This window comes from Halomonas sp. RT37, from assembly GCF_040070525.1.
Taxonomy (GTDB): Bacteria; Pseudomonadota; Gammaproteobacteria; order Pseudomonadales; family Halomonadaceae; genus Halomonas; species Halomonas litopenaei.
Map to the genome: position 1 here is coordinate 1884489 of NZ_CP098827.1, position 57671 is coordinate 1942159.

Annotated in this window: 37 protein-coding genes (1 of these 37 only partly in view); 9 read left to right on the top strand and 28 right to left on the bottom strand. The window is 64.9% G+C overall.

All coding sequences use genetic code 11. The annotated features are described in order from the left end of the window. Positions 1-70: 70 nt before the first annotated feature. The gene (locus tag NFG58_RS08215) at positions 71-616 is read right to left on the bottom strand and encodes a cytochrome b (protein ID WP_045994270.1); all 546 of its coding nucleotides are present in this window, start codon (positions 614-616) and stop codon (positions 71-73) included. Between the two features lie 370 nt (positions 617-986). Between NFG58_RS08215 and NFG58_RS08220 the strand changes: the two genes are divergently transcribed. Beyond that, positions 987-1439: a cupin domain-containing protein gene (locus NFG58_RS08220; protein WP_348827931.1), complete on the top strand. Its 453-nt coding sequence runs from the start codon at positions 987-989 to the stop codon at positions 1437-1439. Positions 1440-1687: 248 nt separating this feature from the next. Here the strand turns inward: NFG58_RS08220 and NFG58_RS08225 are convergent, their stop codons facing one another. Next, the gene (locus NFG58_RS08225) at positions 1688-1966 is read right to left on the bottom strand and encodes a peptidylprolyl isomerase (protein ID WP_045994272.1); all 279 of its coding nucleotides are present in this window, start codon (positions 1964-1966) and stop codon (positions 1688-1690) included. A gap of 166 nt (positions 1967-2132) precedes the next feature. Between NFG58_RS08225 and NFG58_RS08230 the strand changes: the two genes are divergently transcribed. Continuing rightward, the gene (locus NFG58_RS08230) at positions 2133-2669 is read left to right on the top strand and encodes a DUF523 domain-containing protein (RefSeq protein ID WP_348827932.1); all 537 of its coding nucleotides are present in this window, start codon (positions 2133-2135) and stop codon (positions 2667-2669) included. 11 nt (positions 2670-2680) lie between these two features. Here the strand turns inward: NFG58_RS08230 and NFG58_RS08235 are convergent, their stop codons facing one another. Then, complete coding sequence (locus NFG58_RS08235; RefSeq protein WP_348827933.1) at positions 2681-3976, bottom strand: ChaN family lipoprotein; 1296 nt, start codon at positions 3974-3976, stop codon at positions 2681-2683. Between the two features lie 330 nt (positions 3977-4306). Between NFG58_RS08235 and NFG58_RS08240 the strand changes: the two genes are divergently transcribed. Further along, positions 4307-5515 (top strand): methyltransferase, encoded by a 1209-nt coding sequence (locus tag NFG58_RS08240; RefSeq protein WP_348827934.1) that lies wholly within the window; start codon positions 4307-4309, stop codon positions 5513-5515. Between the two features lie 163 nt (positions 5516-5678). On the opposite strand, the gene NFG58_RS08245 is transcribed toward NFG58_RS08240, so the two are convergent. Then, complete coding sequence (locus NFG58_RS08245) at positions 5679-6977, bottom strand: sodium:proton antiporter (protein WP_045994275.1); 1299 nt, start codon at positions 6975-6977, stop codon at positions 5679-5681. A gap of 558 nt (positions 6978-7535) precedes the next feature. Between NFG58_RS08245 and NFG58_RS08250 the strand changes: the two genes are divergently transcribed. Next, positions 7536-8195, top strand: a complete 660-nt coding sequence (locus NFG58_RS08250) for a DNA-3-methyladenine glycosylase (protein WP_108132734.1) — start codon at positions 7536-7538, stop codon at positions 8193-8195. A gap of 132 nt (positions 8196-8327) precedes the next feature. Here the strand turns inward: NFG58_RS08250 and NFG58_RS08255 are convergent, their stop codons facing one another. Next, positions 8328-8801 (bottom strand): secondary thiamine-phosphate synthase enzyme YjbQ, encoded by a 474-nt coding sequence (locus NFG58_RS08255; protein WP_124804400.1) that lies wholly within the window; start codon positions 8799-8801, stop codon positions 8328-8330. 181 nt (positions 8802-8982) lie between these two features. On the opposite strand from NFG58_RS08255, the gene NFG58_RS08260 reads away from it, so the two are divergent. Continuing rightward, a complete protein-coding gene (locus NFG58_RS08260; protein ID WP_108447732.1) occupies positions 8983-9432 on the top strand; it encodes a carboxymuconolactone decarboxylase family protein in 450 nt (149 codons plus the stop codon). 87 nt (positions 9433-9519) lie between these two features. Here the strand turns inward: NFG58_RS08260 and NFG58_RS08265 are convergent, their stop codons facing one another. The 5 genes from NFG58_RS08265 to NFG58_RS08285 form a co-directional block, all read right to left on the bottom strand. Further along, positions 9520-10344: a phytanoyl-CoA dioxygenase family protein gene (locus tag NFG58_RS08265; protein ID WP_348827935.1), complete on the bottom strand. Its 825-nt coding sequence runs from the start codon at positions 10342-10344 to the stop codon at positions 9520-9522. Next, positions 10341-11543 carry an acetylornithine deacetylase gene (gene argE, locus NFG58_RS08270; protein ID WP_185696423.1) on the bottom strand — a complete coding sequence of 401 codons (1203 nt, stop codon included), beginning with the start codon at positions 11541-11543 and terminating at the stop codon, positions 10341-10343. Before argE ends, NFG58_RS08265 begins: the two co-directional genes overlap by 4 nt. Positions 11544-11568: 25 nt before the next feature. Further along, positions 11569-12984, bottom strand: coding sequence for an AbgT family transporter (locus tag NFG58_RS08275; RefSeq protein WP_052704477.1), 1416 nt, complete (start codon positions 12982-12984; stop codon positions 11569-11571). 91 nt (positions 12985-13075) lie between these two features. After that, positions 13076-14614, bottom strand: coding sequence for a histidine ammonia-lyase (gene hutH / locus NFG58_RS08280; protein WP_348827936.1), 1539 nt, complete (start codon positions 14612-14614; stop codon positions 13076-13078). A gap of 287 nt (positions 14615-14901) precedes the next feature. Next, positions 14902-16299 carry a PLP-dependent aminotransferase family protein gene (locus NFG58_RS08285; protein WP_348827937.1) on the bottom strand — a complete coding sequence of 466 codons (1398 nt, stop codon included), beginning with the start codon at positions 16297-16299 and terminating at the stop codon, positions 14902-14904. A 107-nt stretch (positions 16300-16406) separates the two neighbouring features. Here NFG58_RS08285 and NFG58_RS08290 point away from each other — a divergent pair, with 107 nt between their 5' ends. Further along, positions 16407-17018: a LysE family translocator gene (locus tag NFG58_RS08290; protein ID WP_045994283.1), complete on the top strand. Its 612-nt coding sequence runs from the start codon at positions 16407-16409 to the stop codon at positions 17016-17018. 206 nt (positions 17019-17224) lie between these two features. Here the strand turns inward: NFG58_RS08290 and NFG58_RS08295 are convergent, their stop codons facing one another. The 14 genes from NFG58_RS08295 to NFG58_RS08360 all read right to left on the bottom strand — a co-directional run bounded on the left by NFG58_RS08295 (position 17225) and on the right by NFG58_RS08360 (position 31226). Next, on the bottom strand, positions 17225-17641 hold the full coding sequence (locus NFG58_RS08295; protein ID WP_045995003.1) for a RidA family protein: 417 nt from the start codon (positions 17639-17641) through the stop codon (positions 17225-17227). Positions 17642-17780: 139 nt separating this feature from the next. After that, positions 17781-18122 carry an MliC family protein gene (locus NFG58_RS08300; RefSeq protein ID WP_108447738.1) on the bottom strand — a complete coding sequence of 114 codons (342 nt, stop codon included), beginning with the start codon at positions 18120-18122 and terminating at the stop codon, positions 17781-17783. A 104-nt stretch (positions 18123-18226) separates the two neighbouring features. Beyond that, entirely contained in the window at positions 18227-20143 is a 1917-nt protein-coding gene (locus NFG58_RS08305; protein WP_348827938.1) for a cation:proton antiporter, read from the bottom strand. A 333-nt stretch (positions 20144-20476) separates the two neighbouring features. Then, complete coding sequence (locus NFG58_RS08310; RefSeq protein WP_157033145.1) at positions 20477-20647, bottom strand: hypothetical protein; 171 nt, start codon at positions 20645-20647, stop codon at positions 20477-20479. 17 nt (positions 20648-20664) lie between these two features. Further along, positions 20665-20874 (bottom strand): hypothetical protein, encoded by a 210-nt coding sequence (locus NFG58_RS08315; protein ID WP_124804405.1) that lies wholly within the window; start codon positions 20872-20874, stop codon positions 20665-20667. A 176-nt stretch (positions 20875-21050) separates the two neighbouring features. Continuing rightward, positions 21051-21965, bottom strand: coding sequence for a hydroxymethylglutaryl-CoA lyase (locus NFG58_RS08320; protein ID WP_348827939.1), 915 nt, complete (start codon positions 21963-21965; stop codon positions 21051-21053). After that, positions 21965-24115, bottom strand: a complete 2151-nt coding sequence (locus NFG58_RS08325; protein WP_348827940.1) for an acetyl/propionyl/methylcrotonyl-CoA carboxylase subunit alpha — start codon at positions 24113-24115, stop codon at positions 21965-21967. Before NFG58_RS08325 ends, NFG58_RS08320 begins: the two co-directional genes overlap by 1 nt. Continuing rightward, positions 24112-24960 (bottom strand): enoyl-CoA hydratase-related protein, encoded by an 849-nt coding sequence (locus NFG58_RS08330; RefSeq protein WP_348827941.1) that lies wholly within the window; start codon positions 24958-24960, stop codon positions 24112-24114. The genes NFG58_RS08325 and NFG58_RS08330 overlap by 4 nt, the downstream gene beginning before the upstream one ends. Before the next feature lie 20 nt (positions 24961-24980). Next, entirely contained in the window at positions 24981-26588 is a 1608-nt protein-coding gene (locus NFG58_RS08335; RefSeq protein ID WP_108132749.1) for a carboxyl transferase domain-containing protein, read from the bottom strand. Between the two features lie 12 nt (positions 26589-26600). Then, positions 26601-27770: an isovaleryl-CoA dehydrogenase gene (locus NFG58_RS08340; RefSeq protein ID WP_045994997.1), complete on the bottom strand. Its 1170-nt coding sequence runs from the start codon at positions 27768-27770 to the stop codon at positions 26601-26603. 445 nt (positions 27771-28215) lie between these two features. Beyond that, complete coding sequence (locus tag NFG58_RS08345; RefSeq protein ID WP_348827942.1) at positions 28216-28719, bottom strand: cupin domain-containing protein; 504 nt, start codon at positions 28717-28719, stop codon at positions 28216-28218. Positions 28720-28891: 172 nt separating this feature from the next. Continuing rightward, positions 28892-29668 (bottom strand): substrate-binding domain-containing protein, encoded by a 777-nt coding sequence (locus NFG58_RS08350; protein ID WP_348828122.1) that lies wholly within the window; start codon positions 29666-29668, stop codon positions 28892-28894. Positions 29669-29805: 137 nt separating this feature from the next. Next, positions 29806-30531 (bottom strand): ATP-binding cassette domain-containing protein, encoded by a 726-nt coding sequence (locus tag NFG58_RS08355; protein WP_348827943.1) that lies wholly within the window; start codon positions 30529-30531, stop codon positions 29806-29808. After that, positions 30528-31226, bottom strand: a complete 699-nt coding sequence (locus tag NFG58_RS08360; protein ID WP_108132752.1) for an ABC transporter permease — start codon at positions 31224-31226, stop codon at positions 30528-30530. The genes NFG58_RS08355 and NFG58_RS08360 overlap by 4 nt, the downstream gene beginning before the upstream one ends. A 158-nt stretch (positions 31227-31384) precedes the next feature. Here NFG58_RS08360 and NFG58_RS08365 point away from each other — a divergent pair, with 158 nt between their 5' ends. After that, positions 31385-32275 (top strand): helix-turn-helix transcriptional regulator, encoded by an 891-nt coding sequence (locus NFG58_RS08365; protein WP_108132753.1) that lies wholly within the window; start codon positions 31385-31387, stop codon positions 32273-32275. Between the two features lie 126 nt (positions 32276-32401). Here NFG58_RS08365 and NFG58_RS08370 read toward each other — a convergent pair whose 3' ends face one another. Both NFG58_RS08370 and NFG58_RS08375 read right to left on the bottom strand, forming a co-directional pair. Beyond that, positions 32402-33718: an HlyD family type I secretion periplasmic adaptor subunit gene (locus NFG58_RS08370; protein WP_108132754.1), complete on the bottom strand. Its 1317-nt coding sequence runs from the start codon at positions 33716-33718 to the stop codon at positions 32402-32404. After that, positions 33715-35487, bottom strand: a complete 1773-nt coding sequence (locus NFG58_RS08375; RefSeq protein ID WP_108447747.1) for a type I secretion system permease/ATPase — start codon at positions 35485-35487, stop codon at positions 33715-33717. Before NFG58_RS08375 ends, NFG58_RS08370 begins: the two co-directional genes overlap by 4 nt. A 760-nt stretch (positions 35488-36247) precedes the next feature. On the opposite strand from NFG58_RS08375, the gene NFG58_RS08380 reads away from it, so the two are divergent. Then, positions 36248-50986 carry a carbohydrate-binding protein gene (locus NFG58_RS08380; protein ID WP_348827944.1) on the top strand — a complete coding sequence of 4913 codons (14739 nt, stop codon included), beginning with the start codon at positions 36248-36250 and terminating at the stop codon, positions 50984-50986. Positions 50987-51594: 608 nt separating this feature from the next. Here the strand turns inward: NFG58_RS08380 and NFG58_RS08385 are convergent. After that, positions 51595-52965 (bottom strand): HlyD family type I secretion periplasmic adaptor subunit, encoded by a 1371-nt coding sequence (locus NFG58_RS08385; protein WP_348827945.1) that lies wholly within the window; start codon positions 52963-52965, stop codon positions 51595-51597. Further along, entirely contained in the window at positions 52962-54770 is a 1809-nt protein-coding gene (locus NFG58_RS08390) for a type I secretion system permease/ATPase (protein WP_348827946.1), read from the bottom strand. The genes NFG58_RS08385 and NFG58_RS08390 overlap by 4 nt, the downstream gene beginning before the upstream one ends. A 522-nt stretch (positions 54771-55292) precedes the next feature. On the opposite strand from NFG58_RS08390, the gene NFG58_RS08395 reads away from it, so the two are divergent. Continuing rightward, positions 55293-57671, top strand: the 5' end (the start) of a protein-coding gene (locus NFG58_RS08395; protein WP_348827947.1) for a carbohydrate-binding protein. The gene runs 3777 nt beyond the window's last position; 2379 of the gene's 6156 nt are visible here — the first part of the coding sequence; the start codon lies at positions 55293-55295; its stop codon lies off the right edge, out of view.

Here is a 57671-nt window from a genome sequence, read left to right on the forward strand (position 1 = left end):
TCGATTGACCCCGCCCATCCTAGCGCGACCGCTCTGATCTGCACACAGTCGGGCGCCGTCCCGGCGCGTCTCAGTCGCGTGGGGTGACGTTGGTCATCCGCGGCAGTACGTCGGGACTGTGGCGGCTGACGCGATGGAGCACCGCCATTACCACATGGCCGAGAGCGAGGGCGAACAGGGCCCAGCCCAGCCAGCCATGGAGCAGGTTGGCGGGGGCCTCCATCCAGGCGATCTCGTCTCCTTCGAAGCCGGCCATCAGTTCGATGCCGAAAGGCGAGAAGGCGCGGCCGGAGCCGTACTGGCGAAGGAGCGCGATGGAGGGGATGAGAATCAGCAGTCCATAGAGCGCGACATGGCCAAGGTGCGACGCCAGGTTGACCCGTGCCGGGCGACGCCGCTGGTTGATCAGCGCCCAGCTCACGCGTAGCAGCATCAGTACCAGAATCGTCAATCCCACGGGCTTGTGGCTGCCCCACAGCAGTTCATCCAGCCAGGAGTCCTCGAACAGGAACCTGGCGCTGGCGGTAACGAGCTGCCACACCACCAGCGCGGCGATGGCCCAATGGAAGAAACGGCTGATGCTGCCGTAACGGTCGGGAGTGTCGGTGATCGGCATAGGGGGGTCCTCATCATCGGGTAACAGATAGCGTCGCGGTCCATGGGTTCTTGTTTTTTTGCCTAGGCTAACCCAGCCCAGCGGACCAGGCGGGTGAATTCTCCCAAGAGACTGTGCAAGAACCGGCAGTCACGCGTGGAACACGGTGTTCGACGATGTGCGTTGGACAGACTGGTGTAAGGAAGGCCGCAGCCGCGCTACCTAAGAATTCCCAATTCGACGGCGTCTTCGGCAAGAGGATCGATCCATGGCTCGAGTATCCCCCCTGACGTATAAAAAAAATGTGGCTGAAGCAATGGCAAGCAGAGCAATCGCAAACGGTGCTATGGCAAGCAGTGCATTGGCCAGCAGTGCAATGGCAAGTCAGCCAATGGCGAGCAGGGCAGTGGCGCTGGCGCAGTCCCCCTGGCGATCGCTGGTGCTGCTGGGGCTCGGCCTGGCGCTGATGGTCGCGGTCTTGCCCCGGGCGTCGGCGCAGGCGGGCGAGCAGGTGACACCGAGCGTGTCCCAGAACATTATGCAGCAGAAGTGGGTGTCCGATGACTCGAATCTGATCTCGACCATGGTGCTGGTCACCCTGGACCCGGGGGCCAGCCTGCCGCCTCACCGTCACGCAGGGCCGGCCTACGTCAAGGTGGCCACCGGTGAGGTGATCTCGCAGCTTGAAGGCGGGGAAGAAGAACGCTTTGGCCCCGGAGACGAATGGCGAGAGCCCGAGGGCGTGCGCCACGTACAGCTGGTCAATGCCAGCGACGACACACCGGCGGAACTGATCGTGGTGATGATCCACACCCGTGGCGAACCCCTGACCCGGGTGGAATGACCCTGTCAGTGTCACTCTGATAGCCCCGCTCTGACGGTATCGCTCTGACAGCCCCGTTCTGATAGCCCCGTTCTGATAGCCCCGCTCTGATAGCCCCGCTCTGATAGCCCCGCTCGGATCGTGCCCTGCGGATTATTCGACACGCCGACACGACAACGCCGCGATCTCTCGCGGCGTTGTCGTTGCTACCCAGGCGGGTCTGAGGCTCGGTCGAAAGGTCGCCAAGCGTAGGCGCCTTTCTGGCAAGCCTAGCCGCGGCTGGTGACTTCCAGCAGATGATAACCAAACTGGGTCTTCACCGGGCCCTGCACCTTGTTGAGGTCGGCGGAGAAGACGACCTCGTCGAACTCACGCACCATCTGGCCGGGGCCGAAGCTGCCCAGGTCGCCGCCCTGGCGGCCGGACGGGCAGGAGGAGTGCTCGCGGGCAACCTCGGCAAAATCACGACCGTTCTCGATCTCGGTCTTGAGGGTTTGGCACTTTTCTTCGCTGTCGACGAGGATGTGGCGGGCGGTGGCCTGGACCATGGGATGACTCCTGAACTTCACTGAAGGTTGGCTGAGGTTGCGAGACGCGAGCTTACCACGGGTGCCGCCGAGGCGGCACCGGGCTTGGTTTGTGTCCAGGTCCGGTGCACCATGGGACTGTCTTCGCCGCCCTTGCGCCCTCTCTTGTGTAGAACGAGTAGATACGATGGACCCGAAATCATCATCCGCTGCCGCAGAACTGACCCCACTTCTGGTCAGCGCCTGCCTGCTCGGGGATCCGGTGCGATATGACGCCGGGCACAAGTGGCTCGGCGACGAGCGTTTGGCGCTGTGGCGTGATCAGGGACGGCTGGTGCCGGTGTGCCCCGAGGTGGCGGGAGGCCTGCCCACACCGCGCCCCGCGGCGGAGATCGCAGGAGGCAGCGGCGCTCAGGTGCTGGCAGGCGAACTCAGGATCGTCGATATCGACGGCGGTGATCCCACCGAGGCCTTTGTGGCGGGCGCCAGGCGAGCGCTCGCCACCGCCAGGCGCTACCACTGCCGGTTGGCGCTGTTGACCGACGCCAGTCCGTCCTGTGGCAGCACTCAGGTGTACGATGGCCGCTTCAGTGGCAGCAGGCTCGCCGGTGAAGGCGTGACCGCCGCGCTGTTGCGCGACGCCGGCATCGAGGTCTTCGCCCCGCATCAGCTGGAGGAATTGGCTCGCCGTCTGGTCGAGCTGGATACCGACCGGCGGCGTTGAACGCCGGAGCGCTATTCTTGAGGCAGCTGCTCCTGCTCTTGTTGCTGCTTTTGTTGCTGCTCTTGTTGCAGTGCGGGTCGCTGGTGCTGTCGAGTCCCATCACCTCGCTCGACGTGCGGTCCAGGTGCCACGATCGGGAAACTCACCGTCAGCGTCTGGCGCTGGTGGTCGCGCGTCACCGTGATGCTGGCCTGGGTGCCTGGCAGTACGCGAGGCACCAGTGCCTTGAGCTGGTAGGGATGCGCGATGCCACGCCCGGCAAAGCTCAGGATGCGGTCGCCGACGCGCAGCCCCGCAGCCTCGGCGGGGCTGTTCGGGACCACCTCGGTCACCACCAGGCCCGGTCGGTCCTCGCTTGATTCGACACCTACCCCGAGTCGCGGCCCCTCGCTCTGCTTGTCTTCGCGTACCACAAAGACGGCGTCGGCAAGTCCCGCTTCGGCCTCGCAGGCGTCGTCGGCAGACAGCGGCAAGAGGCTCGCGACATCGGCGATACCCAGGCTCTTAAGCTGTGCCTCGATTCCCTCGCCGTGGCTGGCGTGACCCATTCCCACCAGGCCCACCGCCAGGTGGCCATCTTCGACCAGGGCGGCGAGCCCCTGGGCCATGGCCATGTCCCACACCTGCTGGGCGTAGACGAAGCCGTCGATCATGTCGTCGTCGAAGCCCTCGCCAAAACCCTCGCCAAAGCCTTCGCCACCAAGTTCCTGAGCGTGTTCCTCGAGACTCGCCTCGAGCCGTTCACGGTAGGACGGCATGGCCGGTGCGGGTTCGGGTATGCCGTGGCGTTGTGCCGGCGGCAGTGTGGAGACGCCATCCTCGACCAGCCGTTGGCGCAGCTCAGGGGTGACGTTCAGTGCCTTCAGCGGCAGCGCCTGGTCCCGGGCAAAGCGCAGCACCGGCAGGTACAGCTCGGGGTCGAAGCCCCAGTAGCGGTACCACTGGCTCTGCTCGAGCAGGGCGGCCTCATCGATGTCACCGGCGATCCAGGCGTCCAGTGCCGGTTGGCTTTCCCTCGGCAGCATCTCAAGGCCAATGGCCACATTCGGCTGATGGGCGTGCAGGGCGGCCAGGCTCGCCAGCTGGAAACGATGGTGGTCGGGACGATCGTGCTGCTCACCCAGCAGGACCACCTGCTGGCGTGCGAGCATCGGCCAGCCCATCGCCGGTGCCGTATGGACGCGAGCGTCACCGGGCGTGATCCAGTCGCCGGGCGCCAGGCCAGCGCCTGTTGCAGTGCTGGTGCAGGATGCCTGGGCATCGAGGCCGAGCACGAACAGCATCGCCAGAGTAGCCAGCCTTGGCATCGCCCATCGGCGCGGGAGAGAGCAGTGGTGTGACGGTCGAAATCGCAGAAGGGGCATGAGCGGGGCCAGCGTGAATCCAGCGTGAATCAAGAGAGAGCCAAGAGAGAACCAAGAGCGGAACCAGCGCAGCTTCGGACCGGAACGAAGCCGAAACCAGACCGAAGCGAGAGTCGAAAAGGTTCAGGCTAGCCGCCCCGGCGCCGACGATCCAGTGTGGCCTGTCCATCGCTTGATCGATGTCCCGCCTGCGGCCTGCTGGTACCATGACGCACGCCGTCCACTGTCCATCGCCCAACACCTACCTTTAGCCACCATGATCTTCGCGACTGCATGAACACTCCCTTGCCCCACGCCGAGCGCCTCGAGGCCTTGACCCGGTTGCTCGCCGACTGGCACTGGCTCTGGTCGCCGGCGCCCTTTACCCATGCCGGGGCTCCCTGGCCCGAGCGGGCGCCCGCCGGCGAAATCGCCGCCTGCCTGCAGGCGCTGGATGACGCTCGGTGCCAGCGCTTGCAGCAACGCCCCTTCGATGCCTCGCCGCTGGCCGCCTGGCTACCGGTGGATGAACTGGCGCGCCTGGTCAGGGTTCCCGATGGAGCGCCGCCGATCCAGGCGCCCGAGGCGTGGGCGGCCCACGTGGGAGGTCGCAAGTGGCAGCAGATGCTGGCCTTTGCGCCCCAGGTGGCGATCGGCCAGGGGCAAGCGCTTGTCGAGTGGTGTGCCGGCAAGGGACACCTTTCGCGTCTGCTGGCGCGCCGCCACGACGGCTCCATTTGCGCGCTGGAGTGGCAGCCGGCGCTGTGCGAAAGCGGCCAGGCGCTGGCCGAGCGGCAGGGACTGGAGGTGACGCTGGTCGAGCAGGACGTGATGGCGCCCAGCGTGAGCCGACACCTCGGTGACGCCGATCGGGTGGTGGCGCTGCATGCCTGTGGCGATCTTCACGTGCGCCTGCTGGAGCTGGCACGTGAACAGAAGGTGGCGATCAGTCTGGCTCCCTGCTGCTACCAGCGTACCCGTGACAAGATCTATCGCCCCCTGTCGCGTCAGGCGCAGCAACAGGCAGAGCGCCATGGTCTGTCGCTGGATCGAGATGCGCTGGCGCTGTCGGTGCAGGAGACCGTGACCGCCAGCCAGGGAGAGCGACGCAAGCGTGAACAGGCGAACGCCTGGCGACTGGGTTTCGATGCTCTTCAGCGCCGGCTGCGCGGAGTCGACGACTATCTGGCGGTGCCGAGTCTGGCCTACGGCAGGATGCCGGAGCGCTTCGAGGACTTCTGTCGTTGGGCCGCCCGGGAGAAGGGACTGACAGTGCCCGACGGGATCGACTGGGACGCCTATCGACGTCGTGGCGAAGCGTGTCTGCAGCGGGTCAATCGACTCGAGCTGGTGCGCCATCTGTTTCGCCGGCCGCTGGAGGTGTGGCTGGTGCTGGACCGGGCCCTGTGGCTCGAGGAGGCCGGCTTCGAGGTCAGTCTGAGCCAGTTCTGCCCGCGCGCGCTGACCCCGCGCAATCTTGCCCTGGTGGCGCAACCGACGTAAGGCCGCGAGATCACCAGCCGGTCGCGACGTTCCCGCAGGCGCGGCAAGTCCAGTTACTGGCGCTGCCGTGGTGGTCGAGACGAGGCGGCCCCGGACACTTGAACTGTCCGGGGCCGTGTTTTCTTCAAGGGAGGGGATAGCTCGGCTGGCGCCGCACGCCGGATCAGCTGCGCTTGCTACGCCTGAATTGCTCGGTTTCCCAGACCTTGGCGCGCTTGATCAAGGGGGTGATGCTGGATCCCTGGATCAGGATCGAGAACACCACCACCGAGTAGGTCATTACCAGGATGATCTCGCGCACGTCGATGTTCTTTTCGGGAATCACGGTGATCCCCGACGGAATCGACATCGCCATGGCCAGCGCCAGACCACCACGCAGTCCGCCCCAGGTCAGGATGCGCACCGAGTAGGGGTTGTAGCGACGAAAGCGCCGGAAGCCCAGGTAGGCCAGGCGCACGCTCAGATAGCGCGACAGCAGCACCAGCGGCACGGCGGCGATCATCAGCACCCAGTCCTCCGGGTGGAAGCTGAACGACAGCATGGTCATGCCGATCAGCAGGAACAGCACGCCATTGAGGAACTCGTCGACCAGCTCCCAGAAGTGGTCGAGATGCTGCCGGGATTCCTCGGAGAAGCCCTTGCGACGGGTACGGTTGCCGATGATGATGCCGGCCACCACCATGGCCAGGGGGCCGGAGACCTCGAGAAACTCGGCGAACACGTAGCCGGTGGTGGGCACCAGAAGCGTCAGCATCAGCTCCATGGAGTGGTCGTCGGTGTGACGGATCAACTGATGAAACAGCTGACCGAGCACGAAGCCGTAGACGATGCCGCCGAGCGCCTCCTGCAGAAACAGGTGGCCGACGCTGGTCACCGTGGGGGTGGTGCCGCCGAAGGCGACGGCGAACAGGGTGACGAAGAGGACCAGACCGAAGCCGTCGTTGAACAGCGACTCGCCCTCGATCTGGGTCGAGATGCGCCGGGGCGCGTTCATCTTCTTGACGATGGCGAGCACCGCGATGGGATCGGTGGGAGAGATCAGGGCGCCGAACAGCAGGCAGTAGATCAGATCGAAGTCGATACCCAGCCAGCCCACCAGCAGCCACAGGCTGTAGCCGATGAAGAAGGTCGAAAACAGGGTGCTGCCCATGGCAAGGATGGCGATTTCCCACTTCTGGTCACGCAGGTGGGGGAGCTTGATCCCCAGCGCACCGGCAAACAGCAGAAATCCGAGGATGCCCTTCAGCAGGAAATCCTCGAAATTCAACTGATTGATGGCGGTTTTAGCGGTTTCGTCGAGGGCGAACCAGCCCGCGTGACCGGCGATGACGATGGCCAGCGACAGTATCAGAGCGCCAGCAGTGATCGCGATGGTGGTCTGAAATTTTCCGATCTTGCCGTTGATCAGGGAGATCACCATCGCCATCGCGGCGAGCAGGCAAAGGGTGTCGTACACCGACATGGAGGGAGGCCTCTAGGTAGGATGGGTGAGTCGTGTCGGCTCGAGCGCTGGCTCGAGGCCGTAAAAGGGGGGCAGCAGCAGGCACATCGGCTCGGCCCGTCGCATCACCCGAGGAGGTCAGGCGCTGGTGTGACGGGGGAGGCGATTGTGACGTGTCCATCGCGGGAGTTCGGTCCTGAGCGTGGTGTGCTACGCCCTGGCCGGTTGGGCCAGGGGGAGCGGATAGGGCTTGCGAACAGGTCTTGCAAATTGGGCTTGCGAATAGCGCCTGTACGCTGGATACGGATGTCCCGGCGGTCAGCATCTGCGGCGTCATGCTCGGAGGCGCTGAAGCCAGGCATCAAGGCCTTCGACGCGTGAGACGCGAGTCGGCTATATCGGCGTTTCGCAGTGCAACAAAGTATACGCGGGTCGCGGTGCGGGTACATCCCGGATGTCGCTTTTTTTGAAGCGCGTGGGCGAGGATTGACAGGCGCCTGGCTTGTCTACGACAAAGGTCTGAAACCAAAGGCGTGTGTCGCTCGGTTCAAGCGAGCGCCCTGACGACAAGGAACCTCTATGCAAGTACACGATATCGCCGTACACCTGGGTCCTGCCCAGGCCCATCTGCGCCAGTTGGACGACGGTTGGGCGGGGCTGATCGATCGGGTGGGCGACTGCGGACTGACCACCGCCCTCGATCGCAGCCCCTACGAGTCGTTGTCCAGGGCGGTGGCCTATCAGCAGCTCCATGGCAAGGCGGCGGCGGCGATTGTCGGCCGTCTGACAGCGCTGTTCCCGGGGCAGGATTTCCCCAGTCCCCGGCAACTGTCCGAGCTCTCCTCGGAGGAGCTTCGAGCCTGTGGCTTCTCGGCACGCAAGCAGGCGACCCTCCAGGGCCTCGCCGAGGCGGCACTGGACGGTCGAATCCCCAACCGCGAACAGGCCGCCGAGATGGAGGACGAAGAGCTGATCAAGCGTTTCACCGCCATCAAGGGTATCGGCCGCTGGACCGTCGAGATGATGCTGATCAACACCCTTGGACGTCCCGATATCCTGCCGGTGGATGACTTGGGCATCCGCGACGGCGCGCGCTACCTGTTCGGCTGGGAACGCATGCCGACGCCAAGGGAGACCCGCGAGCTGTGCGAACCCTGCAGGCCCTGGCGCTCGGTGGCGTCCTGGTACCTGTGGCGCTGCAACGAACAACCGGATTACCGACGCCTGGCGAAGTCCTGAACCGGGCCAGGCAAGCCGAGAAGGCTAGGAAGGCAAGGAAGGCGCGGAAGCGAGGATGACCGGTGACAGCCGTGCAGGGTGCGCGGCCGAAGCTCTGCACGCGGGGCCCGCTGATGGCGACAGCAGGGTGACTTAGTCGCGACGGCGGTAGGGGTCGGGCATCGCCTGTTCCGGGCGCCAGCGGGTGCGTTCGCCGTTCAAGGTCAGCACAAGCTGGCGAGGCCCGGCGTGGTCGCGGTGCTCGCACAGATAGATACCCTGCCAGGTGCCCATCGCCAGGCGCCCCTCAGTGATGGGAATGCTGAGTGATGGCCCCAGCAGGCTGGCCTTGAGGTGGGCCGGCATGTCGTCGCTGCCCTCCTGGGTGTGACGGTAGTAGGGTGCGTTCTCCGGCACCATCACATTGAAGTGACGCTCGAAGTCGCCACGTACCGTGGGATCGGCGTCTTCGTTGATGGTCAGCGATGCCGAGGTGTGCTGGATGAAGGCGTGGAGCAGGCCGATGCGCATGCTCGGCAGGTCCGGCAGTGCCTGAACGACCTCATCGGTGATCAGGTGAAAGCCCCGGGGGCGGGCAGCGAGGCGAAGGGTGCTCTGGAACCACATCTAGGACGGTCTCATTGTCGGCGTTGACGCTGGAGGCCATGGCACGGCAAGGCCCTTGCGCAGGAAAGCCCCTGTGCAGCAGGGCCATCGCTCGAGGCAGACAGGCGCGATCAGGCGGCCAGCGGTAAGGAATTCAAACGCGCAAAGACTACCTCCTTTACCGTCCTGTGAGGAGTCCCGAATGAAAGATCAACGTCTGACCCGGGCCGACGTCTTTCGCCACCAGCCGATGCTGGCCAAGTCCCTGGTGGAACTCGAGCGCGCCGTGGCCGAGGCGGGCATCGAGTCTGAGCTGGTGCACCTGATCAAGCTGCGCGCCTCCCAGCTGAACGGTTGCGCCTTCTGTCTGCGCATGCACAGCCAGGAAGCACGCGAGGACGGTGAGCAGCAGTCGCGTCTGGATGTTCTGTCGGCGTGGCGAGAGACCCAGCTCTTCAGTCGCCGTGAACAGGCAGCGCTGGCCTGGACCGAGGCGCTGACGCTGGTCAGCGGCCAGGAGATCGGCGGCGGCGACTACACCCGCCTGGCCGCGGAATTCACCCCCGAAGAGCAGGTCAACGTGACGGCGCTGGTGGTCTCCATCAACGCCTGGAACCGGATCGCGCTGGCGTTCGCCTTCCCGGTGGAGTGACGTCCTGCGGCGCGACCGAACGTCTCCCGCGCGGGTAGGCGACGTCGTCTTGCCCCTATGCCCCGCCAAGCAGGCCGGCGGGCAGGCTCATCCTGCCAGCAGCGGAAACAGCGGATGCTCCATGGGGCTGCCCGCGGGCAGTTCGTCGGCGAGGCCGGGAAAGGGCGGCGAGGTGGTCCAGGCCCGCGGTGCGTGGACCATGTCGTCACCCAGCAGACGCACCGAGAAAGCGCGACGGCGATGATGGCCACTGACGCCACCCGAGGCGTGCAGGGTCAGCATGTTGAAGAATACGGCGTCGCCGGGTTCCAGCGCCCAGCCAAGGATGGTGTAGCGTTCACGCTGGGCCTCGATGTCAGGCAGCTCGGCCAGACTGCCCTCGGGGAACCAGCTGGCCTGGTGGTCCATGAAGGTCCGTGGCATCAGCCAGGGCCCCTTGTGGGACCCGGCCACAAACTCCAGGGTGGCCGCCCGGGATACCGGATCCACCGGTAGCCACATGCTGACGTTCTGACTGCCTACCACGTTGTAGTAGGGCTGGTCCTGGTGCCAGGGGGTACGCTGGCGCGTGCCCGGTTCCTTGACCAGTAGATGGTCGTGGTAGAGGCGTACCTGGCGCGAGCCCATCAGGCGTTGCCCGATAAGCCCCAGCGGCGAGTCGAAGATGAAACCCCGATACGCTTCGTTGGTCTGCCAGTTGCAGAAGTCCTCGAAGAACCAGCCTGGGTCATCGGGTCGACTGGCGACCTTGGCCCGGGGGCTGGGATCGCGCAGGTTGTCCTCGATGCCCTCCGCCAGTCGCTTGAGCTCCTGGGGGCAGAAGATGCCGCGTAGACAGATGGCGCCGTCGCGCTGGAAGGCGGCGACGTCTTCGTCGCTGACCATGGTGTCGGGATGGATGCGCAGGTTCATGGGGCCTCCAGGCGGTGGAAGTCAGGAAGAGGAAAGGACAGCTGTGACAACAGCCGGTCGAAGAAACCCTCGCACTTCGTGATCTGATCGAAGGCGATGAACTCGTCTGGCTGATGGGCCTGATGGATGCTGCCGGGGCCGCAGATCACGGTAGGGACGCCCAGCTGGGCGAACAGCCCGGCCTCGCAGCCGAAGCCGAGCGCCAACGGCTCGACGCTGCATTCGGCCAGCTCGGCGATCCATGACAGGTAGCCTTGGCGGCGTTCGTCCAGCGGTGGGTACTGGCCGCGGCATTCCAGGGTCAGTCTGGCGCGACGGCCCAGGCCGATCAGGTCGCGATCCAGGCCGCTGGGAAAGTCCTTGCGCAGGCGCTCGAGGATTTCCATGGCGGGCTGCCCGGGCAGCGGGCGCATCTCGAAGTCGATGCGGCAGTGCTCGGGGATCTGATTCAGCGCGCTGCCACCCTCGATCAGCCCGACGTGGACCGTGGAGTAGGGGGGATCGAAGCGCTGATCGGTGAGCGACATCAGGCGCTTTTCCCGTGCCAGCTGGCGGATCTGCGCAACCACGCCCGCGCCGACGTCGATGGCGTTGACGCCTCGCCCCGGGTAGCCCGAGTGGCCTCCCACGCCCTCGATGGTGGCGCGCATGCCGACGTGGCCCTTGTGGGCGTTGGCGATGCGCATCGCGGTGGGTTCGCCGACGATGATGCCCCGCAGGCGTTCCTTGTGGACCTCGAGAAACGGCAGCATCAGCGGGGCACCCAGGCACCCGACCTCTTCGTCGAAGGACAGCGCCAGCAACACCGAGTGACGCGAGTGCTCTGCCTGCCAGGCGGCCAGTTTCGTCAGGGCCACGCCGATGAATCCCTTCATGTCTGCCGTGCCGCGACCGTAGAGGCGTTCAGCGTGGCGTTTCGGCGTGAACGGGGCGGTGACGCGCCAGTCCGCGTGGCTCGCCGGCACCACGTCGGTGTGGCCGGAAACCAGCAGGGCCGGGGCGTCGCGGGGGCCAAATTCGGCGATCAGGTTGGCCTTGTCGCCGCTGTCGTTGTAGAGCAGGGTGACCGCTGCCCCACGCGCCTCGAGCCAGCCGGCGACGTCGTTGATCAGTTCAAGGTTGGAGCGATGACTGGTGGTGTCGAAGGCCACCAGACGTTCGATCATCGCAAGGCTCAAGGGTAGCGTGTTGCTGGTCAAGACGAGGCTCCGTGAGTGCAGACCGTCAGGCGAGGGGCCAGACCACCAGGGTCGCCAGCAGGATGAGCACAGCGCCGAGGGCATAGAGCAGGGCGATCAGCGGCAGCATGAAACGCATCCAGCGGCTCCAGGGAATGCCGGCGATGGTGAGTCCCGCCATCAACCAGCCAGCGGTAGGAGTAAAGGCATTGGAGATGCCGTCGCCAAACTGGAAGGCCAGCACCGCGACCTGGCGGTGTACCTCGGCGAGGTCCGCGATGGGCGTCATGATGGGCATGGTCAGCGCCGCCTGGCCGCTGCCCGAGGTGACGATGAAGTTCATCGCGCTTTGCATGGCGAACATGCCCAGTGCTGCGGCCGACGCCGAGGTGTCGCCGATCAGCGTGGAAAGCGAATGGATGATGGTGTCGATGATCTCGCTGTGCTGCACGATGACCACGATGGTGAAGGCCAGGCCCACCGCCAGGGCGCCATCCATCATGTCCTTGCAGCCGGTGGAAAAGGCTCCGGCGATGGTGTTGGCTCGCATGCCGGCGAGCAGTCCGGTGACGATACCCAGCAGCAGGAAGACGCCGGCCATCTCCTTGAGGTACCAGCCGAAGGCACTGACCCCGGCGATGATCGCCACCAGGGCCAGGGCGAAGGCGCCGAGGATCAGCAGGTGGCGAGGGGTCAGGTCGACGTGATCGCCCGGTCCTTCTTCATCGGGCGGGGCCAGGCCGTAGACCACACTGCGCTCTGGCCTTGCCTGCACGCGACGGGCGTAGAACATAACGTAGCCGATGCTCAGGGCGACGAACGCAAGCCAGCAGACGAAGCGGTAGCCCATGCCGGAAAACAGCGGCAATTCGGCGATGCTCTGGGCGACGCCGACGTTGAAGGGATTGAGAAAGGAGCCGGTGTAGCCGATGGCGGTGCCGATCAGCGGGATGGCGGCGGCGACCACGGCGTCGTAGCCGATACGTCGCGCCAGCGGCAGCAGGATGAAGATGTAGACGATGCTGCCCTCGATCATGCCGTAGGTACCGGAACACAGGGCGAAGAAGGTCATCATCAGCGGGATGATCAGGATCTCGCGGCCCTTGAGCTTCACCAGCAGGAAGTGGACCAGCCCTTCGATGGCGCGGGAGCGTCTCAGGACCCCGAAGGTACCGCCGACGATGACCAGAAAGAAGATGATCGACGAGCCGCTCTTCATCCCTTCGAAGAAGGCGTTGAAGAACTCGAAGGGACCGATGCCCGGGGAGTCGATGGCCTGGTAGGTGCCGGCGACGATGACCGAGCGCCCGTCGGCGTTGGTGATGCGTTCGAAGCTTCCGCTGGGGACGAACCAGGTGACGATGGCCGCCAGCAGGGCGAGAAAGAAGAGGATGACGAAGGCGTGGGGCAGCGGCCTCTGTTGCTCGACGTGTGGTCTGGCGGCCATCTTGTCATGATTCATCGGCTGACTCTCGCTGGTGGCGGGTTTGTGGCACCTGGGGCTGAGTTCATTGATCCTTTCGGTTTAGTCCGAACCAGCGAAGCCTGTCGAGTCAGGGCGCGCGGCTGGGCAGAAGATCGTCGAGAACGAGGTCACACAATGCGCCTTCGTCCAGCAGACGTGTGGCGGCCTCGATGTCCGGTGCGAAGTAACGATCGTGGTCATAGTGGGTCACCCGGCGACGCAGTCGCTGACGGGCCTGCTCCAGCAAAGGTGTCGAGGCGAGCCCCTCGCGCATGTCGAGGCCCTGGCAGCTTGCCAGCCATTCGATGGCCAGCACGCCGCGAACATTGGCCGCCATCTCCTTGAGTCGCCGTCCCGCCGCCGGCGCCATGGACACATGGTCCTCCTGATTGGCCGAGGTAGGCAGGCTGTCCACGCTGTGAGGGTGGGCCAGAGCCTTGTTCTCGCTGGCCAGCGCGGCGGCTGACACCTGGGCAATCATGAAGCCGGAATTTACGCCGCCGTTTTCGACCAGGAAGGGGGGAAGCCGGGACATGTGGGTGTCCATCATCAGCGAGATGCGTCGCTCCGACAGGGCCCCGATCTCCGCCAGCGCCAGCGCCAGATTGTCGGCCACAAGGGCAACCGGCTCGGCGTGGAAGTTGCCGCCCGAGAGGATGTCGCCGTTGTCGGCGAACACCAGCGGGTTGTCGGTGACGGCGTTGGCCTCGATCTCGAGCACCCTGGCCGCGTGGCGGATCTGGTCGAGCACCGCGCCCATGACCTGAGGCTGGCAGCGCAGCGAGTAGGGGTCCTGGACGCGGTCACAGTCGGCGTGGGAGGCCCCCACCTCGCTGGTGTCCCCGAGCAGGTGACGATAGGCCCTGGCAACGTCGATCTGCCCGGGTTGGCCGCGCAGTTCGTGGATGCGGGCGTCGAAGGGAACCCGTGAGGCCAGGCTCGCCTCGACGCTCAGGGCGCCGCACACGGTGGCGCTGGCAAACAGATCTTCGGCCTCGAACAGACCGCGCAGCGCCAGCGCGGTGGAGACCTGGGTGCCATTGAGCAGCGCCAATCCCTCCTTGGGTGCCAGGGTCAGGTGCGACAGGCCAGCCACGTTCAGGGCGTCCCGTCCCGAGAGGGTCTCGCCACGGTGGCGTGCCTGGCCCTCGCCCAGCAGCACCAGACTCATATGGGCCAGTGGCGCCAGGTCGCCCGAGGCACCTACCGAGCCCTTGGCGGGGATGACCGGCCAGACCTCGGTGTTGATCAGGGTGATCAGGGCGTCCAGGACTTCACCGCGAATGCCGGAGTAGCCGCGTGCCAGGCTTGCCACCTTCAGCGTCATGATCAGCCTTACCAGCTCGTCGTCCAGGCGTTCACCGACGCCGGTGGCGTGGGATAGCACCAGCGAGCGCTGCAGGTCCTCCAGGCGTTCGCGCTCGATGCGGGTCTGAGCCAGCAGGCCGAAGCCGGTGTTGACCCCGTAGGCGGTGCGTCCCTCGTCGATGACGCCAGCCACCGTCGCCACCGAGGCGTCGATGGCGGCGTATGCCGAGGGCTCCAGAGACACCACTGTCGGTGACGTGAGGAGCCTGCGCATGTCCTGGAGGGTGAGTTGGCCTGGGGTGATGACGAGTCGATGCATGGTGGCGAGCTCCCGAGACGTGGCCGAACATGATGGGAAAACTTTAATGTATATACATTAACAGCAGGGCAATGGCGCGGCGTCAAGGCGGCTATCGTCGAACGGCAGGCGAGAATCGCCAGGGGGGAGTGACGATGTGTGTCACAGACTGTGCCCGATCTTCTATACAGATTTCGCCGCTGACATGATCGGGGGCAGCGACTGGGTCGGCTAGCGCAGGGATGGGTCGATGGACGTCTGGACCTGGTTCACAACGTCAGCGGATTCAGGCAGGTGTCGAACCGTCGCTACAGTGTTGCCCAGGGGCTGGTGTCCCCCTGCTCCAGCACACGTCGCACGGTGGCGAGGGCCTGTTGCAGGGACTCGCGGCTGTCGGGGGCGCCCACGCACAGGCGAATGGCCTGGGGCGCCGGCTCGCTGCCGGTACAGAAGGGTTCAGGCGTTGCCACCAGCACGCCTTCGCTCTTCAGCAGGGCCTGTACCTCGCTGGCCCGCCGGCCCTCGGGCAGCGGTAGCCATAAGTTGGCGCCGTGGGTGAGATGGCGGGGCGTCAGGGCCTCGAAGCTTGCCCGTGCCAGACGCTGCCGAGCGGCCAGCTCTGCGGTCTGCCAGGCCAGCAGTTCTGGGTAGCGGGGCGAGGCGATCCAGCGCCGCGCCACCTCGGTCATCAGCGGCGGACACATCCATGACTGCGCCCGCAACAGGCTGCCGATGCGCTCGCGCAGGGTGGCCGGCATCTGCAGGGTGCCGACTCTGAGGCCACCGGAAAGCACCTTGGAGGTGCTGAATACCTGCAGCGTGCGTTCCGGCGCCAGTTCCAGTAGAGACACACCGCGATCCTCCCGCGGCAGGTACTGGACGGCGTCCTCGATCAGCCAGAAGTCATGTCGACGCGCCAGGGCGGCGAGCTGTTCCCTGCGCTGTGGCGAAAGCACCGCGCTGGTGGGGTTGTTCTGGTCTGGGGTCAGGTAGACCAGGCGGGGCACCTGGCGCTGGCACAGGCGTGCCAGTGCATCGATGTCCATGCCGTCGTCGTCCAGGGGTACCGCCATCGGCTTGAGGTGAGCGTGGCGGGTGGCGGCGTTGAACCCCGGATAGGTGAGGGCGTCGGCGGCCACGCTGTCGCCGGGGCGGGTCAGGGCTCTCAGGCACAGGTCGATGCCGTGCTGGCCGCCCTGGGTGATCGCCAGCACCTCGTGCAGGGGAAAGCCGAGATCCTCAAGCCAACGTGACAGCGCCTCTCTGTGCTGCCGGGTGCCGATATCGGGCTGGTAGGCGGCGACCATGGCAAGGCAGGCCGGGTCCTCGGTCACCTCCGCCAGGGCCTGCTGCAGACACTGATGACGCCAGGGGTGCGGCGGAGCAAAGCTCAGGCTCATGTCGACCACGCCATCGGAGTCGGCTGCGACGTGTACATCGAAGGGGCTGTTGCCGGCGGCGGCGCCATTGACGTAGGTGCCACTGCCGACCCGGGACGATACCCAGCCCCGTTGCTGGGCTTCGCTGTAGGCGCGGGTGATGGTGCCCACGGTGACGCCCAGCGCGTCGGCCAGGGCCCGTTGCGGGGGCAGTCGATCGCCGGCGGCGAGCTGGCCCTGGTCGATGGCCTCGCCGATGGCCGAGGCAATCTGACGATAGCGGGCCGAGCGGGAGTCGAATTCGAGGGAGGGAGCCCAGATTGTCATGGTGACAATAAACTCTTTGACGGCAATTGTTGCCTGAGTATGCTTTAAAAACCGGGGTCAATTCACCTTGTTTCACACCATAATGCAAAAATTGTAGGGGTACAATCATGGAAGAGACCGCTAGTCAGCTCGCCTTTCTGCTTCCGGCAGCGCTGTTCATGGTGTCCATGACCATCACGCCGGGTCCCAACAACGTGATGCTGACCGCCTCCGGCGCCAACTACGGCTTCCTGCGTACCCTGCCACACCTGTTCGGTATCCTGGGCGGCTGTTTTGTGCTGTTCGCCTCGATCGCGCTCGGGCTCGGGGTGGTGTTCGAGCGCTATCCGGTGGTGCAGGGCGGACTCAAGCTGGTCGGCAGCCTGTACCTCTTGTACCTGGCGTGGAAGATCGCGACGGCCCCGCCGCCGGACCTGCGGGTAGGCGATGCCCGCCCGCTGTCCTTCGTGCAGGCGGCGGCGTTCCAGTTTGCCAACCCCAAGGCGTGGGTCATGGGTATCGCGTTGATGGCGGGGTTCCTGCCGGACGGCGGCAACCCCTGGGTCAACGCCCTGTTGCTGGCGGGCGTGGCGGAACTGGTGGGGCTGCCCTGCATCGCTCTGTGGGCAGGGTTTGGCACCGCCATCGGCCGCCTGTTGAAGAGCGACCGATCCTGGCGGGTGTTCAATGGGGTGATGGGGGCGCTCACCGCGGCCTGCGTGGTGATGATCCTGGCCTGAACCATTCAGCCTGGCGCGATCGGAGCTTAGGGCTTGTCTGAAAAGTGCCTGCGCTCGGTAATACGGCGTTAAAAATCGGCTGGTGCGCCAGCCCGGTCAAAATGCTCATTTACACCCCGTAAACTGCGCTTTCTCACCGATTTTTGCCTTGTCTAACCTTCGCTCGTCGACTTTTCGGACAGCGCCTAAGGCTTGGTCAAGAAGACTCAGCCCTCGCTGGGCTCATCAGGCGATGCCCCCTCGGGCCGCCGGGCGGTCAGGGTGATCTCCACGGCGGCGCCGCCATGCAGCTGTGGCGACACGGTGCAGGTACGCGCCGGATAGCGCGCAGCCTCGAACCACTCGGAATAGACATCATCCACCGCCTGTTGCAGCGACAGGTCGGTGAGGTGCACTTGAACACGCACGGTGTCGGCCAGGGTGCAATCCGCCTGCTCGAGCAGGTGAGACAGTCGCCTGAGGATCCAGCGAGTTTCTTCGGCGGCGTCACCGAGAATGGCGTCACTGCCCTGGATATCGGCGGCGGTCAGCCCCGACAGGTGGACGTAGTGTTCGTCCATGACCAGATGGGAGCCCGGAAACTCGGGGCTGGGTAGGGTGGGGTCGTTGAAGTAGCGTGCCATCTTGCCTCCTGCTGCGGCTTGGTCGTTGTGCCGCTGGAGAAATGTCTGGCGAATGCCGCCGACTTTCCTTGCGGAAAGCAGGCGGCGGAAAATGCGTTTGTCGGTTGACCGCGGAGAGCGTCCGGGAATAGCGCGGGCGTCAGCTGCTGACTTCGCACTGCACCGGCATGCGCCGGCCGATGGTCCAGGTGGCCTCGTTGCCCTTGCCACGGAAGACGTGCTGGCCGTTTTCCGAGGCGTAGTGCATGCCCGAGGCGGCGGGCTGGCGTTCGAGCGGGAAGCTGTCGCCGTGCATCTGTACCTCGGCGCTGTCCTGACTGTCGAAGACGATGGTGAACTGGCTGCCATCCTGGCAGATGTAGTCGGCGGAGGGCGAGGCTGCGGCGTCGGCACTGTCATCATGGCCACTGCCGCCGGCACAGCCGGCCAGGGCGGTGAACAGCGCAGTGAAGGCGGCAACAGGGATCCAGCTGGCGTTCATGAAACATCTCCTTGTCATATGAAGGGAGCCGTGGAAAAGGCTCGCCTGGCGTTAGGCCTTCCCAGGCTACACAAGTTCCGCACCCGCCACGATACCTCGCCGGATCAGCCCTGCTCAGGCGGTTCGCGTCCGGGAGTCGTGTTGTCGCGGGAGTCGCCGTCGTCATCGTCGTGGGCCCCGTCGTCAACGCTGACATCCGTCGGTTGTTGCTCCTGGCGTCTGGCGTGGCGCTCTGCCTTGTCGCGATGAGTGTCGTCGGGCACCAGGGCGAGCAGGGTCTCGCCGTCACCGGCATCGAAGCTTTCATCCTTGTGCATGACGCGTACTTCGCCATCCTCGTTGTAGGTCGAGATCACCCGGGCGTCGGGGTTGTCGCGTCGATAGTCCTCGAACGAATAGCTCTCGCTGAGGCGCGTCAGACGGACGCACCAGCCCTCGCGGATGTAGTTGGTGGCCTGTTCGAAGTCGAGTTCCTTGGCGAAGAAGCGCCCGCCCAGGGACTGCTCGAGATGATCGCCACCGGCACCGCCCCCCGGGGCGAAGCGGTACACCTGATGGTGGCCGAATTCGGGAGCATAGTGCATGCACAGCAGGGCGTTGTAGTCGTCGTTGTCGGTCAGCGCCACCATGCTGTCGAAGCGGCTGAACTCCAGCGTCAGCTCGGCCTCCTCGGTGAGTACCTCGCCGTAGTAGGTGGGAATGTCGCGGCCTCTGACCTGGCGCAGATGGTTGTAGTTGCGATCGGCGATCAGCACCGGGCGCCCGGTGGACTGGATGGCCTCGGCAAGGGCGACCGTGAAGGGGTTGGCGCCGATGATCAGCAGCCCCTTGGTATCGGTGGACTGAAGATTGAAGCGACGGGCCAGGGGTTGCAGCGAGAAGCCGTGCAGCAGCACCGTGACCGCGACGATGGCAAAGGCCAATGGCGACAGCAGGGCGGCGTCCTCGATGCCGATGTCGACCAGGCGCGCGCCGAACAGACCGGCGATGGCCACCGCGACCACCCCGCGTGGACCGATCCAGCCGACCATCAGCTTCTCGCCGAAGGGCAGGTCGACCTTGATCAATGATATGAAGACCGCCAGCGGGCGGACCAGCAGCAGTACCACCGCGACGAACAGGATTTCGCGGGTCGTCAGGGTGGCCAGGGTGCCCAGGTCCACCTGAGCGGCCAGCAGGATGAATACCCCGGAGACCAGCAGTACGGTGATGTTCTCCTTGAAGCGGCGGATCTCGTCGAGCGACGACAGCGACGAATTGCCAATCACTACCCCCATCACGGTGACCGCCAGCAGGCCGCTTTCGTGCAGCAGGGCATTGGGCAGGGCGTAGGTGGCCATGACGAAGAAGATGATCACCGGCACCTTGAGAAACTCGGGGATATGGCCGCCCTTGATCGCGCGGATCAGCCCCCAGGCGGTGGCCAGTCCCACCGCGCTCGCCACCGCTATGCCCAGCGCCATATGGATGAGTGTCATCGACAGCGAGTGAGAGGAGTTGAGGACGATGGCGAGTTCGAAGGCCAGCACCGCCGCCAGCGCGCCCACCGGGTCATTGAGGATCGCTTCCCAACGCAGGATTTCCCCCGGACGTCGCTTGAGGCTGGCCTGGCGCAGCAGGGGAATGATGACGGTGGGGCCGGTGACGATCAGGATGCCGCCAAGCACCGAGGCCGATGCCCAGGTCAGCCCACCGATGTAGTGACCCGACAGGGTCGCCAGCAGCCAGACCAGCGGGCCGCCGAAGAACACCAGGCGCTTCACCGCAAGCTCCGCGCCCTTCAGCCGTGTCAGGTTCAGCGTCAGGCCACCCTCGAACAGGATCATCGCCACGGCGACCGCGATCAGCGGTTCGAGCAACTCGCCGAATACCGAGCGTGGGTCGAGCACACCGGTTACCGGGCCGATGAGTACGCCGCTCAGCAGCAGCAGGACGATGGCCGGCACCTTCCAGCGCCAGGCCAGCCACTGGGCGCCGATACCGAGCGCCGCGATCAGGCAGAAGACAAGAACGGGGGTCATGAGGGGCTTCCCTGTGGTCCAATCGGTGCAGTCAGTGCTTTGCTTGCCAGGCTGGCGAGGTAACGTCGGCGAGCGCAGGCACTTTTCCTACAAGGCATAACGCTAGGCGGCGCCCGCTGCATTCACAACCAACCCTGTAAACGCTTGCGACCCGATCGGCACAGTTGCCCGGAGACTCAGGGGCCCGCGCCACGCAGGCATTGAAGGAGCCTTCGTACTACCGAGGGCGGGGAAGTGTTTGCCCTGCTTGTTCTGTTCGTGACGAATGAAGCAATCGGAAGCGATGCCATGGTGGCGGGAGGAGGAGGCGTTGCAGATAAAGTCCGGTTGCCATCAGCTGGCGAACAGCAAGGCGACCACCGCGACAATAAGAATGCCGAACTGCGCGGCACGAATGTAGAGCGACCAGCCATGGTAGAGGCTGATACGGATGCGCTCGGCAGGGCTTTCGGTGAGGTAGATATAGCCACACACCAGCACGGGAAAGATGAGCAGCCCGATCATGGTGGGCGGCTACGCTGCTACTGGCTGTCGTGGGAAGCCAGGGGGAAGCTCTGGTCGATGCGTTGGCGCTCGAGCTCGGCGGCGTCCTTGCTGGCGTACCTGCGCACCACCACGGTGCCCGAGGCAGTGATATCCACGTCATCCCAGCCTGCCGTCTCTGCCGCCTCGGTAGATTGCTGCAGCTGCTGCTGAATCTGCTCGAGAATGCGTTGGCCCTGTGCGCTCATGTCCTGTTCCTCTCATGGACTGACACTGAGAATAGCACGATGCGATGTATGTCGCGGGATGGAAAGGAAGGGGAAGGCATGGGGAGGGGGAGGAAAGAGAGGGAAGGGAGAGAAAAGAAAGGAGAGAACCGCGCTGGCCCCGTTCCTTCCTCTCTTGCCTTCCCCCTCGGCATTGGTCAGCCCTTGGCAACCACCGCCACACCGGCCTTGGAACGATTGGGACGCCCGATGGCGCGGGTGATCCAGTCGCCCACGGCGGCGATGCGCTCGAGGTCCACCGTGGTTTCGATGCCCAGGCCTTCAAGCAGGTAGACCACGTCCTCGGTGGCGACATTGCCGCTGGCGCCCTTGGCGTAGGGGCAGCCCCCGAGGCCCGCCACCGAGCTGTCGATCACCTGGACGCCGTCTTCGAGTACCGCGGCCAGATTGGCTAGCGCCTGGCCATAGGTGTCGTGGAAGTGGGCGGCCAGACGCTCGACCGGAACGTCACGGGCCACCGCCTCGAGCATGCGCCGGGCCTTGAGCGGGGTACCGGTGCCGATGGTGTCGCCCAGTGACACCTCGTAGCAGCCCATCTCGTCCAGCGCCCGGGCGACCGCCGCCACCTGCTCGGGGGCGATGTCGCCTTCGTAGGGGCAGCCGAGCACGCAGGACACATAGCCGCGCACCTGGATCCCCTGATCGCGGGCGCGTTCCACCACCGGGGCGAAGCGCTCGAGCGACTCGGCGATGGAGCAGTTGATGTTCTTTTGCGAGAACGACTCCGAGGCCGCGCCGAACACCGCCACCTCATCGACGCCGCACTCGATGGCCGCCTCCAGTCCCTTGAGGTTGGGAGTCAGTGCCGAATAGCGCACCCCTGGCTGGCCTTTGCCCTCTCGCATCAGGGCGGTCATCACCTCGCGGTGGTCGGCCATCTGCGGCACCCATTTGGGCGACACGAAGCTGGCCGCCTCGATATGGCGGTGGCCGGCCTTGGTCAGGCGTTCGACCAGTTCGAGCTTGGTCGCCGTGGTGATCGGGTCCGGCTCGTTCTGCAGGCCGTCGCGAGGCCCGACTTCGACGATGCGAACGCTGGCGGGAAGGGCCATCAGCGGGACTCCTTTTGCTCGGTTTCGGGCTGTGTCTCTGACTGCGCCTCTGTTGGCGACGCGCCGGCGTCGAACTCCAGCAGCACGTCGCCCTGGCCGACGGTGTCGCCGGCGGAGAAGTGGAAGCTGGCCACGGCGCCGTCGGCCGGGGCGGTGAGGGTGTGCTCCATCTTCATCGCTTCCATCACCATCAGGGCGTCACCCTTGGCAACGGCAGCACCGGGCGCAACCAGCAGCGCCACCACGGTACCGTGCATGGGCGCGGTCAGGGTCGACTCGACCTCGTGCTGGCCGTGGTCGATGGCGTCGATACGCCGCCAGTAAAGGCGGACCTCGCCCTCGGGGCTCGACAGCACGATCTCGTTGCGCTCCTTGCCTTCGCCCACCAGGCGCGCCTGCAGGCGGCGGCGGTGGCCGTCCAGAGTGATCGCCACGGCGTCGCCGGGCAGATCGGTGAGGCTCGCCGATACCTGCTGAACCTCGTCGCGATTGGCCCCGCTGATGCTGAGCTGCCAGGCGTCGTCGCTGGCCCCATGACGTCCCTCGACCAGCGCCAGGCTCGCAGGCTCGGCGTCCAGCGCCTCGCGCGGGTCGCACAGGGCGATACGAATCTGGCGCGGGCCGTTCAGGCGAAAGCCGTCGTGGCGGTCCCAGGGCGAGTCGCTCTCGCACTCCCGAGACAGCTGATGCAGCGCCACCAGAGCGGCGCTGGCCAGGCTGTCCTGGTCGAGGCCACGGGCGGCGAACAGGCTGTCCTCGTGGCGCTCGATAAAGCGGGTATCGAGGTTGGCCGCCTGGAAGTCCGGGTGGGTGGCCAGGCGCTGCAGGAAGCCGCGGTTGGTGACCACACCACGCACGTCCAGCGCCGCCAGGGCGCGGTTCAGGGTCGCCAGCGCCGAGGCGCGGTCGGGGCCGTGGGTGATCAGCTTGGCCAGCATGGGGTCGTAGTGCATCGACACCATGTCACCGCTTTCGACCCCGCTGTCCAGGCGCACCCTGGTCGGGTCCAGCGAGGCGCCCTCGAGGTCCAGCGAAAAGTGGCTGAGCAGGCCGGTGGCGGGCAGGAAGTCCTGGTCGGCGTCCTCGGCGTAGAGCCGCGCCTCGAAGCTGTGGCCATTGATGGTCAGCTCATCCTGGCTCAGCGGCAGGCGCTCGCCCATGGCCACGCGCAGCTGCCACTCGACCAGGTCCTGGCCGGTGATCATCTCGGTGACAGGGTGTTCCACCTGCAGGCGGGTGTTCATCTCCATGAAATAGAAGGAGCCGTCCTGCCCCGGTGAGGCGTCGAGCAGAAACTCCACCGTGCCGGCGCCGACGTAACCGATCTCCTGGGCCGCGCGCACCGCCGCCTCGCCCATGGCCTGGCGCAGTTCCAGGGTCATGCCCGGTGCAGGGGCTTCCTCTAGCACCTTCTGGTGACGACGCTGCACGCTACAGTCGCGCTCGAACAGGTAGACGCCGCCGCCGTGGCTGTCGCAGAACACCTGGACCTCGACGTGGCGAGGCTGGGTCAGGTACTTCTCGATCAACATGCGGTCGTCGTTGAAGGCCGCGCGGGACTCCCGTCGGCAGCCGTCCAGGGCCGCCTGGAACTCGTCGGCGTTCTCGACCACGCGCATGCCCTTGCCGCCGCCACCGGCGCTGGCCTTGAGCAGCACCGGATAGCCGATGGCGTCGGCCTCGCGCTTGAGCAGGTCGTCGTCCTGATCATCGCCGTGGTAGCCCGGCACCAGCGGCACCCCGGCGTCCATCATGCGGGCCTTGGCGGCGGACTTGTCGCCCATGGCCTTGATGCTGGAGGCGGGCGGGCCGACGAAGACGATACCGGCGTCTTCGCAGGCGCTGACGAAGGCCTCGTTTTCCGACAGGAAACCGTAGCCGGGATGGATGGCGCCGGCGCCGCTGCGGCGGGCCGCCGCGATGACCTTGTCGACATCGAGATAGCTTTCCCGGGCCGGCGCCGGACCGATGCGGATCGCCTCATCGGCTTCGCGCACGTGGCGCGCGCCTTCATCGGCGTCGGAGTACACCGCCACCGTCTTCAGGCCCATGGCCCGGGCGGTGGCCATGACACGACAGGCGATCTCGCCACGATTGGCCACCAGCAGAGTGTCGAAGCGCGGCTGGCGGTCTGACGGATTCGAGCTCATGAGGCGCTCCCTTTTTTGTTGGTGGATGAAGGGGGGCTGGTGGAAGAGGCGCTGTCGGCCCAGGCCGGACGGCGCTTCTCGAGGAAACTCGCCAGTCCCTCCTGGCCTTCGGCGCTGGTGCGCAGTTCACTGATGACCTGACAGGTGCGCTCGCGGGTGGCGTCACTGTCGGTGTCTCTGGCGACTTCCGCCAGCAGGCCCTTGGTGGCCCGGCTGGCCTGGGGCGAGGTGGCCAGCAGGGTGTGGAGCATCGCGTCGATGGCGGCGTCGAGTTCCTCTGCGGCGACTACCCGGTGGACCAGGTCCAGTCGCTGGGCGGTGTCGGCGTCCATGACTTCGGCGCTGAGCGCGTAGCGGCGCATCTGACGGCTGCCGATGGCGCGCTGCACGTAGGGGCTGATGACCGCCGGCGACAGGCCGATGCGTACCTCGGACAAGCATAACTTGGCCCTGTCGGAGGCGATCACGATGTCGCAGCAGGCGGCCAGGCCCACCGCGCCACCGAAGGCCGCGCCCTGGACCCGGCACACCGTCACGCAGGGCAGGCTGTCGAGGCCGTGCATCAGGCGAGACAACTCACGCGAGTCGGCCAGGTTGTCGTCGACGCTGTAGTCGACCATGCGCTTCATCCAGTTGAGGTCGGCGCCGGCGGAGAAGCTCTTGCCCTCTGAACCCAGCACCAGCACTCGTACCTTGCCGCTGTCGGCGGCCTGGCGTACCTGATCCAGGTGGGCGTTGAGCTCGCCGATCAGGGCGTCGTCGAAGGCGTTGTGCACCTCGGGGCGGGTCAGGGTCAACCAGGCAACCCCCCGGGCGTCGATCCGTAGTTGGGACATGTCTGACATGGGATCCATCCTTGAGGGCATTACATGCGGAAGACGCCGAAGCGCGTCTGTTCGATCTCGGCATTCATCGCGGCGGCCAGCGACAGGCCCAGTACATCGCGGGTCTGGGCCGGGTCGATCACGCCGTCGTCCCACAGTCGGGCGCTGGCGTAGTAGGGATGGCCCTGGTGTTCGTACTGTTCGCGGGTCGGCTTCTTGAAGGCCTCTTCGTCCTCGGCGGACCAGGACTCGCCGGCGCGTTCGATCTGCTCGCGCTTGACCTGGGACAGCACGCCGGCGGCCTGCTCGCCGCCCATCACCGAGATGCGGGCGTTGGGCCACATGAACAAAAGGTTGGGTTCGAAGGCGCGGCCACACATGCCGTAGTTGCCGGCGCCGAAGCTGCCGCCGATCAGCACCGTGAACTTGGGTACCTTGGCGCAGGACACCGCGGTCACCAGCTTGGCGCCGTGCTTGGCGATGCCCTCGTGCTCGTACTTCGAGCCGACCATGAAGCCGGTGATGTTCTGCAGGAACACCAGCGGAATCTTGCGCTGGGCACACAGTTCGATGAAGTGGGCGCCCTTGACCGCGCTCTCCGAGAACAGCACCCCGTTGTTGGCGACGATGCCCACCGGATGACCGTGGATATGGGCGAAGCCGGTGACCAGGGTATCGCCGTAGTAGCGCTTGAACTCGTCGAAGTCGGAGCCGTCGACGATCCGCGCGATGACCTCGCGCACCTCGAAGGGCTTCTTGAGGTCGGTACCGACGATACCGTAGAGCTCCTCGGGGTCGAGGCTGGGCGGGCGCGGAGCGGCCATCGCCAGCTCGCCGCGCTTCTGCCAGTTCAGGCGGGACACGCAGCGCCTGGCGATCTGCAGGGCGTGGGCGTCGTTGTCGGCGTAGTGGTCGGCGACCCCGCTGATCCGGGTATGGACGTCGGCGCCGCCCAGGTCCTCGGCGCTGATGGTCTCGCCGGTCGCGGCCTTGACCAGCGGCGGGCCGCCGAGAAAGATCGTGCCCTGCTCGCGCACGATGATCGATTCATCGGCCATGGCCGGCACATAGGCGCCACCGGCGGTGCAGGAGCCCATCACCACGGCGATCTGGGGTATCCCCTCCGCCGACAGGGTGGCCTGGTTGTAGAAGATCCGGCCGAAGTGGTCGCGGTCGGGGAATACCTCGTCCTGGCGCGGCAGAAAGGCCCCGCCGGAGTCGACCAGGTAGACGCAGGGCAGGCGATGCTTGCGCGCGACTTCCTGGGCGCGCAGGTGCTTTTTCACCGTCAGCGGAAAATAGGTGCCGCCCTTGACGGTGGCGTCGTTGGCGACGATCACGCACTCGACGCCCGAAACGCGGCCGATGCCGGTGACGATGCCGGCCGCCGGCACTTCGGTGTCGTACACCTCATGGGCGGCCAACGCCGACAGTTCGAGGAAGGGCGAGCCCTCGTCGAGCAGGTGGTCGATGCGGTCGCGCACGAACAGCTTGCCGCGGGATTCGTGACGGCTACGGGCCTTGTCGCCACCGCCACGGCGGATGGCAGCGGTCAGTTCGGCCAGTTTGCCGACTTCGGCGCGCATGGCCGCGTCCCGGGCCTGGAAGTCCTCGGAGCGCGGGTTGATCTTGGTGTCCAGAATCGCCATGACCGGCTCCCCTTACTTGGATTCGTTGAACAGCTCACGCCCGATCAGCATGCGCCGGATCTCGCTGGTGCCGGCACCGATCTCGTAGAGCTTGGCGTCACGCAGCAGGCGCCCGGTCGGATACTCGTTGATGTAGCCGTTGCCGCCGAGCAGCTGGATGGCGTCCAGCGCCACCTGAGTGGCCTTCTCGGCGCAGTAGAGGATCACCCCGGCGGCGTCCTTGCGCGAGGTCTGGCCGCGGTCGCAGGCGGCGGCGACGGTGTAGAGGTAGGCGCGGCAGGCGTTCAGGGTGGTGTACATGTCGGCAACCTTGCCCTGGACCAGCTGGAACTCGCCGATGGACTGGTTGAACTGCTTGCGCTCGTGGATGTAAGGCACCACCACGTCCATCGCCGCCTGCATGATGCCGATGGGGCCAGCAGCCAGCACGGTGCGCTCGTAGTCCAGCCCGCTCATCAGCACGCGCACGCCCTTGCCGACCTCGCCCAGCACGTTCTCGGCGGGGACTTCACAGTCCTCGAACACCAGTTCACAGGTGTTGGAGCCGCGCATGCCGAGCTTGTCGAGCTTCTGGGCGGTGGAGAAGCCGGCAAAGCCCTTCTCGATGATAAAGGCCGTCATGCCCTTGGAGCCGGCGTCAGGATCGGTCTTGGCGTAGACCACCAGCACGTCGGCGTCGGGGCCGTTGGTGATCCACATCTTGTTGCCGTTGAGGATGTAGCGGTCGCCGTCCTTGCGGGCGCGCAGCTTCATCGACACCACGTCGGAACCGGCGCCCGGCTCCGACATGGCCAGCGCGCCCACGTGCTCGCCAGAGATCAGCTTGGGCAGGTACTTGGCCTTCTGTTCGGCGGAGGCGTTGATCTTGAGCTGGTTGACGCACAGGTTGGAGTGGGCGCCGTAGGACAGGCCCACCGAGGCGCTGGCCCGGGAGATCTCTTCCATGGCGATGCAGTGGGCCAGATAGCCCATGCCTGTGCCGCCGTCCTCGTCGGACACGGTAATGCCGAGCAGGCCCATGTCGCCGAACTTCTGCCACAGGTCGGCGGGGAATTCATTTTTCTCGTCGATCTCGCCGGCGCGGGGGGCGATCTCGTCGCGGGCGAAGGCGTTGACCTGGTCGCGCAGCATGACCAGGGTTTCGTCGAGGCCGAAATCGAGGGGCGTATAGGGGCTGAACATGATGGGCTCCGGGGCATCCTTGATGGTCGATACGGCGCCAGGAGGGGGCCGGACCATCTTTATTGATGGTGTTGGTGACGAGGTGAAACGGCACCGCAGGCGGTGAGCGTTCACGGGATGACAAGAAGACTAGGCAAGGTTTACGTTAACGTAAAGTGCAGCTTGTGATGCTTGCGACCAAAGTTGGTAGATAGGTACGGGTAGTCGAGCGGCAGGCGCCCGGCAGTGGGTAGCCACCAGAAGCGCCAGACGACGCCTTCGGGTCAGGGCGATGGGGTGAACAGGGTGGCCGTGCGGTTCAGATCGAGATCAGGATAATGGCAGTGGTTCAATGCCAGGCCAGATTCAGGGACGAGATCGGCAACGCCTGAGAAAGCGCGCCTGGCACGAGGCATGGAGCGATACGGCAAGGGTGAGCCGTCTGCTTCCAGGCGCGCCCGTCCCATCAATCTTCGTCCTGCCAGTAGACCACCGCGTCCTGGCGCATGCCGTAGTGTTCGAAGCTGCGCTCGGCCTTGTCGCCGCCCGGAGCGCTGCCGGCCAGTACACCAAACTTGCCTGAGTCGGGATACTCCATCACGTCCGGTGCGTTCATGCTGCTGATACACAGGTAGGTCAGGGGTTCGTCGGAGTCGTTGATGATCTGGTGTGCGCAGTCGGCGTCGCCGGCGGGGGCCGCGATCAGCTCCCCCTCGACGATGGGGTAGCGTTTCTCTCCCAGACGCACGCTGCCCTTGCCCTTGAGCACGATGAACATCTCGTCATTGTTGTGATGGAAGTGGAAAGGCCAGGCGTGGCAGCCAGGTGCCAGGGTGACTCGGCGACAGCCGAGGTCGCGCATGCCCAGCACCGGCGTCAGGTTGATGATCTTGGCATCGACCTTGTCACCGTGCTGGTGGTCCTGGCGGGGGATCGGGCAGTGGCACAGAGAGAGGATGCGAGCGCGCATTGAGGGTCCTTGTCGGTCATGGGGACGAACGAAGCACGCCGATCGCGTGCCTTCGCCCGTCTCGCGTCAATCCATGTATCAGCCTAGACCGAGATATATGACCCTGCTACGACCCCGGTCAGTTGACGTTGCTGCCTCGGGCGCGGCCGCCGGCTTCAGCGCAAGCCAGCGATTACTCGCCGTCGGCGTTGGGAAAGAACAGCTGCTGTCCCTTGACCTCGAAGTCGCCGATGGCCTGCTGGCCCGCCTCGGACAACAGCCAGTCGTGCCACTGGTCGGCCAGGTCGTGCTTGAGCTCCGGATGACGCTCGGGTGACAGCTTGAGGCTGCCGTACTGGTTGAACAGCACCTCGTCCCCTTCGAACAGCAGCTCGAGATCCTGACGGTTGTCGAAGGCCACCCAGGTGGCACGATCCGACATCACGTAGGCACCCATGCCCGCCGCGGTGTTGAGGGTGGCCCCCATGCCGCTGCCCAGCTCGCGGTACCAGTCGCCGCCGGGTTCGACCCCCGCCGACTCCCACAGCCGCAGCTCCGCCCGGTTGGTGCCGCTGTCGTCGCCACGGGAGGCGAAGGGCGACGCGTTGTCGGCGATCAGGTTGAGCGCCTCGGCTGCGCTGTCGGCGTCACGGATGCCTGCGGGATCCTCGGCCGGGCCGATCAGCACGAAGTCGTTGTACATGACGTCGGCGCGCTCGGTGGCGTAGCCGTCCGCCACGAAGGCTTCCTCGCCGGCGGTGTCGTGCACCAGCAGGCTGTCGGCGTCCCCGCGCCTGGCGATCTCGAAGGCCTGTCCGGTGCCCACGGCGACCACATGGACGTCGATGCCGGAGTCCTCGGTAAAGCTCGGGATGATGGCATCGAACAGCCCCGAGTTCTGGGTCGAGGTGGTCGAGGCCAGGGTGATAAAAGGGGGCTCATCCTCGGCCTGGGCACTGATGGCGCACATCGCCAGACCGGCGATCAGCAGGGCGCCGGAGAGCAGAGCGCCGGAAAGCAGAGCACGGGCAGGAGTGGAGTCTGGATATCTTGTCATGGGGGCCTTCCTTGCGTGGGTTGATCGGACTTCTGGATGGGGCAGGCCACTCAATCGAGCAGCTCGCCGTGGACAAAGGCGTGGCCCTCGGCGGTGACCGGGGCGTCGAAGAAGGTCGCCGCCGGGCTCTGTTCGACCAGCCTGCCGTGGTGCAGCAAGATCACCTCGTCGGCCAGTCGGCGCGCCTGATGAAGGTCATGGCTGGTCATCACGATGCGCACCCCCTGGCGGTGAAAGTCGCCGATGGCGGCCTCCACGGCGCGAATGGCAGCGGGATCCAGGGCCGAGGTGGGCTCATCGAGAAACAGCACCTCGGGCGACAGCAGCCAGGCCCGGGCCAGCGCCAGGCGCTGCTGTTCGCCGCCGGACAGCACCCTGGCCGGTCGCCGGGCGAGCGCCTCCAGACCAAACCGCGCCAGCGCCTCCCTGGCCCGTTCGCGGCGCTGACGTCTGGGCACCCGCTGCACCGCCAGGGCATACTCGAGGTTGGCCAGGGCCGAGCGTCTGAGCAGCACCGGGCGCTGGAACACCATGGCCTGGCGCGGCGCCGCGCCTTCCCACACCAGGCGCCCCGACGTCGGCTGCAGCAGACCATGGGCCAGGCGCATCAGCAGGCTCTTGCCGGCGCCGTTGGGCCCCATGATCAGGGTGCGGCGATGGCCCTCCAGGTTCAGCGACAGCGGCCCCAGCAGCGTCTGCCCACGGGATGCGTAGCTGACGCGATCGAAGTTCAGGCGTGGCGCCGTGGCCGGCACCGAAAGCGTCAGATGGGTCATCCGAGCTGCCTCCGCGTCGCTTCGCCCAGCAGATGCGCCAATGCATTGATTACCCCCACCAGTGTCAGCAACACGATACCCAGGCCCAGCGCCAGGGGCAGGTTGCCCTTGCTGGTCTCCAGCACGATGGCCGTCGTCATGACCCGGGTGACACCGTCGATGTTGCCGCCGACGATCATCACCGCTCCGACCTCGGCGCTGGCGCGGCCAAAGCCGGCCAGCACCACAGTGATCAGCGACAGCCTGGCGTCCCACAGCAAGGTCGGAATACGGCGCCGCCGAGAAACGCCGATGGAGGCGAGCTGTTCGGCGTACTCGCCGTGGAGCTCCTCGACCTTCTGACGGGTCAGGGCCGCCAGGATCGGCAGCACCAGGATGACCTGGGCCACGACCATGGCGGTGGGGGTAAACAGCAGGCCCAGAGAACCCAGCGGCCCTGCCCGGGACAGCAATAGATAGACGGCGAGGCCCGCCACTACCGGCGGCAGGCCCATCAGGGCATTGAGGGTGACGATAAGAGGGGCTCGGCCTGGAAAGCGAAACAGCGCCAGCGCCGCCCCCAATGGAAAGGCCAGCAGGGCAGCGATGGCGACGGCGGTCAGCGAGATCTTCAGCGATAGCCCGACGATGTCGAGCAGGTCGGCGTCCAGACCGATGACGAGTTCAAGGGCAGTAAGGAAGGCAGAGTCGGTCATCGTGTCTCGGTCGATTTGGGGGCGTCGGGTGCTTGCCGTTTTCCGGTCTACCTGCATGATGTGATGATCTACTGCGGCGCGCACCCCATGGCCGTAAAATATGCAGCCATAGACCACTTCCTGCAAAGTGGCCCTCTACACCTTTTGGAGGTAACCCGATGGTCGAACCCGTCCTGCCTCGCTATCTCACCACCGCAGAGGTGGCCGACTATCTGCGGTTGAAGCCACGCAAGGTCTACGATCTGGTCCGCCAGGGGCAGATTCCCTGCACCCGTGCCACCGGCAAACTGCTGTTTCCACGCCACGCCATCGACCTGTGGCTGATGAACCACCTGGAGGGGGACCAGTCTTCCGCGACCGAGCCGCTGGAGGTGATGGCCGGTAGTCAGGACCCGCTGCTGGACTGGGCGATGCGCGAGAGCGGCTGTGGCCTGGCGAGCCTTTGCCTGGGCAGCGGCGACGGCATCCAGCGGCTGATGGCGGGCAAGGCCATGGTGGTGGGGGCTCATCTGCTGGACGGGGCGGGGCGCTACAATGTGCCCTCGGAGCTTGGCCTCGGTGGCATGCGTGACCTGGTGGTGGTGCACTGGGCCAGGCGTACCCAGGGGCTGATGCTGGCGCCGGGCAACCCGCTTGGCCTCGAAGGCCTGGGTGACCTGGCAAGGCCGGGGCTACGTATCGGTCGGCGACCCGAAGGTGCCGGCGCCCACCGCTTGCTGGGTTGGCTGCTGGAGCGGCAGGGCATCGAGATGGAACAGCTGGATATGCTGGAGCATCCGGCGACAAGCGAGGACGACCTGGCGCTTGCCGTTGCCCAGGGCAGGGCGGACGTTGGGCTTGGTGTGGAGGCCGCAGCAAGGCGCCAGGGGCTTCATTTCCTGCCCCTGCACCAGGAGTCCTTCGACCTGCTGTTGCGGCGACGCAGCTATTTCAGCGATGCCCTGCAGCGGCTGTTCGCCTTCGCCCGGGGTGAGCGTTTACGGGACCAGGCGGAAAGCCTTGGCGGCTACGAGGTGTCGCGGATCGGGACGATTCGCTTCAACGCCTGATGCGAGGTCGGTGATCCTTGGTGTTCCGCCTTTCACGCGCGCAAGGGTGTCGCGGAGGGCCGGTGATCCTCGGTGTTCCGCCTTTCACGCGCGCAAGGGTGTCGCGTGAAAAGGCGGTCTCACTAGTTACTCTTCCCGCATCGCTCGGGCCAGCATGTCCACGATCGGTTTCGCCACATAGCTGGCGAAGCTTCTTTCGCTGGTGCGGATCATCACCTCTGCCGGCATGCCGGCCATCAGCCGCATATTCTCGGTCATGTCCTTCTCGCCGAGTTCGGTGACCTGGATGCGTACCTTGTAGTAGCGCTGGCGCGTCGCCTCGTCCTCGAAACTGTTGGCGCTGACGTGGACGACCTCACCGTCGATGACGTTGGACAGCCGCTGGTTGAAGGCGCTGAAGCGGATTTCCGCCGGTTGGCCAAGGTACAGATGGTCGACGTCGTGGTTGGCCACCTTGGCCTCGACGATAAAGCCGTCGCCCATGGGCACCAGGTCCATCAGCGGGTCGCCGCCGCGCACCACCGCGCCCAGGGTATGCACCTTGAGCCCGACCACGGTGCCCGCTACCGGGGCGGTGATCTGGGTGCGCTTCAAGGTATCGTTCAGCGCCACCAGGCGTTCTTCAGCGTCTGCCACCTCGGCCTGCACCTGGCGCAGCGCCTCGCCGACCTGCTGCTGGAACTCCTGCAGGCGAATCTGCTTGTTCAGGGTGTTCTCGCTGATCTGGGCCCTGAGCCTGGCCACCTCGGAGACGTGACGAGCGTTGTCGCTCTGGTACTCCAGGCTCTCGCGCTCCATCTCGCGCATGCGCTGGCTGCTGATCAAGCCATCACGAAACAGCTTGCGGTGGTTGGCGACATCGCCGTTGAGGGAGTCGATTCGTCGCTGGGTGATGACCTGGGTCTCCTCGAGGCCGGTGATCTGCTCCTCGAGCTGGAGGATCTGCTGGTCGAGCGCCGCCAGGGTGCCCTCCAGCGAGTCGCGGCGTACCTCGAACAGCCGTCGTTGAACCTCCAGCACCGCCTGTACCCGGGCGTTGTCCGAATCGATCAGGGCCTGGGGGAAGACCAGCGTTTCGGCGCCGGACTGTTCGGCCAGCAGGCGTACTTCGCTGGCGCGGGCGATCAGGTACTCGGTCTCGACGATACGACTCTGGGCCATCGCCTGGGTGTCATCCAGGGTGATCAGCGGTGCGCCGGCCTCGACCTGGCTGCCATCCTCGACGTGGATCTGCTCGACGATGCCACCCTCGAGATGCTGCACCGTCTTGGTGAAGCTCTCTACCGACACCGAGCCTGGAGCCACCACCGAGACCGCCAGGCTGGCCATCACCGACCAGCTGCCGAAGCCGCCGAAGGCGACCAGCAGGATGATCAGGCCCATGCGCCGATAGCGAGTGTCCTGCAGCGGCAGGTCGTCCTGGGAAGGGGAGGGGCTGTTCATGATGAGGTCTCCTCACCGCCGCTGCGGCGGTTGACGGGGGAGCGCCCCCGGGCGCTGGGGTGCAGGGTGGTGACGCCGGGCGAGCGCCGTCCAGCGGTGGCCACGGCGGCCGCCGGCGTGTTGCGGCGGGGCGGCGTCAGCGAGGCGATCTGGCCGTCCTTGAGTACCAGGATACGATCGACGTTGCTCAGCAGGCGTTGGCGATGGGTGATCACCAGCGCGGTGGTGCCCTGCTGGCGCAGCTGGAGCAGGCACTCGGCCAGGGCGGCCTCACCGGCATCGTCCAGATTGGCGTCGGGTTCATCCAGCACGATCAGCGCGGGGTCGCCGTAGAGCGCTCGGGCCAGGCCGATACGCTGGCGCTGACCGGCAGACAGCGCGGTGCCGCCGTGATCCAGATAGGTGTCATAGCCTTCGGGCAGCTTCAGCACCAGTTCATGCACGCCGGCACGGCGGGCGGCACGTACGACCTGCTCGGGGTCGACCTCCTGGAAGCGGGCGATGTTCTCGGCCACGCTGCCGTCGAACAGCTCGATGTCCTGGGGCAGATAGCCGAGGTAGGGGCCCAGCGCAGTGCGATCCCACTTGTTGATATCGGCGCCATCCAGGCGCACACAGCCAAGCTGAGCCGGCCATAGCCCGAGCACCACCCGGGCAAGGCTCGACTTGCCCGAGGCGCTGGGGCCGACCACGGCCAGGTGTTCGCCCTTGGCAAGCTTGAGGTCGATGTTGGTCAGGGTCGGCAGGCGCACGCCGGGAGGCGCGGCGCTGACACCTTCCAGGCTGAGCTGACCCCGGGGCCGGGGCAGCGGCATGGTCGGCGGATCGGCGGGCACCTCGTCGAGCAACGCCTCGAGTCGTCCCTTGGCCGTGCGTGCCCCGGAAAAGCCCTTCCAGCCGTTGATCATCTGGTCGATGGGGGCGAGGGCGCGGCCCATCAGGATCGAACCGGCGATCATCATGCCAGGGGTCAGCTCGCCCCTGAGCACCAGAAAGGCACCGATGCCCAGGATCAGCGACTGGAACATCAGCCGCAGCACCTTGGAGGTATTGGTCAGCAGGCCCGAACGATCGCTGGCCTGGGATTGCAGCACCAGGTATTCACGATGGCGCGCCGCCCAGCGGCCCTGGATCCCGGGCAGCATGCCCATGGCGTGCAGCACCTCGGCGTTGCGCAGGTTGCTGTTGGCCAGGTCCTGGGACTGCACGTGGCGACCGTTGGCCTCGGTCAGCAGTTGCTTGGTCATACGCTCGTTGATGACCGCGATGGTGGCCAGGATCACGCCGGCGCCCAGGGCAAACAGCCCAAACCACGGATGAAAGAGTGCCAGCACCCCGATGTAGACCGGTACCCAGGGCGCATCGAAGAAGGCAAACAGGCCGTTGCCGGAGAGGAACTGACGCAGGCTGGTCAGGTCGTTGAGCGGTTGGGCGGAGGGCTTGCCGGGACTCGACAGGGTGCGCTTGAACATGGCGCTGTAGAGCCGGGGACTGATCAGCGCATCGAGGCGATTGCCGACCCGGACCAGGATGCGTGAGCGCATCAGCTCGAGCCCACCCATCACCAGAAACAGGAACACCACCACCAGAGTCAGCATCCACAGGGTTTCCTGGCTGCGGGTGGTCAGCACCCGGTCATACACCTGCAGCATATAGAGTGGCGGCACCAGCATCAGCAGGTTGATGAACAGGCTGAACAGGGCCACATAGCCAAAGCTGCGCCGGCAGAAGGCCAGCACCTTGCGCAGATCGTTGTGTTCCGCAGACATCTTCCCTCTCCCCCTGGACGTTACGTCATTTTTCTTGTTTGGCGAACATTACGCCGTTTTTTTAGAAAATCGGTTGGGCCATTTGCCTATAGATGGTCAATGTCGTGGGTCAATGAGGACGACGAATGACTAAAGATGTTATGCGGATTTTTCTACCTTGCAACTACTTTGCAGGGGCTTTTGCCTAGTTATTCTTTGGATTTTATTCCCCAGTTATCTGCGGGCTGTATCTCTGATTTTTTAATAGTGGAAATCTGAATATATATCCGATGTTGGCATAATAAAAGTCTCATGTTGGAGTGTTGTTACGCTGGACTTCAAGGTGCCTTGTTTTTGGTTTTGGAGTGGTTGGTATACTGCATGCAGATAGGTTAGAAATTTAATAAAACAATAAAAAACAACAAGATATAGCACCGTGGATGAGGGTTTTTCTACCGTTTATTTCGCATGGTTAGCGCTGTCAAAAAAATCTTGATGTACCTCCGTCGGGTTATAGAATCAGAGAGAGCCATCTCTTTCTGGCTGCCGGTTCGTTTGTTGTCTCAGCGGAAGTTGGGGATTCGTCTGGGCGGACTGTAAAGCGGCGAGAGAGATCTTCGAAGAAAGTCGATGGGTTCTTGTTGGTAGTTGGTGGCAATCACTATCCAAAATAATCGTCAGGGGGCAGGCCATGTTTTCCATGTCATTTGTGAGCCGTGGGCAAAAGTCATTTCAAAAGCGTCTGGCAGATAAGGCGGAATTTCGGACAAAAGATTTCGAGATGCATGATCTGGTGGTCGCACCGCATCCTGGCCAATGGCGGGACGCGGTCGAAGCCGTGCGGATGACCTGGAAGGATGCCGCCGGCGCACAAAGCGTCTTCGAGCGTTTCGAACGGCCCTTTGTGTTTGACCATCTGCCGACGCCGCAACCGGGCAAGCTGGCCATGGTGATCGATGCCCTCGATGGGCAAGGGCAGGCTCTGGGCGGACTTCGTGCCGCCTTCGATGTGCTTATCGAGGACGCCGAGGCTGCCAGTGACGAAGAAGTCGCAGGCCCGAGTGGCCAGGTGGAAGCGGGGCAGGACGGTGAAGGTCTGGAAGCATCGGAACAAGCGTCTGGTGATCAGGGTATCCCGGCAGATGCAGCGCCGGCGTCGGCACCAGGCGCACCTGCTGCGTCCGATAGCACAGCGCCTTTGGCAACCCCAGCATCAAGCTCGGCAGCAACCCCAGCAGCGCTTTCTACCACCCCAGCCGCAGCGCTTTCAGCCACCCCTTCAGCCACCCCCTCAATAGTGGCCGCGGCCGCACCGATCGGCTTTTCGCTGCGTATCCAGGCCGAGGACGATGACGCCAGCGACGGCGCCTCGGCCAGTATTGCCGGCGATACCGGAATCGCCGTGGTCAGTGATCCGGCTAACCCTGACGCCGCCGACGCCGAGGGCAACGCCTACGTGGACTACGGCAACGGCGTGGCCGGTGGCGAGAGCCTGACCTTCACCTTCGAGGCGCCGGAGGCCGGTGAATACGACCTGGTGCTGCGCTACGCCATGGGCGACGGCAACCGTCCACTGCGACTGGACGTCAATGGCGAGCTGTTCGACCGCATGTTCGACCTGCCCGCCACCGGCGATGATTTCACCAACTTCGAGCTGACCCAGCCGGTACGGGTGACCCTGGCCCAGGGCACCAACACCATTACGCTGACCTCCAACGGGGCCAGCGGGCCTAACATCGACTATCTGGAAATCACCGCCCCGGACCCCGATCGCTACGTGGTGCAAGGTGAGGACATGCTGCTGTCGCCCGCCGAGGACGTGAACGACAGCGGCACCAACCGGGTGGCGACGCTCGACAGCATCGCTGACTTCACCAACGGCAACGAGACCTTCCGGGTCGGCGCCGAAGGCGCAGGCTACCTGGACTGGGCGTTCGACAATGCCAATGCCACCGCTGACTTCACCCTGGACGTGGCCACCGCCGGCACCTACACGGTAAGCGTCACCTACGCTACCTCCAGCCCCCGTCCGCTGGACCTGATACTGGTGGACGGCGCGACCACCACCACCCTGGGCACCTTTGCCTTCGCGACAACCACGGCGCCGGACTACTACCCCGACGATGTCGAGTCCGATCTCGACGCTGCCAACCGGCCCAATCAGAGCAGCCAGTGGGAAGGCTGGACCGTCGAGACCCTGGAGGTCGACCTGGCTGCCGGTTCCAATACCCTGCGTCTGGGCGGCGGCTATACCAATGGCCCCAATGTCGACAAGATCGAGCTGGCCCTGGTCAGCGCTGCGGTCACCAATCCAGTGATCGACCCGCTGGTGGTGCAGGCCGAGGACGCCGAGCTCGGCGTCGACAACGGTGCCGCCACCCTGGTGCGCGACGCCGAGAACCCCGAGAGCGGCGGCTTTGTCGGGCTGCGCCCGGACTACTCCGGCACCGGCTATGTGGACTTCGGCAGTGCACCCGGCGACAGCCTGACGTTCACCGTCAACGTGGCCGAGGCGGGTGACTACGACCTGAACTTCCGCTACGCCAGCAACGGGGCGCGCCCGCTGGATCTGTCGATCAACGGGGGAGACGCCTCGACCCAGGCCTTTGCCAGCACCGACCCCAACGCCGGCAATGTCGATCCCGAGGGATTCGATGTCTGGGGTTATCAGACCCTGACGGCGAGCCTGCAGGCCGGCGACAACACCATCACCCTGGCGATCCCGGCTGGCCGCAACAATGGACCCAACGTCGATCGTCTCGAGGTCACCACGGCGGGTACCGGTCCGGTCGGCGATGTCGAGGGCGACGAAGGTGACGACCTGTCGTTCAGCTCCGCTTCCGCCCTGATCAATGCCGACGCCGCTGCCTCGGCGGGTTTCAACGTGACGGGGCTGGATGATGACATCGTCTTCGTCGGCGTCAGCTTCGATGGCGGCGTCAACGTCGAGGAGGTCACCCCGGACGCCAACGGTGACTTCAGCCTCGACCTGTCCGGCCAGGCCGATGGGCCGCTGGCGGCCAGCCTGATCGCGATGGATGCCTTCGGCAACCGTGCGACTCGCGAGCTGTCATTGACGCTGGATACCACCGCCGACGAGGGTGCTGACCTGGCGCTCAGCGGCCCTGTCGATCCGGTAACCGCGGATGACAGCGACGCTGTCACCTTCAACCTGGCGGGGCTGGACACCGACGCCGACGTCGTCGAGGTAAGCTTCGACGGCGGCACCACCCGCACCCCGGTCGGGGTCGATGGCGGCAGCTTCCAGCTGGACCTGTCCGGCCAGGACGCCGGCACCCTGGACGTCACCCTCTACGTCACCGACGCCGCCGGCAACGAAGCCAGCACCAGCACCCAGGTCACCCTGGAAGCCGACGATGCCCCGCTGACGGTGGACTTCTCGGTGGGGGCGATCTCGTCCTACGGCGGCAACCAGGACAACCCGTCCCAGGGCACCGGTGCGGCGGTGGAAGACGCCGGCGCGACGCTCGCCCTGACCGACAACGTGTGGAAGCGGGTGGCCCTGGGCGAAAGCTACCAGATCACCACCGACACTCGCCTGACGCTCGAACTCAGCGCCTCTGACACCCCGGTGTCGGAGATCATCGCGATCGGCTTTGACCTCGACGATAACCCCTTCAACGGTGGCAACAGCGCCTACCAGCTGGCCGGCACCCAGAGCCAGGGCGGTTTTGTCGACCTGCGTGGCCAGGGCGTCGATGACGACGGTGATGGCGTCGTCAGCTTTACCATCGATCTGTCGGCCCACGCTGGCACCACCATCGATTCGCTGGTGTTCGTCAACGACGACGACCTGGGCGCCAAGGGCAGCGCGCGCTTCTCCAACGTGACCCTGAGCGAGGCCACCACCGGCGACGTCAATCAGCCGCCGCAGGTGGTCGGTGGTGGCGTCGCCGACCTTGCCCTCGATGAAGGTTCCACCCTCGAGGTCGACCTGGCCTTCGAAGACCCCGACGGCGACGATCTGAGCTACCGTTTCGAGGTGGCCGACGCCGATGGTGCGCCTGTCGACGCCGCTGGCCTTGCCATCGACGGCAGCGTGCTGAGCGGCAGCCTGGATGGGCTGGAACCCGGTGATTATACCGTTACCTTGTTTGCCGATGACGGACAGATCGAGACCTCCGACAGCTTTGTGCTGACCATCGACAACGTCAACGACGCTCCGGTGGCGGAGCCGGCGGCGCTGGAGCCGTTCTTCGGTGAAGTCGGCGAGGCCTTCGGTCAGGTGGCGATCGCCGACTTCGCGCCGCTGTTCTCCGACCCCGACGGTGACGACCTGACCCTGACGGTCGAAGACTTGCCGGCAGGACTCGAGGTGGTCAATGGCGTGATCCAGGGCACGCCCTCCCAGGGCGGCAATTTCAGTGTGACCCTGCGCGCCACCGATCCCGGCGGTCTGTCCGCGACCCAGGTGCTGGAGTTCCAGATCGAGGGCACCGATATCGGTGACGTCGTGACCATCGAGGCCGAGGCCTTTACCGACCTGGACGCCGACAACGTCATCGCCACCGGCAACGCCAGCGCCTCGGGCAATGAGCTGATCCGCGTGACCAGCAACGCGCCCGCCACCGTGGGCACCGAGCTTGCGGCCGCAGGCGTCGAGCCGGGCTGGTATCGCGTTACCCTGTACGTCTTCGACGAGACCGACGGTGAGGGTGAACTGACCCTGTCCATCGACGGCAATGCCCTCGAGGCGCGCAATCTGTCGAGCGACAGCCTGACCTCCGACGTCGTATTGAGCGACGATTTCGGCACCCTGGTGGGTAGTGGTGGCCGGGGCAACGCCGGTCAGAGCGGCAACCGCAAGGAGATCGTGTTCGAGACCCCGGTGGAGATTACCGCCGATTCGCTGCTGTCGCTGGAGCTTAGAGGCGAGGGCGGCGAGCTGATGCGCATCGACTCGCTGGACTTCCTGCGCATCGAGGAGCCGGTCAACAACGCCCCGACGATTGACGGCCTCGACGACAGCGTCAGTGTCGATGAAAACACCAGTGCCGTGGCGACCCTGACACTGGACGACCTGGACGGTGACGCCCTGACGGTGACCCTCGAGGGCGCCGATGCCGCGCTGTTCAGCTTCGACGCCAATACCGGCGTACTGAGCTTCGTCAATGCCCCGGACGCCGAGCTTGCCGCCGACGCCAACGAAGACGGCGTCTATGAGCTGACGGTCATCGTCAGCGACGGCGAAGACAGCGTGTCCCAGGCCACTCTGGTCACGGTCAACGACGTCAACGAGAGTCTCTCGATCGGTGCAACCGCACTTGCCATCGACGAGAACCTGACCGAGATCGGGTCCATCTCGGTGCTCGATGAGGACGGTCAGCCGGCCACCCTGACGGCGCCGGTGTTCGCCATCACCGGTGGTGTCGACGCGCCGCTGTTCACCATCGACCCTGATACCGGAGCGCTGGCCTTCACCTCGGCGCGCGACTTCGAGCTGGCGGCGGACGCCAACGAAGACAACGTCTATGAGGTCGAGGTCAGCGTCAGCGACGGCGATCTTTCCACCACCGAGCTGGTGTCGGTCACCGTCAACGACGTCGACGAGGCGCCTTTCTCGCCCTTGAGCCTTCAGGCCGAGGACGGTGTGGTCGAGAGCTTCGATACCGACCCCAACAACACCGACACCCAGGTTCGCGACCCGGACAACCCCGAGGCGAACCAGCCCACCGGACTGCGTCCGGGCTTCAGTGGCACCGGCTATCTGGACTTCGGTGACACCCCGGGAGACAACGTCAGCTGGCAGATCGACGTGGCCCAGGCCGGCCAGTACGACATCAGCGTGCGCTACGCCACCAATACCGATCGTCCGCTGGATCTGGTGATCAACGGCGGTGATCCGCTCGCCCTGGCCATGGTCAGCACCGATCCGGACGGCACCGGCCCCGAGGAAGGCTTCGACCACTGGCAGTTCGAGACCGTCACCGTGACCCTGGAGGCGGGCAGCAACACCATCGCCCTGGCGATCCCGGCAGGTGCCAATACCGGTCCCAACATCGATCGCATCGAGGTGACCGAAGGCGGCAGCGGCCCGATTGCGGAGGACGTCAGCGCCGACGAGGACGGCGATCTCGCCATCGTCGCCGACGACGATACCCTCGACGCCAGCCAGCTGGCGGCGGCGGTGTTCAATGTCTCGGGCGTCGATGACGACGTCACCACCGTCGAGGTGTCCTTCGACGGTGGCGCGACCCGCACCGAGGTGACGCCGGATGCCTCGGGCAACATTACCCTGGACCTGAGCGGTCAGCTCGACGACCAGAGCGGTGATCTCACCGTCTCGCTGTTTGTCACCGACGCCGCCGGCAACGAGGCCAGCGCCACCGAAGTGGTCAGCTTCGAGGACGACGACGTGGTGGTGGCGCCGATCACCCTGCAGGGAGAGGACGCCGACATCGTCGATGTGGGCGGTACCGCCCAGGGCGAGGTCACCCGGCCGGTCGACGCGGACAATCCCGACGATTTCGGCAATCATCGTCCCGGCGCGGTGGGTGATGCCTACCTGGACTTCGGCTCCAACCCCGGCGACCAGATCACCTTCAACGTCAACGCGGTGGAGGCCGGCAGCTACACCGCCACCGTGCGTTATGCCAACGGGGGTAATGCCCCGCGGCCGCTGGATCTGACCGTCAACGGCGATGATCAGGGTCAGCTCGGCTTCCCCAACGCCACCGGCGCGGACGCCTGGAACGAGTGGCAGACCCTGGAAGTCGAGGTGGATCTCGTCGAGGGCGCCAACACCTTCACCCTGACCATGCCCGCGGGTGCCACCGGCGGTCCCAACATCGACCAGGTGGTGTTCGACTTCAACGAGGCCGACGTCGGTACCCCGGCGTTCAACTTCGCCATCGAGGGTGAGGCGCTGACCATCGTCGATGCCGACGGCGACACCCAGGTGCGCGACGCCGACAATCCGGAAACCAACACCGCAGCCGGCCCCGACGGTCTGTGGGACGGCTTCTCCGGCAGCGGTTATCTGGACATGGGCGCCGACGCCGGTGACGCCGCCGAGTTTCAGGTGAGCGTCGATGAGGCCGGTACCTACACCCTGGAGGTGCGTTATACCAATGCCGGCACCAACGGCGCCGACCGTCCCATGGATATCCTGGTCGACGGCCAGAGCCAGGGCAGTCTGGCCTTTGCCTCCACCGGTACCGACGCGGCCGGCTGGGAGAACTGGACCACCACCACCATCGAGGTGGAGCTCGAGGCTGGCGACAACACCATTCGCCTGGCCAATATCGGCAACGCTGGCCCCAACATCGACAGCCTGACGGTGAGTCGTGACGGGGTGGCACCGGATCGTCCGGTGGAGCCGGGCGACCGCTTCTCGGTCAAGATCAACTTCCAGCCCGAAGGCACTGCGGTACCGGATGGCTACATCGCCGACAACGGCAAGGCCTTTGGCACTCAGTCGGTCACCGTGGACGGCCAGACCTACCAGTACGGCTGGGTCACCGAGGAGTCGATCTACGATGGCGATCCCGGCACCGAGCCGCTGGACATCAGTTCGCTGACCAGCGTGGCGGTCAATGATCGCACCGATGACATCGCCGGCCTCGACCCGCGTCAGGGAACCTACGCCCACTTCGACCAGCCGGGACCCAGCTATGTGCGTGCCGGCTGGGAGATCGAGCTGGAAGACGGCTTCTACGAGGTCACCATCTCCATCGGTGATACTAGTGGGCCCTACGACAGCAACAACGTGCTCAATGCCGAGGGCGAGCTGTTCAACGACCCCTTCACCCCGTTCCGCCCGGATGACTTCCCGGCCGACACCAACCCGTCCAACGACACCGACGGCGTGCGCTCTGACCTGGTCACCCGCATCGTCCAGGTCACCGACGGTCGTCTGACTCTGGATTCGATGGGTCTCAACAACGAGAACACCGAGATCCAGTACATCGAGATTCAGGCCCTGCCGGACCTGACCCCTGGGGACGATCGCGACGCCGCCGAAGACTACGCCTTCTTCACCGACGCCCGGGCGATCGCCGGGGTCGGCCAGAACGAGGTGGAGGTAGATCTCGACCCGGATGACGGTGCCATTCCCACCGGGGTCGATCCGACCTCCGACATCTTTGTCGGCATCTCGGTGGTGGACGGACGTGGTGGAGCCCTGCTCGAAAGCCTCGGCGACGGCTCGATTCGGTTGTTCGAGACCGTCACCGGTCAGGAAGTCAGCTTCAACGCCAACACCACCGGCGGCTTCGATTCGCTGACCATCTCGCCGAGCCAGACCCTCAAGCCATTTACCAGCTACACCCTGGTGATCGACGGCTTCCAGGACCGTGGCCCCAACGACGATGCGAGCGCGCCGACCCGCGAGTTCCAGAAGTACACCAACACCTTCGTCACCGGCGCCGAGCCGGAGGTGGTCGCGCGCGACGTGGCCTTCAACGACGTGGTGGAACTCAACGGCGCCGCCGACGGTGCCTTCGGCTTCACCTCGCTGGAGATGAGCCCGGATGGCGCCTACATGTACATCGCCACCATCAGCGGTGAACTGTTGCGCTACGACGTCGACCCGATCGACGGTTCGCTGTCCAATCGCCAGGATCTGAGTCTGCCCAACGACTATTTCGACCAGCCGGGACAGAGTCAGCAGCGCGGCATCATCGGTCTGGTGGTGGACCCCACCGATCCCAATGTGCTGTGGATCACCGACAACTATCCGATCCCGCTGACCGGACGTGACAACGGTGTGCCGGACTTCAGCGGACGGATCACCAAGATCACCCTGGACGATGGACCCGGCTTCTCCGGTACCGCCGAGGCCTATATCACCGGCTTGCCGCGCTCCAACGGCGACCACGTGACCAACAGCCTCGAGTTCCGCGAGAACCCGGACTACGACCCGGACACCAACCCGGACGTGCCGAGCCATCTGCTGTATCTGATCCAGGGCTCGAATACCGCCATGGGCGAGCCGGACAGCGCCTGGGGCAACCGTCCCGAGCGTCTTCTGAACGCCGCGGTGCTGGAAATCGATCCAACCCGTGACGTGTCCAACGGGCCCTTCGACGTCAGTACCGAACCGCTGCCCGACGATGGCCTGAACCGGCGCTTCGATGACCCCGACGGTCATCCCAAGGATGATCCCATCCCCATGGGCAACGGCGAGTTCCTGGTGTTCGACGATCGCGGCGTAGCCACGGTCCAGGACGCCAGCGGCAACGTGCTGGAGACCTACTACGATCCCTACGCCCCCGACGCGGTGTTGACGATCTTCGCCACCGGGGCGCGTAACGCCTACGACCTGGTGTGGCACTCCAACGGCTTCCTCTACGTGCCGACCAACGGCTCGGCGGCCGGTGGCAACGTGCCGGACGATCCCTCCACGCCGGAGAACGAGCGCTACACCAATGTCGAGAAGCAGGATGACTACCTGTTCCGTATCGAAGAGGGCGGCTACTACGGCCACCCGAACCCGCTGCGTGACGAGTACATCCTCAACGGCGGCAATCCCACCGGTGCCAACGACCCCAACCAGGTCGACAAGTACCCGACGGGCACCATTCCCGAGGGCACCTACGACATCGCCGGGGTCTATTCGCTGGGCGAGAACCGCTCACCCAACGGCGCGGTGGAATACACCAGCGGTGTGTTCGGCGGCAACCTCCAGGGCAACGTGCTGTTCACCGAGTACTCCGGCGGTGACGACGTGCGCTCCATTACCCTGGACGCCAACGGCAACGTCATCGGTGACGATGTGCTGCGTGATCCCGACGGCAACGTCATCACCTACGTCGACCCGCTGGACATCATCGAGAACCCGGCTACCGGCCAGCTCTACCTGCTGACCCTCAACCGCGGCAACGGCCAGAGCCAGATCATTCGCCTCGACCCGGCCCCGGGTGGCACCACCGGTCCCGTCGATCCGGATCCCGATCCCGATCCCGTCGATGATCTGGTCATGGTGCTGGCCATCCAGGCCGAGGACATGACCCCGGATGACGGCACCTCGGTGGTCGTGGCCTCCGGTGCTGGCGCCGAGATCGAGATCCGCGACATCAACAATCCCGAGCCGAACCAGGCAGATCTGCCCAACGGCCTGCGCCCCGGCGCCTTCGGGGTCGATGGCAATGACGTCGACGATGACGGTGTGCCCGGCGGTTACGCCGACTTCGGTAGCACCAATGAGGACTTCATCACCTTCAGCTTCGAGCTGGACCCCGACCAGGCCGGCGACTCGGTGCTCAGGGTGCGCTACGCCAACGGCGGCAATGCCGATCGTCCTCTGGAGGTATTCGTCAACAACGTCTCGGTGGGCGTCGTATCCTTCCCGCCGCCCCAGGACCCGGCACTTGATGACGCAGACTCGCGCTGGGCCGAGTGGCTGACGGTGGATATCGATGCCGATCTGGCCGCCGGTCTCAACACGGTGCGCTTCCAGGCCACCGATAACACCGGACCCAACATCGACCAGCTGGCGATCCTTCAGGAAGAAGGGGATGCAACGCCCGGCTTCACCCTCTACGAGGCCGAGGACGCCGCGCTCGGCGGGGCGGTAGTAGTCCCCGAGAGCCAGGACGACCGTAACGCCTCCGGTGACGGCTTCGTCGACTTTGCCGGTGCCGGGGACCAGACCATCACCTGGACGGTGAACGTGGACGAGGCGGGCAGCTACGAGATCGGCTTCCGCTACGCGCTGGCCGCGAGCAAGGCCGACCGTCCGCTGGGTCTGACCATCAACGGCAATGACCTGGGCCAGCTCAATTTCGTCGGCCAGAGCAACGACGACGAGACCGACTGGTTCTTCCAGGACGTGCTGGTCAACCTGGAAGCCGGCAGCAACACCATCGTGCTGACCGCACCGAATGCAGTGGGCCCCAATATCGACCTGCTGCGGGTGCCGGACGACAGTGGTGACATCTTCATCCCGGTCTACGCCGATGTCTCCGATGGTGGCCGCATCGAGCTCGAGGATGGCAACAGTGCGCGTACCGTCAATGAGCTGACCGCCGACTTCTACTTCACGGTGGACAGCGACGGTCTCTATCGTCTGGACCTGGCGGCCAACGCCGGTGCCGATGACGGTGGCTCGCTGGCGCTGACCCTCAATGGGCAGACCATCGATAGCCTGGCCTATCCCGGGGTGGGTGACGCCGGCGAGCAGGGCATCTACGTCGAGCTTCAGGCCGGCGTCGAGTACAACCTGCGCGCGGTATCCAGCGCCGATGGTGCCGATGACCTCGACTACCTCGACGTGTCGCCGCTGACCGGTAACGACAACGCCGATATCGAGGTGCAGAGCGGCGATGCTGCCTACTTCGCCAACCGCCTGCACTTCAGCTACCTGGAGAACAACAGCGCCTCGAACGACGATCGCGAGTTCAAGGACAGCGCCACGGTGACGATCTCCAATAGCGGCAGCGAGCCGCTGGAGATCCTCGAATCCGATATCGACGGGCCCTTCGTGCTGGCCGATCCGGGCGCGTTCGACGGCCTGACCCTCGCTGCCGGTGAGTCGCTCACGGTCACGGTGCTGTTCGACCGGGACGCCTATACGGCGCCGACCACCGACGCCGGGGATGGCGTGTTCGAGGGTCGCATTCGACTGGTGACCAATGACCAGGACTCGCCGGTGGCCGAGATCCACATGGCCGGCTTCTGGCAGGCTCGTGACGAGGGTGGCTGGGAACCCAACGTCAACGAGGTCTGGGAGGTGTTCGGCTTCGGCAACCAGATCGATGGTCTGGCGACCACCGGTGGCGGCCAGAACTCGGTGCTCAACGACTTCGACCTGTATCGGCCGGTCAACGACGACGAGGTGCTGTCGCGCTACTGGTCGCTGGCCGACGGCGTAAGCGAGGCCAAGATCACCCAGATCGCCGCCTACCACGGTGGTGGCGGGGCGACGCTGGGTATCCATGCGCCGGGCAACAAGAACCAGGACATCATCTTTACCAACCACCAGGGAGACAACAACCAGACGCTGTTGCCGCTGGTCAACAACGGTGACTTTGCCACCGCGACGTTCAGCCGGGATACCATCCCCGATGGCTGGGCCGGCGAAGAGGTCTTCGGCATCGAGATGGCCGGCCTTTCCACCGATCCGTCGCTCAACCCCCAGGGTGGAGGCACGCCGCCGGCGGACGCCGACGGTATCGAGCGGGGCTACACGGTGCGCATGTTCCGGGCGCTGGACGCCGACGGCAACGTGATCCCCAATACCTACCTGGGGATCATGGACTACACCGGCATCAACTACGACTACAACGACAACATGTTCGTGATCGAAGGGGTCAAGCCGGTGTCCGGTGGCTCGCTGACCGTGACCAACAACGACGGCGTGCCTTCCGACGAGCGGCTGGTGATGTCGCGCATCGAGAACCCGGTCAATGATGCCCAGGAGGTCCACGACGAGGTCACCATCACCCTGTCGAACGACGGCTTCGATGCCCTGACCATCGACGACGTCGAGGTCAGCGATACCTCGCTGTTCGAGCTGACCGAGGCGTTCAGTGCGGTGACCCTGGCGCCGGGCGAGTCGGTGGAGGTGACGGTGCGCTTTATCGCCGATGACCCCAACGACGGTTCGCTCTACGAGGCCAGCCTGATCATCAGCTCAAGCGACGCCGACGAGGCCGAGAAGGTGATCGAACTGGCCGGCATCAGCCAGAACCAGTCCGAGAGCGGCCAGGAGCCGACGGTGCAGGAGATCGTCAACGCCTTCGGCTACTCCACCGACGTGGCCCAGGGACAGATGAACCAGGGCGGCCTGGTGGAGGCCAACGGCGACGAGGTTCTGGCGCCGTACTTCCAGCGCGCCGACGGGGCCTCGCCGATCACCATCACCCAGCTGGCGGCCTACCATGGCCAGGGTGACATCGCCCGGCTGTTCATCCACGACGTCGACAGCCGCGACATCGACGAGATCATCGCCCATGACGAGGCCGACGGTCAGACCCTGTTGCCGCGTACCCTGAATGACGGCGACAACCTGGCGGTGGCGACCCTGGATCGTGACGATCCCTTCGGCTTCTATGCCGAGATCTCCGATCGTCCGGGATACATCTCCTGGTCCGATCCCGATGCCAACCTCTACGAGGACACCATCGATGCCATCGGTATCCCGGGGGCCAACCTCAACTGGGACGAGAACGACGGTCACCTGATCCGGGTGTACGTGGCCAAGGACGCCGACGGCAACGTGATCCCGAACACCTATATCGTCATCCAGGACTACGCGGGGGTGAACTACGACTACAACGACAATATCTTCCTTGTCGAGAACGTCACCACCTATGATCCGACCGGCGCCGAGGACGCCGACGGCAATGGCCGCGTGGACCTCTACGACGACGATGATGGCGACGGTACCCCGAACTTCCTCGACGATCCGACGCCGGTGGAGCAGACCGCCTTCAATGACGACCAGAGCGCCTGGGCCGTCGGAGCAGACGGCCTGACCCTGGAGGCGAGGTTCTTCGACAACGGGGGGCAGGGAGTGGCCTACAACGACACCACCGACGCGCACCAGGGCGATGGCTTCCGCTCCGACGAGGCGGTGGACATCTCCAACGGTAGCCTGGCCATCGGCTATGTGGCCGACGGCGAGTGGCTGGAGTACACCCTGAACGTGGAGACGGCAGGCACCTATACGCTGAACTTCTCCACCTCGGCGGTCTCAGGTGGCAAGTCGATCACCGCGGCCTTCGAGCAGGATGGCAACTTCTACACCGATGCCCAGACGCAGGCCTTGCCCAACACCGGCAGCTTCACCAGCTTCACCGAGGTGGGTCCCCTGACCTTCGATCTGGAAGAGGGTGAGCAGGTGCTCAGGCTGACGTTCAACGGCGGTCAGCTCGATCTGGCATCGTTCAGCCTGGATCTGGTGGAGCCGGTGGACGACGGTCAGGACCCGTTCAACGACACCCAGACCCCGTGGCTGGTGGACGCCGACGGTCTGACCCTGGAGGCGCGGTTGTTCGATAGCGGCGGTCAGGGGGTGTCGTACAACGACTCCACCGCGGCGCATCAGGGCAACGGCTTCCGCTCGGACGAGGCGGTGGACATCTCCACGCCGTCACTGGCCATCGGCTACATCACCGAAGGCGAGTGGGTCGAGTACACCATCAACGTGGCCGAGGACGGGCTCTATGATCTTGGTTTCCTGACCTCGATGGACACCAATTTCCCCGGGCCGCGCACCATCACCGCAAGCTTTGCCAAGGGCGGCGACAGCCCCTACGTGAGTGCCTCGCCGGTGGCGGTGAACGACACCGGTAGCTGGAGCAACTTCGTGCCGACCGAGACCACCCAGGTGGCGCTGGAGGCGGGCGAACAGGTGGTACGCCTGACCTTCAACGGCGGCTCCATGGATCTGGCGAGCTTTACCCTGGCGCCGGTGGGAGCGGTGGACGATGGCCAGCAGGCATTCACCGACGATGGCCAGCCCTGGCAGGTGGGCAGCGAGTTCAGCCTCGATGCGGTGAACTATGACGAGGGCGGACAGGACGTCGCCTACAACGACACCAGCGAGGCGCAGCTCGGCAGCAACGTGCGCGGCGAGGGGGTGGATCTGTCCAACGGCGGCAGCGCCATCGGCTGGATCGAGGATGGCGAATGGGTGGAGTACACCCTGAACATCGAGCAGGCGGGGACCTACGACATGGCCTTCCTGGCCTCGCTGGGTACCACCGGCGGTGGGCAGCGCTCGATTACCGCCAGCTTCACCAAGGACGACGGCACGCCCTACGCCACCGCCACGCCGGTGGGGGTCGAGCCCACCGGTGGCTGGACCAACTATGTCGAGACCGAAAGCACCCAGGTGACGCTGGAGGCCGGCGAGCAGGTGCTGCGCCTGACCTTCAACGGCGGGTCCATGGACCTTGAGGGCTTCTCGCTGTCACGGGATGGCCAGCAGGCGTTCAACGCCGGTGGTACCCCCTGGCTGGTGGACGCCGACGATGGCCTTGCGCTGGATGCGGTGCAGTTCGACGAGGGCGAGCAGGGCGAGGCCTTCAACGAGCTGAGTGCGGCGCAGTTCGGCAGCGACTTCCGCGATACCCCGGTGGATATCGTCGGCCAGGGTGAGGCCGTGGGCTGGATCGAGGATGGTGAGTGGCTCGAGTACACCATCAACGTCGAGCAGGCCGGTAGCCACACCCTGTCCTTCGTCACTTCTGGCCCCAATGGCGGACGCAGTATCACCGCCTCGGTGGAGCAGAACGGCAGTGTCTACGAGCAGGGCAGCGTCGACACGCCGGTGACCAGCGACTGGGGCGTGTTCGTCGATACGGCGTCGATGACCCTGGATCTGGAGGCAGGCGTGCAGGTGCTGCGACTGACCTTCAACGGCGGTTCCCAGGACATCGCGTCCTTCGAACTGACCCGTGATCCGGACGCGGCGGCGGCCAACGCGGCCAGCGCCAGTCTGCTGCTGGCGGACGATCCGCTCGCCAGCCAGGCCGACGATGGTATCGACAGTCAGCCGATGAGCGACGATGTCGGGGTCCAGGGCGTTCAGCAGGACGACGCCGGCTTCTGAGGCTGAGGCTTGGAGAACAAGCCAAGGCTGAACAGAAAAACGAGGGAGGAAGCCATGTCAGGCCCCGGCAACGGGGTCTGACGACAAGAAAAATGGAGGAGGGAGGATGGCCGGGGGGCCACCCTCTGCTCCAGAAAGATGCAGCAGAGTCGCTGTCATGGAGTCCCGTGCCGGCAGGGAGCTGGCCCTGCGCGGACCGTCCCCCCCCTGAACCTTGGTCCGCGCAGTTCTTTTTCTTGCCATCATCGAGCCGAGTGGTCCAACTCGGTCCTCGTCATTTTGTTCTGCTTGATCCCAGTACTTGATCCTACTGCTTGATCCCTCTGGGGGGGGCCTTCCTGGAACTGGCAGTCTGCGCGTGCGCATGGCGCCATCGAACCAGCGGTTTGGTGATTGCTCTTTCGTCATTCCTCACGCATGGCCCTAGTGAGCATATCGCCATTGAATCAGTGGTTTGGTGATTGCTCTTTCGTCATTCCTCACGCATGGCCCTAGTGAGCATATCGCCATTGAATCAGTGGTTTGGTGATTGCTCTTTCGTCATTCCTCGCGCATTGCTCTAGCGAGCATGTCGCCATTGAATCAGTGGTTTGGTGATTGGTCTTTCGTCATTCCTCGCGCATTGCCCTAGCGAGCATATCGTTGATCGGTTTGGTGATATAGCTGGCGAAGCTTCTCTCCCCGGTGAGGATCATCACCTCTGCCGGCATACCTGCGACAAGACGCATGTTGTCGGTCAGCTGGGATTTGCCCAGGTCGGTCACTCCGACACGGACCTTGTAGTAGCGCTGGCGGGTGGCTTCGTCCTCGAAGCTGTCGGCGCTGACGCGGACCACCTCGCCGTCGATGACATTGGACAGGCGCTGGTTGAAGGCGCTGAAGCGGATTTCCGCCGACTGGCCGGGGTAGAGGTGATCCACATCGTGGTTGGGGACGCGGGCCTCGATCACGAAACCGTCGCCGGCCGGGACCAGGTCAAGCAGCGGGTCGCCACCACGTACCACGGCGCCCAGGGTGTGCACCTGCAGGTCCACCACGGTACCCGCCACAGGGGCCGTGATTCGCGTGCGCGCGAGGGTGTCATTGAGGGCGACCAGGCGCTCTTCGGCGTCGGCGACCTCGGCCTGGACCTGGCGTAGCGCTTCGCCCACCTGCTGTTGAAATTCCTGCAGGCGAATCTGCTTGTTCAGGGTGTTTTCACTGATATGGGCGCGCAGTCGGGCGATCTCCGAGGCGTGTCCCGCGTTGTCACTCTGGTACTCCAGGCTCTCGCGTTCCAGCTCACGCAGACGCTGGCTGCTGATCATGCCGTCACGAAACAGCTTGCGGTGGTTGGCGACCTCACCCTCCAGCGAGTCGATGCGTTGCTGGGTGATCGAACGGGTTTGCCCCAGGCCGGTGATCTGCTCTTCCAGTTGAAGAATCTGCTGGTCCAGGGCGGCCAGCGTATCGTCCAGCGATTGCCGGCGTACCTCGAACAGCCGCCGCTGCACGCCCAGCACCTCCTGAACCCGCGAATTGCTGGACGCGATCAGTTCCGGTGGAAAGACCAGGCTGTCGCTGTCGGCCTGTTCCGCCAGCAACCTCACCTCGCTGGCCCGAGTGATCAGGTACTCGGTTTCGGCGATGCGCTGCTGCGCCAGCGCCTGGGTGTCGTCCAGCACGATCAGTGGGTCGCCGGCTTCCACGTGATCGCCGTCCTCGACCAGCACGTCGGCGACGATGCCGCCTTCCAGGTGCTGGATCGTCTTGGTGAAGCTTTCCACCGAGACCGAACCGGGGGCGACCACCGACACCGCCAGGTGAGCGGTGACCGACCAGACCCCGAAGCCGCCGAAGGCCACCAGCAGGATGGCAAGGCCCCAGCGTCGATAGGGCCGAAGGTCCACCGGTACTTGATTCTCAGGACCGGCGGTGGCCGAGCTCGAGTCGATGGCGGCGGTCTCGACGGGCACCGAAGTAGAGTCTTGAGCGCTCATCGTGGTGTCCTCGAGCTGTTGGATGAAGGGGGATCCGTTGGCAGCGGGTTCGATGGCGCAACGCCGGACGGGGCTCGTTGAGAAGAGGGCGTGCCGGCACCGGCGACTTGCTTCACCACCCGTGCCGAGGACACCGTTCCCTTGAGTCTTGCCCCGCCGGCCGGGGAGGGAGGAGCCAGGGACGTCACTCGGCCGTTGTCGAGGAACATTACCCGGTCGACCTGGGCCAGCAGGCGCTGTCGGTGGGTGATCACCAGGGTAGTGGTGGCGAGCCGGCGCAGGCGGACCAGGGTTTCCACCAGGGCTCGCTCACCGCTTTCGTCCAGATTGGAATCGGGTTCGTCCAGCACCACCAGCGATGGTTCGCCGTACAGGGCTCTGGCAAGGCCGATGCGTTGACGCTGGCCGGCGGATAGACCCGTGCCGCCGTGTCCGATGGTGGTGTCGTAGCCTTCGTCGAGCTTGAGGATCAACTCGTGGACGCCGGCCAGGTGGGCCGCCTTGAGTACTGCGTCGGCGTCGCCCGGGCCGAAGCGAGCGATGTTGTCTGCAATGCTTCCGGCCAACAGCTCCACGTCCTGGGGTAGATAGCCCAGGTGGGGCCCCAGGGTGCTGCGTTCCCAGCGCAGGATGTCGGCGCCATCGAGGCGTACGCATCCGTCGAGACTCGGCCAGATGCCCAGGGCTACCCGTGCCAGGGTCGATTTTCCCGAGGCACTCGGGCCGACGATAGCGAGTTGTTCGCCAGCCTTGAGGTCGACGCTGATCGCGTTGAGTGAGGCGACGGTCGCTCCAGGCGGGCCGGCACATACCTGCTGGAGGGAAAGCTGGCCCTTCGGGGCGGGCAGCGGCATCGGTGGTGATGGCGCCTCGCTGTCGATGAGTTGGCCCAAGCGTTCGCGGGCGTTACGGGCGGCGATAAAGCTCTTCCAGCCATTGATCAGTTGATCGATGGGGGCCAGAGCTCGCCCCAGCAGGATCGAGCCAGCGATCATCATTCCTGGGGTCAATTCCGCCTTCAGTACCAGCCATGCCCCCAGGCCGAGGATCAGCGACTGGGACAGCAGCCTTAGTATCTTCGAAAGGTGGGTGAGTACACCTGAACGATCACTGGCCCGGGATTGCAGTGCGAGGGAGTCACGGTGCTGCGACTGCCAGCGTCGCTTTACGCTCTCCAGCATGCCCATGGCATGGAGCACCTCGGCGTTGCGCAAGTTGGCGGCGGTTTCGTCGCGGCTGGCGACCTGGTGGGCGCCAGCCTGTTTCAGCAGACCCCGGGTGCAGGCCTCGTTGATCGCGGCCAGGGCCAGCAACAGGATGCCGGCGGCCAGGGCAAAGAGCCCGTAGAGCGGATGAAACAGCGTCAGTACCCCCAGGTAGAGGGGGATCCATGGCGTGTCGAAGAAGGCGAGCAGGGCGGGGCCGGAGACGAACTGGCGCAGCGTGGCCAAATCATCCAGCGCCTGGGTCGAGGTGGCACCCGGACGGCGCAGGGCCTGATCGTAGATGGCCTGATGGATAGCCGGCTGGAGCCGTTCATCCAGGGCATTGCCGATGCGCACCAGCAGTCGCGAGCGAACCCACTCGAGTCCGCCCATGACGGCGAACAGGAACACCACGACCAACGTCAGCATGACCAGGGTCTCGACGCTGCGACTGGCCAGCACCCGGTCATACACCTGCAGCATGTATAGCGAAGGCACCAGCATCAACAGGTTGATGAACAGGCTGAACAGTCCGACGTCGAAGAGGCCGCGTCGGCAGCGAAGTATCGCCTCCCGAATATTGTAACGGGTGGGGGTCATGTAAAGGCGTCTCGTTTTCTGGATTTGCGGCGAAGTTCTGGTGGTGTTGGCAGCCGGAGCGAAGAGCGATGCCTGATGTCGTTTAGCACCTTGTCGTGCAGGGTGTCCGAAATCTGATGGAATGAAGTATGGAGTTGGCAGGGAGTGAGAGGCTAGGGAGAAGTTCGCCGAAACGACTTTTTTAGAGCTTACAAATCTATGTAAAACGGCATAAAAATGAAGAGTCTCAATAGATGTTTCCGTATTCTTTTGTTGAATTCTTGAAGAATTCTGTGCTGTTTTTGTCGACGATTATTGTGAGGAATATTGAAGTCATTGTTTTTAGAGGGAGTAAATAGGTTTTCGGCCGCTTTTGGATGCGTCAAAAAAGTTCTGTTGTGGAAGGGCGAGTTGATCAAGACGAAGTAGTTGGATCAAAAAAAACCCTCAACTTCTGATGTTGGTGTAAGATATTTGCTATTTGTTTCCGAATGTAAAACGGTTTTCATGGGATATGACATGTAGAAAATATATGGAGTCACCATGAGCAGTAACGATGAGATGGTCAGCCCGATCACGGGAAGAACCGCCCAGATGTTGGTGGTGCCACAGGATGCCGATCTTCTGGTTTGGCAGGCGGAAGAGGGCACCATCATCGACGTTGGCGGTAGACCCTCCGGCGCTGTCACCGAAGTGGTGTCGGGTAGCAACGCCAGGCCCGGTGCTGTCGACAATGCCTATGTGGATCTTGGCAGGGATCCCGGTGATGGTGTCCAGTATGACATCAGTGTCGATACGGCAGGCAGCTACCAATTGACCCTGCGCTATGCCAACGGCAGCAACAGTGATCGTCCGTTGGCGCTTCAGGTGGATGGCGGCGTCACGACGTCGGTGAGCTTTCCTGGAACCGGTGGCTGGAGCAGCTGGCAGGAGGTGACGGTCGAACTTGAGCTTGAGCCGGGGTCGCATCAGCTGTTTTTGTCGATCCCCACGGCGGAACAGGGTGGCGTGGGCCAGGGACCCAACCTGGATCAGCTGACACTGGTAAAGGTGGAAGACGAACCAGATCCCGATCCTGACCCCGATCCTGATCCCGATCCCGATCCTGTTCCTGATCCTGATCCTGATCCCGGTCCCGATCCCGATCCTGATCCCGATCCCGATCCGGAGCCGGAAACAGGCATCATGTCGTTCGAGGCGGAAACCTTTACCATCGACGATCAGGAGTCGGATCCAGGCAGCCCGGCCGATACGACGGCGCGCCTGGAAGCCGATGGCGTGGATTCGCTCAGGCCTGGCTACAGTGGCGAGGGTTACCTTGACCTGGGCAACGATGTCGGCGATGCCGGGGTATTCGAAGTCACCGTGGAGGAAGGCGGCAATTTCCGACTGGACGCCCGCTACGCCAATGGAGGCAACGCTGATCGTCCCATGGCGCTCTACATTGATGGTGTAAGGGTAGGCGAGTTCGAGTTTGCTTCCACCGGGGCTGGTGATGATGGTTGGCAACGCTGGCGGGAAGAGTCGCTTGAACTCAAGCTCGAAGCCGGAACCCATTCTGTTCGCCTTGAGAATCTCACGTCAGGGGGGGCCAACCTTGACCTGGTCAAGCTGTCTCCGCTCGTCGTCGAGCCCGGCGAGCGTCCGACACTGAAGATCAACTTCCAGCCACAGGGGGCCGACGTTCCCGAGGGCTATGTCGCGGACACCGGCCAGGCCTTTGGAACACAGATGCTGGAAGTGGACGGCAAGACCTACCGCTACGGCTGGGTCACCGAGCAAAGCATTGCCGACGGAACTGAGAACGGCACCGATCCATTGTCGCTGGCGAGTCAGGGTGCTTTTACCCTGGTGGATCGCTCCGAGCGCTTCGTCGGCCTGGACCCGCGCCAGGCGACCTTTGCCCAGATGACCAGCGAGCGCGACGGCTTCGTCGATGCAGGCTGGGAAATTGAGCTGGAGCCCGGCTTCTACGAGGTGACCCTGTCGGTGGGCGACGCTTCCGGCAACTTCGACGCCTTCTACGGGGTCAATGCGGAGGGTGTTGCCTTCACCGATGCCTTTGCCCCAGGGCGTCCAGACGACTTTTCCATCGATGCGACGCCGACCAATGACACCGAGGGCCTGCGTTCGGATCTGGTCACTCGGGTGGTTGAGGTGACCGATGGTCGTCTGACGCTGGATGCGCTCGACGTCGACAGCAAGAACGTCAAGCTGCAGTATCTGGAGATCCGACCGCTGCCGGACCTGACTCCGGAAGATGACCAGCCAGCGAGCCTCGACTATGCGCACTTTACCGATGCCCGGGCCATCGCCGGTGTTGCTACCAATACCGTTGTCGTGGATCTGGACAGGGAAGACGGTAGCCTGCCCACCGGAGTCGATCCCACCTCCGATATCTTCGTCGGCGTTCAGGTGGTCGAGGGCCGAGGAGGCGCACTCCTGAAGAGCCTGAGCGATGGTTCGGTACGGTTGTTCGAGACCGTCACCGGCATCGAGGTGGCGTTTGATATCAACACCACCGGCGGTTTCGATTCACTTACCCTTTCCCCCAAGGAAACGCTGAAGCCTTTCACCAGCTATAGCCTGGTGATCGATGGCTTTCAGGATCGTGGCGACAACAGCGACAGCAGTTTGCCGACCCGGGAATTCCTGAAGTACACCAATACCTTCGTTACCGGGCCAGAACCGGATATCCTGCCCAGTGATGTGGCCTTCGAGGGAACGGTGGAGTTGAACGGTTCCGTCGACGGAGCCTTCGGTTTTACCTCCCTCGAGGTCAGCGCCGGGGGTGATGCGCTGTACGTGGTCAGCATGGGCGGCCAGATCGTGCGCTACGCGCTGGACCCTGAGGACGGCTCGCTGGGCCCCGGGGAGGCCCTGTCGCTGGCCCTGGATCCCTTCATGGAGCCCGACGCCGAC

Bases quoted from the DNA above. Each gene is read 5' to 3' on its own strand.
- NFG58_RS08355 (WP_348827943.1), bottom strand. From the start codon at position 30,531: ATGACCCATCTGACGCTTTCGGTGCCGGCCACGGCGCCACGCCTGAAC.
- NFG58_RS08255 (WP_124804400.1), bottom strand. From the start codon at position 8,801: ATGTGGTTCCAGAGCACCCTTCGCCTCGCTGCCCGCCCCCGGGGCTTT.
- NFG58_RS08235 (WP_348827933.1), bottom strand. From the start codon at position 3,976: ATGCCAAGGCTGGCTACTCTGGCGATGCTGTTCGTGCTCGGCCTCGAT.
- NFG58_RS08385 (WP_348827945.1), bottom strand. From the start codon at position 52,965: ATGAGCGCTCAAGACTCTACTTCGGTGCCCGTCGAGACCGCCGCCATC.
- NFG58_RS08370 (WP_108132754.1), bottom strand. From the start codon at position 33,718: ATGAACAGCCCCTCCCCTTCCCAGGACGACCTGCCGCTGCAGGACACT.
- NFG58_RS08265 (WP_348827935.1), bottom strand. From the start codon at position 10,344: ATGAACCTGCGCATCCATCCCGACACCATGGTCAGCGACGAAGACGTC.
- NFG58_RS08240 (WP_348827934.1), top strand. From the start codon at position 4,307: ATGAACACTCCCTTGCCCCACGCCGAGCGCCTCGAGGCCTTGACCCGG.
- NFG58_RS08310 (WP_157033145.1), bottom strand. From the start codon at position 20,647: ATGATCGGGCTGCTCATCTTTCCCGTGCTGGTGTGTGGCTATATCTAC.
- NFG58_RS08285 (WP_348827937.1), bottom strand. From the start codon at position 16,299: ATGACAATCTGGGCTCCCTCCCTCGAATTCGACTCCCGCTCGGCCCGC.
- NFG58_RS08220 (WP_348827931.1), top strand. From the start codon at position 987: ATGGCGAGCAGGGCAGTGGCGCTGGCGCAGTCCCCCTGGCGATCGCTG.
- NFG58_RS08320 (WP_348827939.1), bottom strand. From the start codon at position 21,965: ATGGCCCTTCCCGCCAGCGTTCGCATCGTCGAAGTCGGGCCTCGCGAC.
- NFG58_RS08260 (WP_108447732.1), top strand. From the start codon at position 8,983: ATGAAAGATCAACGTCTGACCCGGGCCGACGTCTTTCGCCACCAGCCG.
- NFG58_RS08225 (WP_045994272.1), bottom strand. From the start codon at position 1,966: ATGGTCCAGGCCACCGCCCGCCACATCCTCGTCGACAGCGAAGAAAAG.
- NFG58_RS08215 (WP_045994270.1), bottom strand. From the start codon at position 616: ATGCCGATCACCGACACTCCCGACCGTTACGGCAGCATCAGCCGTTTC.
- NFG58_RS08390 (WP_348827946.1), bottom strand. From the start codon at position 54,770: ATGACCCCCACCCGTTACAATATTCGGGAGGCGATACTTCGCTGCCGA.
- NFG58_RS08375 (WP_108447747.1), bottom strand. From the start codon at position 35,487: ATGTCTGCGGAACACAACGATCTGCGCAAGGTGCTGGCCTTCTGCCGG.
- NFG58_RS08340 (WP_045994997.1), bottom strand. From the start codon at position 27,770: ATGTTCAGCCCCTATACGCCCCTCGATTTCGGCCTCGACGAAACCCTG.
- NFG58_RS08325 (WP_348827940.1), bottom strand. From the start codon at position 24,115: ATGAGCTCGAATCCGTCAGACCGCCAGCCGCGCTTCGACACTCTGCTG.
- NFG58_RS08290 (WP_045994283.1), top strand. From the start codon at position 16,407: ATGGAAGAGACCGCTAGTCAGCTCGCCTTTCTGCTTCCGGCAGCGCTG.
- NFG58_RS08305 (WP_348827938.1), bottom strand. From the start codon at position 20,143: ATGACCCCCGTTCTTGTCTTCTGCCTGATCGCGGCGCTCGGTATCGGC.
- NFG58_RS08365 (WP_108132753.1), top strand. From the start codon at position 31,385: ATGGTCGAACCCGTCCTGCCTCGCTATCTCACCACCGCAGAGGTGGCC.
- NFG58_RS08335 (WP_108132749.1), bottom strand. From the start codon at position 26,588: ATGGCGATTCTGGACACCAAGATCAACCCGCGCTCCGAGGACTTCCAG.
- NFG58_RS08350 (WP_348828122.1), bottom strand. From the start codon at position 29,668: ATGTGCGCCATCAGTGCCCAGGCCGAGGATGAGCCCCCTTTTATCACC.
- NFG58_RS08295 (WP_045995003.1), bottom strand. From the start codon at position 17,641: ATGGCACGCTACTTCAACGACCCCACCCTACCCAGCCCCGAGTTTCCG.
- NFG58_RS08360 (WP_108132752.1), bottom strand. From the start codon at position 31,226: ATGACCGACTCTGCCTTCCTTACTGCCCTTGAACTCGTCATCGGTCTG.
- NFG58_RS08345 (WP_348827942.1), bottom strand. From the start codon at position 28,719: ATGCGCGCTCGCATCCTCTCTCTGTGCCACTGCCCGATCCCCCGCCAG.
- NFG58_RS08330 (WP_348827941.1), bottom strand. From the start codon at position 24,960: ATGTCAGACATGTCCCAACTACGGATCGACGCCCGGGGGGTTGCCTGG.
- NFG58_RS08250 (WP_108132734.1), top strand. From the start codon at position 7,536: ATGCAAGTACACGATATCGCCGTACACCTGGGTCCTGCCCAGGCCCAT.
- NFG58_RS08230 (WP_348827932.1), top strand. From the start codon at position 2,133: ATGGACCCGAAATCATCATCCGCTGCCGCAGAACTGACCCCACTTCTG.
- NFG58_RS08315 (WP_124804405.1), bottom strand. From the start codon at position 20,874: ATGAGCGCACAGGGCCAACGCATTCTCGAGCAGATTCAGCAGCAGCTG.
- NFG58_RS08245 (WP_045994275.1), bottom strand. From the start codon at position 6,977: ATGTCGGTGTACGACACCCTTTGCCTGCTCGCCGCGATGGCGATGGTG.
- NFG58_RS08275 (WP_052704477.1), bottom strand. From the start codon at position 12,984: ATGAATCATGACAAGATGGCCGCCAGACCACACGTCGAGCAACAGAGG.
- hutH (WP_348827936.1), bottom strand. From the start codon at position 14,614: ATGCATCGACTCGTCATCACCCCAGGCCAACTCACCCTCCAGGACATG.
- NFG58_RS08300 (WP_108447738.1), bottom strand. From the start codon at position 18,122: ATGAACGCCAGCTGGATCCCTGTTGCCGCCTTCACTGCGCTGTTCACC.
- NFG58_RS08380 (WP_348827944.1), top strand. From the start codon at position 36,248: ATGCATGATCTGGTGGTCGCACCGCATCCTGGCCAATGGCGGGACGCG.